This window comes from Flaviflexus salsibiostraticola (assembly GCF_003952265.1).
Classification (GTDB): domain Bacteria; phylum Actinomycetota; class Actinomycetes; order Actinomycetales; family Actinomycetaceae; genus Flaviflexus; species Flaviflexus salsibiostraticola.
Genome location: NZ_CP034438.1, coordinates 859,690 through 914,701 on the forward strand (window position 1 = coordinate 859,690; position 55,012 = coordinate 914,701).

Annotated in this window: 59 protein-coding genes and 4 tRNA genes (2 of these 63 running past the window's edge); 20 read left to right on the top strand and 43 right to left on the bottom strand. The window is 66.0% G+C overall.

From position 1 onward, the window contains the following. The 7 genes from mutM to EJO69_RS04110 form a co-directional block, all read right to left on the bottom strand. On the bottom strand, positions 1 to 374 hold the 5' portion of the coding sequence (gene mutM / locus EJO69_RS04080) for a bifunctional DNA-formamidopyrimidine glycosylase/DNA-(apurinic or apyrimidinic site) lyase (protein ID WP_126039548.1). 526 nt of this gene lie to the left of the window's left edge; the window shows 374 of its 900 coding nt (coding positions 1–374); the start codon lies at positions 372 to 374; its stop codon lies off the left edge, out of view. Further along, positions 367 to 1,098, bottom strand: a complete 732-nt coding sequence (gene rnc, locus EJO69_RS04085) for a ribonuclease III (protein WP_126039551.1) — start codon at positions 1,096 to 1,098, stop codon at positions 367 to 369. The genes mutM and rnc overlap by 8 nt, the downstream gene beginning before the upstream one ends. Further along, on the bottom strand, positions 1,095 to 1,652 hold the full coding sequence (locus EJO69_RS04090; protein WP_126039554.1) for a YceD family protein: 558 nt from the start codon (positions 1,650 to 1,652) through the stop codon (positions 1,095 to 1,097). The genes rnc and EJO69_RS04090 overlap by 4 nt, the downstream gene beginning before the upstream one ends. Before the next feature lie 98 nt (positions 1,653 to 1,750). After that, entirely contained in the window at positions 1,751 to 2,428 is a 678-nt protein-coding gene (locus tag EJO69_RS04095; RefSeq protein WP_126039557.1) for an ATP synthase subunit B family protein, read from the bottom strand. Next, a complete protein-coding gene (coaD, locus tag EJO69_RS04100; protein ID WP_126039560.1) occupies positions 2,421 to 2,900 on the bottom strand; it encodes a pantetheine-phosphate adenylyltransferase in 480 nt (159 codons plus the stop codon). The genes EJO69_RS04095 and coaD overlap by 8 nt, the downstream gene beginning before the upstream one ends. After that, positions 2,897 to 3,460 (bottom strand): RsmD family RNA methyltransferase, encoded by a 564-nt coding sequence (locus EJO69_RS04105; protein WP_126039563.1) that lies wholly within the window; start codon positions 3,458 to 3,460, stop codon positions 2,897 to 2,899. The genes coaD and EJO69_RS04105 overlap by 4 nt, the downstream gene beginning before the upstream one ends. Continuing rightward, the gene (locus EJO69_RS04110; RefSeq protein ID WP_126039565.1) at positions 3,460 to 5,658 is read right to left on the bottom strand and encodes an ATP-dependent DNA helicase RecG; all 2,199 of its coding nucleotides are present in this window, start codon (positions 5,656 to 5,658) and stop codon (positions 3,460 to 3,462) included. Before EJO69_RS04110 ends, EJO69_RS04105 begins: the two co-directional genes overlap by 1 nt. 222 nt (positions 5,659 to 5,880) lie before the next feature. On the opposite strand from EJO69_RS04110, the gene rpmB reads away from it, so the two are divergent. Next, complete coding sequence (gene rpmB / locus EJO69_RS04115) at positions 5,881 to 6,075, top strand: 50S ribosomal protein L28 (RefSeq protein WP_126039568.1); 195 nt, start codon at positions 5,881 to 5,883, stop codon at positions 6,073 to 6,075. 51 nt (positions 6,076 to 6,126) lie between these two features. On the opposite strand, the gene thiL is transcribed toward rpmB, so the two are convergent. Continuing rightward, complete coding sequence (thiL, locus tag EJO69_RS04120) at positions 6,127 to 7,020, bottom strand: thiamine-phosphate kinase (protein WP_245993763.1); 894 nt, start codon at positions 7,018 to 7,020, stop codon at positions 6,127 to 6,129. A gap of 55 nt (positions 7,021 to 7,075) precedes the next feature. On the opposite strand from thiL, the gene EJO69_RS04125 reads away from it, so the two are divergent. Next, positions 7,076 to 7,573, top strand: a complete 498-nt coding sequence (locus EJO69_RS04125; protein WP_126039573.1) for a DUF3515 family protein — start codon at positions 7,076 to 7,078, stop codon at positions 7,571 to 7,573. Between the two features lie 8 nt (positions 7,574 to 7,581). Here the strand turns inward: EJO69_RS04125 and EJO69_RS04130 are convergent, their stop codons facing one another. Then, a complete protein-coding gene (locus tag EJO69_RS04130) occupies positions 7,582 to 8,568 on the bottom strand; it encodes an IS481 family transposase (protein ID WP_126039576.1) in 987 nt (328 codons plus the stop codon). Between the two features lie 124 nt (positions 8,569 to 8,692). Beyond that, positions 8,693 to 9,772, bottom strand: coding sequence for a D-alanine--D-alanine ligase family protein (locus EJO69_RS04135; protein WP_126039579.1), 1,080 nt, complete (start codon positions 9,770 to 9,772; stop codon positions 8,693 to 8,695). Positions 9,773 to 9,803: 31 nt separating this feature from the next. Here EJO69_RS04135 and EJO69_RS04140 point away from each other — a divergent pair, with 31 nt between their 5' ends. Together EJO69_RS04140 and EJO69_RS04145 are read left to right on the top strand one after the other, a co-directional pair. Next, positions 9,804 to 10,910, top strand: coding sequence for a trans-sulfuration enzyme family protein (locus tag EJO69_RS04140; protein ID WP_126039581.1), 1,107 nt, complete (start codon positions 9,804 to 9,806; stop codon positions 10,908 to 10,910). A 73-nt stretch (positions 10,911 to 10,983) separates the two neighbouring features. Beyond that, on the top strand, positions 10,984 to 11,640 hold the full coding sequence (locus tag EJO69_RS04145; protein WP_126039584.1) for an AMIN-like domain-containing (lipo)protein: 657 nt from the start codon (positions 10,984 to 10,986) through the stop codon (positions 11,638 to 11,640). Between the two features lie 201 nt (positions 11,641 to 11,841). On the opposite strand, the gene EJO69_RS04150 is transcribed toward EJO69_RS04145, so the two are convergent. The 7 genes from EJO69_RS04150 to leuC form a co-directional block, all read right to left on the bottom strand. After that, positions 11,842 to 12,681, bottom strand: a complete 840-nt coding sequence (locus EJO69_RS04150) for a lysophospholipid acyltransferase family protein (protein ID WP_126039587.1) — start codon at positions 12,679 to 12,681, stop codon at positions 11,842 to 11,844. Then, the gene (murA, locus tag EJO69_RS04155; RefSeq protein WP_126039590.1) at positions 12,678 to 13,997 is read right to left on the bottom strand and encodes a UDP-N-acetylglucosamine 1-carboxyvinyltransferase; all 1,320 of its coding nucleotides are present in this window, start codon (positions 13,995 to 13,997) and stop codon (positions 12,678 to 12,680) included. The genes EJO69_RS04150 and murA overlap by 4 nt, the downstream gene beginning before the upstream one ends. Before the next feature lie 56 nt (positions 13,998 to 14,053). Next, entirely contained in the window at positions 14,054 to 14,581 is a 528-nt protein-coding gene (locus tag EJO69_RS04160; RefSeq protein WP_126039593.1) for an ArsR/SmtB family transcription factor, read from the bottom strand. Beyond that, positions 14,538 to 15,893 (bottom strand): MFS transporter, encoded by a 1,356-nt coding sequence (locus tag EJO69_RS04165; protein WP_126039596.1) that lies wholly within the window; start codon positions 15,891 to 15,893, stop codon positions 14,538 to 14,540. The genes EJO69_RS04160 and EJO69_RS04165 overlap by 44 nt, the downstream gene beginning before the upstream one ends. Positions 15,894 to 15,971: 78 nt before the next feature. Beyond that, positions 15,972 to 16,526, bottom strand: coding sequence for a GNAT family N-acetyltransferase (locus tag EJO69_RS04170; RefSeq protein WP_164519866.1), 555 nt, complete (start codon positions 16,524 to 16,526; stop codon positions 15,972 to 15,974). 10 nt (positions 16,527 to 16,536) lie between these two features. After that, entirely contained in the window at positions 16,537 to 17,193 is a 657-nt protein-coding gene (gene leuD / locus EJO69_RS04175; protein WP_126039603.1) for a 3-isopropylmalate dehydratase small subunit, read from the bottom strand. A gap of 9 nt (positions 17,194 to 17,202) precedes the next feature. Further along, the gene (gene leuC / locus EJO69_RS04180) at positions 17,203 to 18,603 is read right to left on the bottom strand and encodes a 3-isopropylmalate dehydratase large subunit (protein WP_126039606.1); all 1,401 of its coding nucleotides are present in this window, start codon (positions 18,601 to 18,603) and stop codon (positions 17,203 to 17,205) included. 94 nt (positions 18,604 to 18,697) lie between these two features. Here leuC and EJO69_RS04185 point away from each other — a divergent pair, with 94 nt between their 5' ends. The 3 genes from EJO69_RS04185 (at position 18,698) to EJO69_RS04195 (ending at position 21,460) form a co-directional block, all read left to right on the top strand. Beyond that, positions 18,698 to 19,429, top strand: coding sequence for an IclR family transcriptional regulator (locus EJO69_RS04185; protein WP_126039609.1), 732 nt, complete (start codon positions 18,698 to 18,700; stop codon positions 19,427 to 19,429). A gap of 101 nt (positions 19,430 to 19,530) precedes the next feature. Further along, a complete protein-coding gene (locus tag EJO69_RS04190) occupies positions 19,531 to 20,655 on the top strand; it encodes a glycosyltransferase family 4 protein (protein WP_126039611.1) in 1,125 nt (374 codons plus the stop codon). Positions 20,656 to 20,701: 46 nt separating this feature from the next. Continuing rightward, positions 20,702 to 21,460 carry a DUF364 domain-containing protein gene (locus tag EJO69_RS04195; protein ID WP_126039613.1) on the top strand — a complete coding sequence of 253 codons (759 nt, stop codon included), beginning with the start codon at positions 20,702 to 20,704 and terminating at the stop codon, positions 21,458 to 21,460. A gap of 22 nt (positions 21,461 to 21,482) precedes the next feature. On the opposite strand, the gene pdxH is transcribed toward EJO69_RS04195, so the two are convergent. Next, positions 21,483 to 22,139: a pyridoxamine 5'-phosphate oxidase gene (pdxH, locus tag EJO69_RS04200; RefSeq protein ID WP_126039615.1), complete on the bottom strand. Its 657-nt coding sequence runs from the start codon at positions 22,137 to 22,139 to the stop codon at positions 21,483 to 21,485. A gap of 179 nt (positions 22,140 to 22,318) precedes the next feature. On the opposite strand from pdxH, the gene EJO69_RS04205 reads away from it, so the two are divergent. Together EJO69_RS04205 and EJO69_RS04210 are read left to right on the top strand one after the other, a co-directional pair. Then, positions 22,319 to 22,894 carry a biotin transporter BioY gene (locus EJO69_RS04205; RefSeq protein ID WP_126039617.1) on the top strand — a complete coding sequence of 192 codons (576 nt, stop codon included), beginning with the start codon at positions 22,319 to 22,321 and terminating at the stop codon, positions 22,892 to 22,894. A gap of 212 nt (positions 22,895 to 23,106) precedes the next feature. Then, complete coding sequence (locus EJO69_RS04210; RefSeq protein WP_126039619.1) at positions 23,107 to 24,441, top strand: ATP-binding protein; 1,335 nt, start codon at positions 23,107 to 23,109, stop codon at positions 24,439 to 24,441. Here the strand turns inward: EJO69_RS04210 and EJO69_RS04215 are convergent. The 6 genes from EJO69_RS04215 to gltX form a co-directional block, all read right to left on the bottom strand. Further along, complete coding sequence (locus EJO69_RS04215; RefSeq protein WP_281272839.1) at positions 24,425 to 25,567, bottom strand: IS1249 family transposase; 1,143 nt, start codon at positions 25,565 to 25,567, stop codon at positions 24,425 to 24,427. The genes EJO69_RS04210 and EJO69_RS04215 overlap by 17 nt on opposite strands. 347 nt (positions 25,568 to 25,914) lie before the next feature. Next, positions 25,915 to 25,987 (bottom strand) — tRNA-Glu (locus EJO69_RS04220). 81 nt (positions 25,988 to 26,068) lie between these two features. Further along, positions 26,069 to 26,141 (bottom strand) — tRNA-Glu (locus EJO69_RS04225). A gap of 22 nt (positions 26,142 to 26,163) precedes the next feature. Beyond that, a tRNA-Gln gene (locus EJO69_RS04230) sits at positions 26,164 to 26,235 on the bottom strand. Positions 26,236 to 26,376: 141 nt separating this feature from the next. Then, positions 26,377 to 27,687, bottom strand: coding sequence for an ISL3 family transposase (locus EJO69_RS04235; protein WP_126037853.1), 1,311 nt, complete (start codon positions 27,685 to 27,687; stop codon positions 26,377 to 26,379). 194 nt (positions 27,688 to 27,881) lie between these two features. Further along, positions 27,882 to 29,384, bottom strand: a complete 1,503-nt coding sequence (gene gltX / locus EJO69_RS04240) for a glutamate--tRNA ligase (RefSeq protein WP_126039621.1) — start codon at positions 29,382 to 29,384, stop codon at positions 27,882 to 27,884. Positions 29,385 to 29,439: 55 nt separating this feature from the next. On the opposite strand from gltX, the gene EJO69_RS04245 reads away from it, so the two are divergent. Then, on the top strand, positions 29,440 to 30,579 hold the full coding sequence (locus EJO69_RS04245; RefSeq protein ID WP_126039623.1) for a MalY/PatB family protein: 1,140 nt from the start codon (positions 29,440 to 29,442) through the stop codon (positions 30,577 to 30,579). 39 nt (positions 30,580 to 30,618) lie between these two features. Here EJO69_RS04245 and EJO69_RS04250 read toward each other — a convergent pair whose 3' ends face one another. Further along, positions 30,619 to 31,743 (bottom strand): baeRF11 domain-containing protein, encoded by a 1,125-nt coding sequence (locus tag EJO69_RS04250; RefSeq protein WP_126039625.1) that lies wholly within the window; start codon positions 31,741 to 31,743, stop codon positions 30,619 to 30,621. Positions 31,744 to 31,867: 124 nt separating this feature from the next. Then, positions 31,868 to 32,638 (bottom strand): fumarylacetoacetate hydrolase family protein, encoded by a 771-nt coding sequence (locus EJO69_RS04255; protein ID WP_126039627.1) that lies wholly within the window; start codon positions 32,636 to 32,638, stop codon positions 31,868 to 31,870. 298 nt (positions 32,639 to 32,936) lie between these two features. Between EJO69_RS04255 and EJO69_RS12290 the strand changes: the two genes are divergently transcribed. Next, positions 32,937 to 33,083, top strand: a complete 147-nt coding sequence (locus tag EJO69_RS12290; protein ID WP_164519867.1) for a hypothetical protein — start codon at positions 32,937 to 32,939, stop codon at positions 33,081 to 33,083. Here EJO69_RS12290 and EJO69_RS04260 read toward each other — a convergent pair. The 3 genes from EJO69_RS04260 to EJO69_RS04270 all read right to left on the bottom strand — a co-directional run bounded on the left by EJO69_RS04260 (position 33,080) and on the right by EJO69_RS04270 (position 35,016). Continuing rightward, the gene (locus EJO69_RS04260) at positions 33,080 to 34,012 is read right to left on the bottom strand and encodes an Abi family protein (protein ID WP_126039629.1); all 933 of its coding nucleotides are present in this window, start codon (positions 34,010 to 34,012) and stop codon (positions 33,080 to 33,082) included. The two genes, EJO69_RS12290 and EJO69_RS04260, sit on opposite strands and share 4 nt — an antisense overlap. Positions 34,013 to 34,422: 410 nt before the next feature. Next, a tRNA-Leu gene (locus EJO69_RS04265) sits at positions 34,423 to 34,507 on the bottom strand. Positions 34,508 to 34,551: 44 nt separating this feature from the next. Continuing rightward, on the bottom strand, positions 34,552 to 35,016 hold the full coding sequence (locus EJO69_RS04270; protein ID WP_126039631.1) for a peroxiredoxin: 465 nt from the start codon (positions 35,014 to 35,016) through the stop codon (positions 34,552 to 34,554). Between the two features lie 68 nt (positions 35,017 to 35,084). Between EJO69_RS04270 and EJO69_RS04275 the strand changes: the two genes are divergently transcribed. From EJO69_RS04275 to pntB, 3 genes are all read left to right on the top strand, one after another. Then, the gene (locus EJO69_RS04275; RefSeq protein ID WP_126039633.1) at positions 35,085 to 36,203 is read left to right on the top strand and encodes a hypothetical protein; all 1,119 of its coding nucleotides are present in this window, start codon (positions 35,085 to 35,087) and stop codon (positions 36,201 to 36,203) included. A 75-nt stretch (positions 36,204 to 36,278) separates the two neighbouring features. Beyond that, entirely contained in the window at positions 36,279 to 37,799 is a 1,521-nt protein-coding gene (locus EJO69_RS04280) for a Re/Si-specific NAD(P)(+) transhydrogenase subunit alpha (protein WP_126039635.1), read from the top strand. 1 nt (position 37,800) lies between these two features. Continuing rightward, positions 37,801 to 39,228, top strand: coding sequence for a Re/Si-specific NAD(P)(+) transhydrogenase subunit beta (gene pntB / locus EJO69_RS04285; RefSeq protein WP_126039637.1), 1,428 nt, complete (start codon positions 37,801 to 37,803; stop codon positions 39,226 to 39,228). Between the two features lie 127 nt (positions 39,229 to 39,355). Here pntB and EJO69_RS04290 read toward each other — a convergent pair whose 3' ends face one another. Further along, positions 39,356 to 39,634: an acylphosphatase gene (locus EJO69_RS04290; RefSeq protein WP_126039639.1), complete on the bottom strand. Its 279-nt coding sequence runs from the start codon at positions 39,632 to 39,634 to the stop codon at positions 39,356 to 39,358. 181 nt (positions 39,635 to 39,815) lie between these two features. Between EJO69_RS04290 and EJO69_RS04295 the strand changes: the two genes are divergently transcribed. Beyond that, positions 39,816 to 40,388 carry a protein-L-isoaspartate O-methyltransferase family protein gene (locus EJO69_RS04295; RefSeq protein ID WP_126039641.1) on the top strand — a complete coding sequence of 191 codons (573 nt, stop codon included), beginning with the start codon at positions 39,816 to 39,818 and terminating at the stop codon, positions 40,386 to 40,388. On the opposite strand, the gene EJO69_RS04300 is transcribed toward EJO69_RS04295, so the two are convergent. Beyond that, the gene (locus tag EJO69_RS04300) at positions 40,358 to 40,693 is read right to left on the bottom strand and encodes a hypothetical protein (RefSeq protein WP_126039643.1); all 336 of its coding nucleotides are present in this window, start codon (positions 40,691 to 40,693) and stop codon (positions 40,358 to 40,360) included. The genes EJO69_RS04295 and EJO69_RS04300 overlap by 31 nt on opposite strands. 47 nt (positions 40,694 to 40,740) lie before the next feature. On the opposite strand from EJO69_RS04300, the gene EJO69_RS04305 reads away from it, so the two are divergent. From EJO69_RS04305 to EJO69_RS04315, 3 genes are all read left to right on the top strand, one after another. After that, on the top strand, positions 40,741 to 41,271 hold the full coding sequence (locus EJO69_RS04305; RefSeq protein ID WP_126039645.1) for a DUF4916 domain-containing protein: 531 nt from the start codon (positions 40,741 to 40,743) through the stop codon (positions 41,269 to 41,271). After that, the gene (locus tag EJO69_RS04310) at positions 41,272 to 41,637 is read left to right on the top strand and encodes a DUF3054 domain-containing protein (RefSeq protein WP_126039647.1); all 366 of its coding nucleotides are present in this window, start codon (positions 41,272 to 41,274) and stop codon (positions 41,635 to 41,637) included. A gap of 63 nt (positions 41,638 to 41,700) precedes the next feature. After that, a complete protein-coding gene (locus EJO69_RS04315) occupies positions 41,701 to 42,783 on the top strand; it encodes a PLP-dependent transferase (protein WP_126039648.1) in 1,083 nt (360 codons plus the stop codon). A gap of 47 nt (positions 42,784 to 42,830) precedes the next feature. Here the strand turns inward: EJO69_RS04315 and rdgB are convergent, their stop codons facing one another. Genes rdgB through clpS form a run of 6 tightly spaced genes read right to left on the bottom strand, consistent with a single transcriptional unit; the run spans position 42,831 to position 46,600 of the window. Then, a complete protein-coding gene (rdgB, locus tag EJO69_RS04320; RefSeq protein WP_126039650.1) occupies positions 42,831 to 43,409 on the bottom strand; it encodes an RdgB/HAM1 family non-canonical purine NTP pyrophosphatase in 579 nt (192 codons plus the stop codon). Beyond that, positions 43,406 to 44,125 carry a ribonuclease PH gene (gene rph, locus EJO69_RS04325; protein WP_126039651.1) on the bottom strand — a complete coding sequence of 240 codons (720 nt, stop codon included), beginning with the start codon at positions 44,123 to 44,125 and terminating at the stop codon, positions 43,406 to 43,408. The genes rdgB and rph overlap by 4 nt, the downstream gene beginning before the upstream one ends. After that, entirely contained in the window at positions 44,122 to 44,898 is a 777-nt protein-coding gene (locus EJO69_RS04330) for an MBL fold metallo-hydrolase (RefSeq protein WP_126039653.1), read from the bottom strand. The genes rph and EJO69_RS04330 overlap by 4 nt, the downstream gene beginning before the upstream one ends. After that, positions 44,895 to 45,704, bottom strand: coding sequence for a glutamate racemase (gene murI / locus EJO69_RS04335; RefSeq protein ID WP_126039654.1), 810 nt, complete (start codon positions 45,702 to 45,704; stop codon positions 44,895 to 44,897). The genes EJO69_RS04330 and murI overlap by 4 nt, the downstream gene beginning before the upstream one ends. Positions 45,705 to 45,713: 9 nt before the next feature. Further along, positions 45,714 to 46,319, bottom strand: coding sequence for a DUF2017 family protein (locus EJO69_RS04340; RefSeq protein ID WP_126039656.1), 606 nt, complete (start codon positions 46,317 to 46,319; stop codon positions 45,714 to 45,716). Further along, entirely contained in the window at positions 46,319 to 46,600 is a 282-nt protein-coding gene (gene clpS, locus EJO69_RS04345; RefSeq protein ID WP_126039658.1) for an ATP-dependent Clp protease adapter ClpS, read from the bottom strand. Before clpS ends, EJO69_RS04340 begins: the two co-directional genes overlap by 1 nt. A gap of 64 nt (positions 46,601 to 46,664) precedes the next feature. Here clpS and EJO69_RS04350 point away from each other — a divergent pair, with 64 nt between their 5' ends. Then, positions 46,665 to 48,026 (top strand): nicotinate phosphoribosyltransferase, encoded by a 1,362-nt coding sequence (locus EJO69_RS04350; protein WP_126042326.1) that lies wholly within the window; start codon positions 46,665 to 46,667, stop codon positions 48,024 to 48,026. 130 nt (positions 48,027 to 48,156) lie between these two features. Here EJO69_RS04350 and EJO69_RS04355 read toward each other — a convergent pair whose 3' ends face one another. The 4 genes from EJO69_RS04355 to EJO69_RS04370 all read right to left on the bottom strand — a co-directional run bounded on the left by EJO69_RS04355 (position 48,157) and on the right by EJO69_RS04370 (position 52,400). Beyond that, positions 48,157 to 48,408, bottom strand: a complete 252-nt coding sequence (locus EJO69_RS04355) for a DUF3039 domain-containing protein (protein WP_126039660.1) — start codon at positions 48,406 to 48,408, stop codon at positions 48,157 to 48,159. Between the two features lie 55 nt (positions 48,409 to 48,463). Then, complete coding sequence (locus tag EJO69_RS04360; RefSeq protein ID WP_126039662.1) at positions 48,464 to 48,745, bottom strand: HU family DNA-binding protein; 282 nt, start codon at positions 48,743 to 48,745, stop codon at positions 48,464 to 48,466. Between the two features lie 225 nt (positions 48,746 to 48,970). Beyond that, positions 48,971 to 50,539: an aspartate:alanine exchanger family transporter gene (locus EJO69_RS04365; RefSeq protein WP_126039664.1), complete on the bottom strand. Its 1,569-nt coding sequence runs from the start codon at positions 50,537 to 50,539 to the stop codon at positions 48,971 to 48,973. Positions 50,540 to 50,585: 46 nt separating this feature from the next. Continuing rightward, positions 50,586 to 52,400 carry an ABC transporter ATP-binding protein gene (locus tag EJO69_RS04370; protein ID WP_245993768.1) on the bottom strand — a complete coding sequence of 605 codons (1,815 nt, stop codon included), beginning with the start codon at positions 52,398 to 52,400 and terminating at the stop codon, positions 50,586 to 50,588. A 136-nt stretch (positions 52,401 to 52,536) separates the two neighbouring features. On the opposite strand from EJO69_RS04370, the gene EJO69_RS04375 reads away from it, so the two are divergent. Then, positions 52,537 to 52,947, top strand: coding sequence for a VOC family protein (locus EJO69_RS04375; protein WP_126039667.1), 411 nt, complete (start codon positions 52,537 to 52,539; stop codon positions 52,945 to 52,947). 78 nt (positions 52,948 to 53,025) lie between these two features. On the opposite strand, the gene EJO69_RS04380 is transcribed toward EJO69_RS04375, so the two are convergent. Further along, the gene (locus EJO69_RS04380) at positions 53,026 to 53,772 is read right to left on the bottom strand and encodes an SDR family NAD(P)-dependent oxidoreductase (protein ID WP_126039669.1); all 747 of its coding nucleotides are present in this window, start codon (positions 53,770 to 53,772) and stop codon (positions 53,026 to 53,028) included. A 127-nt stretch (positions 53,773 to 53,899) separates the two neighbouring features. Next, on the bottom strand, positions 53,900 to 55,012 hold the final stretch of the coding sequence (locus EJO69_RS04385) for an MMPL family transporter (protein WP_211331490.1). The gene runs 1,125 nt beyond the window's last position; only the last 1,113 of its 2,238 coding nucleotides appear in the window; its start codon lies off the right edge, out of view — the gene reads right to left on this strand; the stop codon is at positions 53,900 to 53,902.

Below are 55,012 nucleotides of genomic sequence, written 5' to 3' on the forward strand. Positions count from 1 at the left end.
GTGAGGGAGGAGCGCTGCAGGTAGCCGAAGGTGCGCTGGTCGAGGAAGCGCAGGACGCTGCCGTCCTTGAACATGATGCGGGCGCGCAGGTGCGGGTGGTCGGGGGCCGGGGCACCCGGCTCACTCACCAGAAGCTGTCCCGACATGCCGAGGTGAAAGTTGAGGGCGATCCCCTCCATCTCGAACCAGAGGAACTTTCCGCGGCGGACCACCGCCTCGACGGTGCGGCCGCCGAAGACGGCAAGTCCGGCGACGTCGCCTTCGGAGCGCTGGACGGCACGCGGGTGATAGACCGCGATGTCATCGATCCTCTCACCCTTCAGCAGCCTCTCGAGACCCTCGCGAACGGTCTCGACCTCGGGCAGTTCAGGCATCCACCGCTCTCTTCAGCTCCTCATAGGCGGCCTCCGCCGCCGCCATCTCAGCCTTCGCACGCGACGTTCCCCTGCCGCTGCCCCAGTCCCGGCCGTTGACGACCGCGGTCGCGACGAAACGCCGGGCATGATCCGGTCCGGACGCCTCAATCGTGTACGTGACATCACCGAGCCCTCCGGCGTTCGCCACCATCTGGATCGACGTCTTCCAGTCAAGCGCGGGTCCCGCCTTCGTCGCCTCGACGATGAAGGGAGTTGTCAGGCGCTCGACGACGCCGCGCGTCCTGTCGAGCCCGACCGTGAGGTAGGTGGCGCCGATGAGGGCTTCGAGGGCATCGGAGAGGATCGAGGACTTGTCCCGACCGCCGGTCACGAGCTCGCCGTTGCCGAGCAGAATGAACTCATCCAGCCCGATCTCCTTGGCGATGGCGGCGAGGGGCGCCTCCGACACGGCGGCGGCGCGAATGGGGACGAGGTCGGCCTCTGACTTGTCGGGATAGTCGTGGAAGATGCGATCGGTGACGATGATCGACAGGACGGCATCCCCCAGGAGTTCAAGACGCTCGTTCGTTGGGACTCCGCCGTTCTCGAACGCCCAGGACCGATGGGTGAGGGCGAGATCGAGCAGCTGCGGCTCGACCTCGACGCCCCACGCGGCGAGCAGGACCTCCCGGTCGGTCCTCGCCGGCGGGTTGACCTTGCGGCGTCCCTTGGACCGGCTCACTTCCCCTGCTCTTCGGCCGCCAGCTTCGCACGCAGCTCGTCGAGCGCCGTCATCTCACTCGGATCCTTCTCGTGCGCGTGGTCATCCGGCAGGTCGGCGAGCCGCTCGCCACACACGCTGCACAGCCCCGCACAATCCTCACTGCAGAGGGGAATGAATGACATCTGCCCGACGATGGCGTCCCGCAGGAGACCCTCGATGTCGATCGAATCGTTCTCGATGAGGGGGACCTCCTCCGCCTCCTCGTCGCCGGACTCCTGCAGCGCCTTGGCGCGGTCCTGATAGAAGTACAGCTCCGTCACATCGAGGTTCACGTCCTCCTCGACCTCGATGAGGCACCGCGCGCATTCTGCCACCGTCGTGCACTCGACGGTGCCGGTGATGAGGACTCCTTCGGAGACCGACTGCAGGGCGCCGTCGACGGTGATGTCGCCGATCGTGCGCACGAGGGCGGTCGCGAACGTGTCGGGCGCGGGAATCGAGCGGTGCAGCTCGAGCAGCGATCCCTCCTGACGGCGAAGGTCGGTGAGGGAGATGCGGAACGCATCAGACATTGATGTCTCCTGTGTGAGTCGGTGAGCCCGCCGAACGCGGAGCTCCTTCAAGTGTGGTCCAGTCGCGAGCCGCACTCAAGCGAGTCCGCTCACGCGCGTCAGGCGTTGCCGCGAGACGCCCCCTCGAACGGGAGCTCGAATTCCTCGTCACCGTGGTCCTCGAAGCGGACCTCGGTATACGCGGGCTCGGTCTCCTCGCGCTCCTCGTCGCGGCGGCGCTCCTCACGGTGCTCGTCAGCCTGCTCGGAGGCGACACGGGTCTCCTCCCTGCGGGAGAGCTCCTGGCGGCCGGCATGGACCTTCGCGAGCAGGGACTCGAGTTCACCCTGGAGGTGGGCGAGAGAGTCATCCGAGTAGCGGTCGGCGCCAGCGTTCATCCTGCTCGCCTGCAGGCGGGCCTCCTGCCTGATCCGGTCGGCGTTCTCCTCGGCTGCCCGGGTGAGGGCATGCTCGGAGACGAGCTCCGCCGCCCTCCGCCGCGCCTGTGCGATCGTCTCCTCGGCATCATCGTGCGCACGCTCGAGGATGGTCTTCGCACGCCGCTGTGCTTCGGCCTTGACCTCGGATGCCTCGGCGATGATCGTGTCCGCCGCCTCGATCTGGTCCGGAACGATGTCACGGGCGGTCTCGAGCAGGTCGAGAACCTCGGACCTGTTGATCATCGCTGAGGCCGACATGGGAACACCCCTGGCAGAGGCGACCACCTCGATGAGCTCGTCGAGGATGGCGATGAGGGAATCCCCCGCTTCGGCCCTGTCTGCGTCGTAGTCAGTCATTCCTATCCTTTCGGGTGAGCGCCTGCGCGACGGGCACGGGGACGAGGTCGTCGATCCGCCCACCGTGCGAGGCCACGTCCTTGACGAGAGATGAGGCGATGTGGCCGAGGCCCGAATCGCCCATGATGAAGATGGTCTCGACACCGCTCAGGTGCCGGTTGAGCAGCGCCATGGAATGCTCGTTGTCGTAGTCCGCGGATCCCCGCAGCCCCTTGACGATGGCTGAGGCACCGATCGATTTCACGTAGTCGGCGAGCAGGCCCGTGATCGGCTCCGCGCTCGCGCCCGGGAGGTCCGCGACGGACGCCCGCGCGAGAGCGAGACGCTCGGCCGGGCTGAAGAGGTACCTCTTGTCCGCGTTCTGTGCGACTCCGACGATGACCTGGTCGAACATGGTCAGCGCGCGACGGACCACATCGACGTGTCCAAGCGTGATGGGGTCGAACGATCCGGGGCAGACGGCGATGCTCATGCCCTTAGACTACGTCGATACTCGGCGTGAAGGGCTGTCCAGACGACGGTGTCGCCCCAGATCCTCCGGTCGTCGAGCGCGATTCCTGCCGGCCAGGGCGGCTCCCCCGCATGCTTGTCCCGCTCGACGAGGAGCACCCCGTCGTCGACGAGGTGCGGCACTGCAGCGGCGAGCACCGGAGTCAGCTCGTCGTTCGTCATCGCATAGGGAGGGTCGAGGAAGATGACGTCGTAGTCGGCCGCGCTCGACTCGAGGAAGGACGTCGCCTTCGACTGGACGATATGGAGATCGAGACCCGTCTTCTTCGCGTTCGAGGTCATGACGGACACGGCTTCGCGGCCGACATCGACGGCCGTCACCGAGCGGACGCCGCGCGAGGCCGCCTCGAGACCGAACGCGCCCGACCCGGCAAAGAGGTCGAGGACGTCGGTCTCGTCGAGGTAGCCGCGATGACCGAGGGTCGAGAAAAGGGCCTCTCGCACAAGATCAGGAGTCGGGCGAGCGGATTTGGGCACGCGGATGGTCATGCCTTTGGCGGTTCCAGCGACGATGCGGAGCATCAGCTTCTCCCCAGGTAGTCGGTCTCGGTCATCCTGCGCGCCTCATCGACGGCAGCTCTCAGCCCCGGCCACTCCTGCAGCGTGGGATCCTCGGCGATGTAGGCGGCCGCATTGTCTCTCACCATCTCGATGATCCGCACGTCCTTCCGAATCTCCAGGTGACGCAGGTGGGAGCGGACACCGGACTGGCTCGCACCGAGCACATCACCCTCCCGCCGCAGCTCAAGGTCCTTCTCCGCGAGCGCGAAGCCATCCCTCGTAGCCGCAAAGGCGGCCAGTCGCTCGTCGGCGACCGTGCCCTCGGGAGCCCACGACAGCGCGAGGCAGATGCCGGGGCGGGTGCCGCGGCCGATGCGGCCGCGGAGCTGATGAAGCTGGGAGAGGCCGAAACGATCCGCATCGAGGATGACCATGATGGTCGCGTCCGGCACGTCGACGCCGACTTCGATCACGGTGGTCGCCACGAGAACGGGAGTCTCACCCGACTGGAGGGCCGCCATGGCGCTGTTCTTCTCCTCGGCGCTCATCGGCCCCGTCAGGATGCCGACGTCGATGCCGGCGAGCGCAGGGTGGTCGCGCAGCATCTGTGCTGTCTCAACGACGGTCGACAGCGGCGGCCTGGCCTCCTCGTCGGAGGCCTCGAGGCCCGCGGCCTCATCATCGGGGTTGATGCGGGGGCAGACGATGAAGGCGCGGCCGCCATCGGCCACCTCTTCCGCCACACGCTCCCACACCCGATCCACCCAGGCCCGCCTTCCCGCGGGGACGATTGTCGTCGATACCTCCTGACGGCCGGCAGGAACTTCCGTGAGCTCGGAGACCTCAAGATCCCCGAATACGGTCATGGCGAGGGTGCGCGGGATCGGGGTGGCGGTCATGACGAGGAGATTGACCCCGGCATTGGCCCGCAGTGCGTCCCGCTGGTCGACGCCGAACCTGTGCTGCTCGTCGACAACCGCGAGGGATAGGTAGGGGATCTGGACGTGGTCGGAGATAAGGGCGTGGGTGCCGACGATGATTCCCGTCTCTCCGCCGGCGAGGCGGCCGAGGACGCTCCGCTTGGCCTTGGCGCCGAGCGAGCCGGTCAACAGGTCAACGCGGGTGCCGATGTCGGACCCCCCGAGCATCCCACCGGCCGCGAGATCGCCGAGCATGGCGAGAATCGAGCGGTGATGCTGTTCGGCAAGGACCTCTGTCGGGGCGAGGAGGGCGGCCTGGCCTCCGCTGTCGACGACCTGGAGCATCGCCCGCAGAGCAACGATCGTTTTGCCGGAGCCGACGTCGCCCTGGAGCAGCCTGTTCATCGGCCTCGTCGATGCCAGGTCCGCCGAGATCTGCTCCCCCACCGCCACCTGGCCCTCGGTCAGGTCGAAGGGCAGACGCCGGTCGAACTCGGCGGCGATCCCCGCGGAGCGTCGGGGGCGGGGCTCGGAGTCGACCGCCGTCGCCTCGTGGCCGCGCTGGGCGAGTACTGTCTGGAGGATGAGAGCCTCCTCGAACTTCATCCGCTCACGGCCCCGCTGCCAGTCGGCGTCGGTCTGCGGCCGATGGAGGGCGACGAGCGCCTCGAATGCGCCGAGCAGTCCGTGCTGCGTGCGGAACGGTTCCGGCAGGGGCTCGGGGATGTCGCCCGGCCCCACCTGGTCGAGGATGGAGCCGACCGCCTTCTCGATCGTCCAGGTGGGGACGTTGACGGCGGCAGGATAGAGGGGAAGCGGCCGGGCGATATCCTTCTCGTCGACCTCACCCTCATCCTCGAGGAGCTGGTACTCGGGGTGGGTGAGCTGCAGCTCGCCCCGATAGGAGGAGACGGTGCCCGAGAACGTCGCGAGAGTTCCCGGCTGGAGTTTCGACTCATGGAACGCGAGCGGCCTCGGCGATTTCGCGAAGAATGTGAGCGACATGTCGTGCCGCCCGTCCGAGATCGTCACCTTGAGGAGGAAACCGCGCCTCGCATTCATCGGCCTCATGCTCGTCCCGAGAACGTGGGCGACGACCGTGACGCTCTCGCCCTCGACGGCCCTCGAGAGCGGAACCAGCTCACCGCGATGGACGTAGCGCCGGGGCGCGTGGCGGAGCAGATCCCCGGCGGTGTGCAGGTCGAGCTTCTCCAGCGCCTTGGCGGTGCGCGCGCCGACGAGCCGATCGAGCGGGCGCTCGAGCAGGGTGCGCCCATCCGTTGCTACAGCTTTCATCATCCCTCCCCGGACCAGACTAGCGGCCGACTCTGCCGATCTCCTCCACCCTGCATGTGTCCCGGGGACACGCACGGAGCGAAGAGTGTGGGATCCCACGTTTACCGCAGTGCCAGTATCTTGGCGCTTCGACCCGGGCTCGGTTAATATGAACAGGTTGCACCCCCGTGTGCATGTCAGGAGACGCCGCTGGCGTCTTGTCAGCGAGAAGATCAGGAGAGAACCGTGGCCTCAGTATGTGACGTCTGCGGCAAGGGCCCGGGCTTCGGCAAGAGCGTCTCGCACTCCCACGTGCGGACCAACCGCCGGTGGAACCCGAACATTCAGCGCGTCCGCGCGCTCGTCGAGGGTACCCCCAAGCGACTCAACGTCTGCACGAACTGCATCAAGTCGGAGCGGATCGTTCGCAACACGAAGTAGCCTTTGAACAGCCCTGAGCCCCCACCACGGTGGGGGCTCAGTCGTTGTCGGTCATGCGGTGAAGTGATCCCAGCCGCCGAGTTCACCCAGATCGGCTCCATCCACCGTCACACCGGCGCCGGCGTGAATGGAGCCGACGATGCTCCAACCCTCCGGAACATCCCCCGGCGGCAGGGCCGCCAAGAAGCCGTGGTCCTCTCCCCCGGTGAGGGCCTCATGCAGGCTGGCCCCCGGGCTTGCCGCGGCCGCCACCCGATCCGAGTCGAGCGCGATTGAGACTCCAGATGCCGCGGCCATGCGCCTCGCATCGCGCACGAGACCGTCCGACACGTCCATCATCGCCCGTGCGGGGACGGACAGCGCCAGGGCGACGGGCGGCACCGGCCGCCGGAAGAGGTCGGCCTCAGAACCGGTCTCGCCGGCCTCGAGAAGAGCGAGTCCATGGGCTGAGGCTCCGAGGTTACCGGTGTGGATGAGGAGGTCGCCCGGCCGGGCACCGGACCGGAGGACAGGCTCCCGTCCTTCCATGTCCCCCACGACGGTCCCCGCGGCCATGATGGCTGGGCCCCTCGACATGTCGCCGCCATCGATGGCGATGGGACCGGTCTGGTCGGCGATATGGTCGCAGGCCTGGCGCAGCCCCTTCGAGAAGCCTTCGACCCACTCGGTGGCGAGCCCCTCGGGGATGACCATGGCGACGACGAGCGACATGGGGCGGGCCCGCATCGCCGCCGCGTCCGCCACGTTGTGCATGACGCACCGCCAACCGACATCCTCGGCGCTCGACCAGTCCGTACGGAAGTGGACGCCTTCGACGAGGATGTCGGTCGAGATCGCCACATCCCCCGCGGGCGAGAGGACGGCGCAGTCGTCGCCTGTCGGGACGGTCGCCGTCGAGGCGGGCAGATGCCGGCTGATCACTGTGAGAAGGTCGTCTTCGCTCATAGATGCCATTCTCTCACCGGGCTGCGACTCCATCGACCCCGGCTACAGTAGGGGTGTGAAGCGTCTCAGCATCCTTACACTCCTCGGCCTTGCGGCCTGCACGCCGACCATCGGCCTTGATTCCACCCCCCATGCCTCCGACCCCGTGTGCGCCCAGATGCTCATGGCAACCCCCGGTGAGATCGGCGGCTATGAACGTGCGAAAACGACCGCGCAGTCGACGACAGCGTGGCAGGATGGATCGTCCTTCCGGTGCGGCCTCGACCAGCCCGGCCCGTCGACCGACCGCTGCATCACCGTCGGCGGCATCGATTGGCTCAGCCTGGACGCGGGCGACGAGAGGGTGCCGGCGAACAGTGGGGACGGCACGTGGACGTTCCTGTCCTACGGGCGCACGCCCACCGTCGAGATCGTCCTCACGACGGAGGCCGTGGGCGCCGGTACCGTCACCGATGTCCTCGCCCAGTTCTCCTCGGCGCTCGCACTCGTCGAGGCCGACCGCGAATGCCTCGCACTCGTCGACGCGCCGCTGGCGCTCGACGACCAGGGCTAGCTGTACAGCTAGCTGTACTGTCCGGGGAGGTTGGTTAAGCGGGTGATTGGGGCGAGCCTGTCGCAGGCTGTGTGGGGTCGGTGATGATTATAGTGATGCAGCCATCCTGGTAGGGCGTCGCGTCGCTCGGTTTCTGAGGTGTAGCAGCGGGCGTAGCCCCACCCGTCTGCCAGGGTACGGTGGAAGCGCTCGATCTTCCCGTTGGTCTGGGGTCGGTACGGGCGGGTCCGTTTTGCTGTGATCTTCAGCCTGGCGCAGGTTTCGCGCCATAATATCGAGCGGTAGGCCGGACCGTTGTCGGAGAGCACTCTTTCGACGGTGACGCCTCGGGTGTTGAACCAGGCTGTGGCCCGCTCCAACACCCCGACGGCAGTGAGAGCGGTTTCATCATTGTGGACTTCGGCGTAGGCGACGCGAGAGTAGTCATCGATGACGGTGTGGACGAAGGCGTAGCCCATCTTCGGGTTGTGGTGGTGGTTGCGGGCCTTGTCCGGCGTTGCTATGCGGTTGCGGCCTCCCTGTTGGCGACCGACGAAGCGCCAGCCGCCGCCGTCGGGGATGTTGCCGAGCTTTTTCACATCGACGTGAATCATCGAGCCGGGGTGGGGGTGTTCATAGCGGCGCACCGGCTCCCCGGTGGCGCGGTCTACGTGAGCGAGTCTGTTCAGTCGGCAGTGGCGCAGGATCTGATGAACGGTCGAGGGTGCCAGCCCGACCCGGACGGCCAGCTGGACCGGTCCTTCCCGTAGCCGCAGCCGCAGGCTCACGATTCGTCTTCTGATCTTCAACGGGGTCTGGTGGGGCGAGGTCTTCGGGCGAGAGGAACGGTCCTGCATGGACTCACCAGACCTGTAGCGGTCGGCCCAGCGTTTGACCGTCGGCCAGGAGCATTGGAACCGAGCCGCGACCTCGGCAATCGGCACCTGCTGGTCGACGACGAGCCGGGCGACGGTCAAACGGGCGCGAGGGGTCAGGGCTGCATTAGCGTGGGACATAAGGAGGGCCTTCCTCGGAGTGCTGGTTTCGCAACTCCCACTCAATCGCGGAAGGCCCTCTCTTCACGTCACAAGTCAGCGCGTGTCATCGCACTGCCTCAACCAACCTGTCCGGTCAGTACAGCTAGCGCAGGCCGGTCTGACGCTCGAGCGCGAGCGTCAGCAGTTCGTCGATGAGCTCCGCATAGGTCATGCCGGACTTCTGCCACAGCAGCGGGTACATCGAGTACGGGGTGAAGCCGGGGATCGTGTTGATCTCGTTGATCGTGATGTCACCGCCGTCGAAGAAGAAATCGACGCGTGCCATCCCCTCGCAGTCCACGGCCTCAAATGCCTCGACAGCCATGGTGCGCAGCCGCTCCATGTCGTCCTCGGGGATCTCCGCCGGGATCTGAAGGACGAGACCGTCGGTCTCGACGTACTTCGACTCGAAATCGTAGAAGCCTGAGGTCGGGTTGTTGAGGATGATCTCGCCGACGGTCGAGGCTCGTGCACGCTCGGTGCCGCGGCCGCCCAGGACCGCGCATTCAACCTCACGACCCGCCAGGCCCTGCTCGACGATGACCTTCGGGTCGTGCTTCTGGGCCTCCCGGATCGCCTCGTCGAGCTGGTCGAGGGACTCGATGCGGGAGATGCCGAGCGAGGATCCGGCACGAGTGGGCTTGACGAAGAGCGGCATCCGCAGCTGCGCGATCTGGTCGGTGAGCTCCTCGCGGCTGTTCTCCCACCCGCTTCTCGTCACGAGCACCCATGGACCGACGGGCAGGCCCGCGGCCTGAAGGATGATCTTCGTGAAATGCTTGTCCATGACCGCGGCTGACGAGAAGACGCCCGATCCGACGTACTTCACCCCCGCCATCTCAAACAGGCCTTGGATCGTGCCGTCCTCGCCGAACGGCCCGTGAAGGAGCGGGAATGCGACATCGATCTCGAGGCTCTTCCCACCCTCGTAGAATTCTCCGGTTCCGTACGAGACGGTGATGGGCTCGCCCGGACCGACCTCGGCCGTGCCGGTGCCGAGCAGCTCCGAGTCGGTCGTGCCGCTCACCCACGTGCCGTCCCGGCGGATGCCGATGGGCACGATCTCGTACCGATCGCGATCGATCGAGGCCATGACCGAACCGGCCGTCATGCAGGACACCGGATGCTCGCCGGAGCGGCCTCCGTAGATGAGGGCAACGCGAGTTGTGGAACCGTTCTTCACCGCTCGAGCCTATCAAGATAGTGTCGGAATCATGACGAAGCCAGCTACGATTCTCGCCCAGTCCGGCCGTCCCGACAGAGTTCAGGGCAGCCCGGTCAATCCCCCCATCGTTCTCTCCTCGACGTACCGCAACTCGGGGACGGAGCCGGGGAACATCTATGCGAGATGGGACACGGAGACGTGGAATCCCTTCGAGCAGACCCTCGCCGCCCTTGAAGGCGCCGACTTCCCCGCCCTCGTCCACTCCTCCGGCATGGCAGCCATCACCACAGCGCTCCACGCGGCGCGCCCCGGCCGGATCGTCGCCCCGCGTCACTCGTACCATGCCTCTCTCGTCGTCGCGCGGGAGATGGCCGAGCGGGAGGGCGGCGAGGTTGTCACGGTCGACATCGCCAATACTGACGAGGTCGTCTCCGCCCTGCCGGGAGCCAGCGCCGTCCTTCTGGAGTCGCCGACGAACCCGATGCTCGAGCTCGCCGACATCCCGACCATCGCCGACGCGGCGCACGAGGCTGGCACCCTCGTCATCGTCGACAACACGTTCGCCACCCCGCTCGGCCAGCAGCCCCTCAGCATGGGGGCCGACATCGTCGTCCATTCGGCCACGAAGTATCTCGCGGGCCACTCCGACGTCATCCTCGGCGCGGCCCTCGCCGCCACGGAGGAGCTCCACCAGACGATGTGGGACTACCGCACCCACACCGGCTCCGTCGCCGGGCCCTTCGAAACGTGGCTGGCGCTGCGCGGCATGAGGACCCTCTCCCTCCGCTTCGAGAGGATCACCGCGAACGCAGCCGAGCTCGCGCGGCGCCTGGCGGACCACCCGCTCGTCGAGGCCGTCGCCCATCCCTCTCTCCCCGACCATCCCAACCATGAGCGCGCCCCGAGGGGCTGTGGCGTGCTGACGCTGCGCCCGAAGGGCGGCCGCGAGGCGGCCGATCGTCTCGTCGAGGCGACGAGTCTCTGGCTGCCGGCCACATCGCTCGGCGGTGTCGAGTCGAGCCTTGAGCGGCGCCGCCGGTTCGCGGACGAGGCGGAGACGGTCCCGGAGGATCTTCTGCGCCTCTCCTGCGGAATCGAGGACATTGAGGACCTCTGGGAGGATCTCGACCGGGCTCTGGGCGTCGCGGTTCGGTGATCGCGCGTTGCAGTCGAGTAACGAGGGCCCGACGGTCCTCCCCGCACCGACCGACAGGCGGTAGATTGGCGTCATGAAACGTGTACTTGCCGCCGCAATGATGGTGAGCCTCGTCGCCGCCTGCACGTCGACGACGGACGAGACTCCAACGTCCACCGAACCGACGGACACCGCCACGACGTCTGAGACGACGACTCCGGCCGCTCCGACGACCCCGGAGGAGACAGAGGACGAGACCACGGCCCCGACCGACGATGAATCCGCACCCGCGGACACCATCGATGGATCGGGACTGACGACGGACCCGACTCAGTCCGACAGCTTCCCCGACCTTCTCGGCCAATTCCTCCCGATTGAGGCACGAGTGGGCGGGCATGGCAACTATGACCGCGTCGTCGTCGAGTACGACGAGGACGAGGGTGAGCTGAGCTGGTCCGCCTCCTATGAGGACGAGCCGATCCAGGACGGCTCTGGCCTGCCGGTCGATATGGCCGGACAGAAGTTCCTCACCGTCGTAGTCTCGGGTGTCCGCTATCCCGACGAGGGCGAGGCCACCGAGGGGATCAACGTCACTGGGCTCAACCAGGCGACTGTCGTCGAGGACGTTCACGTCGACTATCCCTTCGAGGGCATGCACATGATCTTCGTCGGCGTCGATGAGGAGCACCCCTACCGCGTCCAGGTCTTCAACGATCCGGAGCGGATCGTCATCGACATCCTCCACGACTAGACGTGATGTCCACGTTGTGAACGCTCAAGTTGGATGAAGACCTCCGGCGGGATGTGGTTTACCGCACTCGCATCCTGCCGGAGGTCTTCATGTCCCACGCTAACGCACCTCTCGCACTCCGAAGAAGACAACGCCTCGCTGCGCTGATCGTCGAGTAGGGATGGTCAGACGCGCAGCACAGCGGTTGCTGGGCGCGCCTGATCAGGGCCTGCCGAAAAGGCGCCTCACGCGGGCGCGGAGTTTCGCGCGGCGAACCTTTTTCATCGCAAGCCTCAGGGCTTTGGCATCCTGCCTGGCCTGGCGCCGGAGACGATGGTTGAGGGCCTCGGGCTCGAATCGCTCCGATGGAGGGGTGCCCATGGGCCTGCCGAGCTCGGCGCGCAGCCGTGCCACCTCGTGGGCGATGGTCGTCATCGCGGAGTCGGCCTGCTCGCGATAGGTCGCGCCGGTGAGCTCAATCGGTGATCCGAAATGGAGAAGAACCCGCTCGGTCCGGTGGAGGATGCGGGGCCAGCGGATCCGACCGGTCCACTGGTGGATGATCCGCTCGTTGCCCCAGTGGGAGACGGGGATGATGGGGACATTGGGCCGGGCCTCGTGAAGCCGGGCGAGTCCCGTCTTCGCCCGCATCGGCCACCCCGCCGGGTCGTGGGTGAAGGTGCCCTCGGGGAAGATGATGAGCGACCAATCCTCGTCGAGGATCTCCGCCATCTGCTCGATCGCACCGCCGGGCGCGTCCCGGTCGATCTCGACCTGGCCGAGGGCCCGCAGTGCCGTTCCGAGTGGCTCCGCGAACAGCTCCTTCTTCGCCATGAAGCGGGGCGGGATGCCCGCCTGGTAGAGCGCGACGGCGACGACGAACCCATCAAGGTGGCTCGTGTGGTTAGAGATGAAGATCGCCGGACCGGACGCGGGGAGATTCTCGGTTCCCGTGACCGTCAGATCCTGGATGAGACGCATGGCGGCGATGACGGGACCGGAGAGCAGTCTCATCGCCAGGGGGATCTCACGACCCCTCTCGGGTCGCCGCCAGAGCCTCATGGCTGCATGGTGACGTCCGCGCCGAGCTTGGACAGCTTCTGCATGAAGTGCTCGTAGCCGCGGTTGATGATGTCGATGCCTGCAACGTGGCTCGTGCCCTCGGCGGCGAGCGCCGCGATGAGGTGGGAGAAGCCGCCGCGCAGATCGGGGACAACGATGTCGGCCGCCTTGAGCTTGGTCGGACCCTGAATGATGGCCGAGTGGTAGAAGTTCTGCCTGCCGAAGCGGCAGCGCAGCCCGCCCAGGCATTCGCGGTATACCTGAATGTTCGCGCCCATGCCGCGCAGGGCGTCGGTGAACCCGAAGCGGTTCTCGTAGACGGTCTCGTGGACGATGGAGAGGCCGCTGGCCTGGGTGAGCGCCACGACGAGTGGCTGCTGCCAGTCGGTCATGAGGCCCGGGTGGACGTCCGTCTCGAGTACGGCTGCCTGCAGCTCGCCACCGGGGTGCCAGAAACGGATGCCGTTGTCCTGGACGTCGAAGGCGCCGCCGATCTTGCGGAAGTAGTTGAGGAAGGTCGTCATGTCCTTCTGGGCGGCGCCGCGGATGAAGATGTCGCCATGGGTGGCGAGGGCGGCGGATGCCCAGGAACCGGCTTCGATCCGGTCGGGCAGGGCCGTGTGCCGGTAGGCGTGGAGCTCGTCGACGCCCTCGATGCGGATGGTGCGGTCCATGTCGACCGAGATGATCGCGCCCATCTTCTGCAGGACGGCGATGAGGTCCATGATCTCCGGCTCCATGGCCGCATTCGACAGCTCCGTGAAGCCCTTCGCCATGACGGCCGTGAGCAGCGTCTGCTCGGTGGCGCCGACCGACGGGAACGGGAGACGAACCGGCTTGCCCTTGAGGCCCTTGGGAGCCGTCAGGTGCATGCCGTACGGGGTTGAGTTGCGCACAGCACCGAAGTCCTCGAGGACCTTGAGGTGGAAATCGACCGGACGGTCGCCGATGTGGCAGCCGCCCAGGTCCGGCACGAACGCCTCGCCGAGGCGGTGGAGCAGTGGGCCGCAGAAGAGGATGGGGATGCGGGAGGAACCGGCGAGGGCATCGACCTGGATCGGGTCCGGCAGCGTGAGCGAGCCGGGCGTGATCGTGAGCTCGCCCTCCTCCTGCTGGTAGTCAACCTCGACGCCGTGCATCTGCAGCAGCTCGGATACGACCTCAACGTCGCGGATCTGTGGGACTCCGCGCAGGGTCGACGTCTCCTGCGACAGAAGGGCCGCGACCATCGCCTTCGGAACGAGGTTCTTCGCCCCACGGACAAAGATCTCTCCGGTCAACGGTTTTCCGCCGCGCACTTCAAGCACTGACGCCATGGTCTCCTCCTCCAGCAGCTCCTCCAAGGATACCGGGCGGAGGGCGCCAGATGAGCTTACCGCTGGTCGGGGCGCGCCGGTAGGAGCTGTGCGCCAAGCGCGTAAAGGGTGCCCTCGCCCGACTCGTGGTTCTTCGTCGACAGCTCTCGAATGCGGCCATACATCTCAGACATCTGGCTCGCCACCTCTTTGCGCTGGTCAGGGGTGAGAAAGACGACACCGAGCATGACGACCTGGTGCTTGTCCTCGTCGGTGACGTCCGGAACCAGGCTCCGGAGGTACTCGAGGATGGCGAGGGACGCGGCGCGACTGTCCTCGGACTCTCGTTCGGCAGGGTCGGGCTGAGGCGGGTTGATCTTGTCCTCGTTGACCGACCACCAGGTCTCCCTCGCATCGTCGCCCACCCGCTTGCCGATGAAGCCGCCCGCTTCGAGGATCGACAGATGGTAGGAGACCTTGTTGGCCGCTGCCCCCAATTGGGAGGCGAGATCCGAGGTCCTCGCCTCCGACAGGGCATCGAGAAGGACGAGGATCTGCAGCCTAAGCGGATGCGACAGTGCCTTGAGACGACTCATCTCGGTCATAGCTCTCCCATTCTGACGGCCGGGGAATGCGGCGCACTCGTGGCGATAGTATCGCGATGACGGCGCTCACCGCTGAGATCGCGACGAAGATGACCGCGGCGAGGTGATAGCTGTGGGCCTCGAGCGTGATGCCCGCGATCAGCGGCGCGAACGCCGATAGAGCCTGGGCGACGACGCCGAGGAGGCTGCTGACCCGGCCCTGAAAGGACTGGGGCGTGCGGCCGAGAACGTATCCGAGAAGGGCGGCGTTGGTGATCGGCACGCACAGCCCGATCGCGAACGAGACACCCATCATCACCCAGTACCCATCGGAGAGGAGAAGCGGGGCCGTGCTCAGGGTGAACCAGGCGAGGGAGCCGACCGTGATGAGACCGGTGGGGTGCTCGCCGGCGATGCGGCCCGCCACCGTCGAGGAGAGGATGACACCGAGGCCGATCGCCATGCCGAGGTATCCGACCTCGACCGCCGGGTAACCCTGGACGATGAGGGAGAGCATCATGAGCGACTGGACGCCCGCCATGCCGAGATTGACAAGCGTGATGATGACGCCGAGCACGAGGAGTGTCCGCCTGCTCGAGAGGTAGCGAAGGCCCTCGACGAAGTCCTCGCGCATGGTCGACCGCGGCGGCTGGGCCTCGACGGGCAGGTCCTCGACAAGAACCTGTGCCGCTCCGCCTGCCGCAGCTGCCGCAGCCGGGACCGGCTGCATCTCGTCGGCGGGGACGAGAGACGTCTTCACACGCGTGAAGACGAGGCCCTGGGCGGCGGAGAAGACTGTGGAGATGAAGAAGGGCAGCCAGGCGAACAGCCCGTAGAAGAAGCCCGAGAGTGGCCGCGCGATGAGCTGGACGGCCGCATCCCTCCCCTGGTTCGCGGCCTGCGCCTTGACGAAATCCCCGCCCGACATGATCGATCGAAGAGCGGCGTTCGTCGCCTCACCGAAGAAGCCGTGGACGAGCGCAAGAACGCTCATGAGGATGGTGAATGCCAGGTAGGTGAGATTTCCCGAGTACACGTAGAAGAAGATCCCGCCGCTGACGAGCGACCCAAGGATGGCATAGAGGTAGATGAGACGCCGGCGGTCCATCCGGTCGACGACGACGCCGCCCGGGATCGACGCCACGAGCATGAGGACAAGGATGATGGTCTGGAGAGTGCCCGCGGATGCCTCGGAGGCCGTGAGGTCGAAGACGACGAAGCTGACGATGAGAAGCGAGAAGACCCGGCCGATCATTCCGGTCGTATCCCCCGCCAGCCACCACACGTAATCACGGTTCGACCAGATCGAAGCGGAGCCATGTTTCGTATCCATGGCACGACGGTAGACGCTCTCTCGCAATAGTTCAATACTTTTGCGCAAATTGCTTTGCGCAATTTATTCGGTGCAGTTCTATCGGAGGATGTCGGGCTCTCCGTCCCTTCCTGTGACCGCCTCTGCGAGGATGCGCTCGAACATGAGGTGGTCGCGCCTCTCCCCCGCAATCTCCATGTAGCTGCGGGCACGGCCGAACTCGACGAAGCCGCTCCTGCGCAGAACCTTCATCGAGGGCTCGTTGTCCGGCAGCGTCGCCGCCACGATCCTGCTGAGGCCGAGTTCGCTCTCCGCGACATCCAGAGCCTCGGCGACTGAGTTCGTCGCGAGACCTCTCCCGGTGGCGTGTTCAGCGACCCAGTAGCCGATCTCCGCCGAGCGGTAGGGACCGAACTCGATCCGATCGAGCGAGAGCTGTCCGACGATCGTTCCACCCTCGACAATGACGAAGGGGACACCGGAGCCCGACTCATAGGCGGCGAGCTTCGCGGTGATGACCTGGCGCTGAAACTCCAGCTCAAAATGAGAATCCTCGCGCCGCGGTTCAAACGGCGCGAGGAATTCTCGCGATGTCACGAGCAGTCTCGTGAGCTCTTCGGCGTCAGCGTCTGTGACGAGCCTGAGGTGTGTCATGCGCCTCAGATTAGGCGAGCGGAGCCTCTCCATCGACCGGACGGGCCGAGACGACCTCGACGGCCGGCAGGGTCTTGACCGGCAGAGTGGCCGGCTTGTAGGCCGGGCGGGACTTCTCGAACTCCGTGATGGCATCCTCCTGGCGCAGGGTGAGCCCGATGTCATCGAGCCCCTCCATGAGCCGCCAGCGGGTGTAATCGTCGATCTCGAAGGTCGTCGAGAAACCGCCGGCGGTGACGGTGCGCTCGACGAGATCGACGGTCACCTCGGTGCCGGGCTCGGTCTCGAGGATCTTCCAGAGCTGCTCGGCGTCATCCTGCGTGATGATGCCGGCAACGAGACCCTGCTTGGCGGAGTTGCCGCGGAAGATGTCGGCGAAACGGGGTGCGAGCACCGCGCGAAAGCCGTAATCCTTGAGCGCCCAGACCGCGTGCTCGCGGGAGGAGCCGGTGCCGAAGTCCTCACCGGCGATGAGGACGGAGCCGGACCTGTACTCATCCTGGTTGAGGACGAAGTCGGGGTCGTTGCGCCATGCGGCGAAGAGTGCATCCTCAAAGCCGGTGCGGGTGACGCGCTTGAGGTAGACCGCGGGGATGATCTGGTCGGTGTCGACATTCGAACGGCGAAGAGGGACGCCGATGCCGGTGTGGGTGCTGAACTTCTCCATGATCAATCCTTAGAGGTCCGAAGGGGTCGAGATGGTGCCGCGGATCGCGGTCGCGGCGGCGACGAGCGGCGAGACGAGGTGCGTGCGCCCGCCCTTACCCTGCCTGCCCTCGAAGTTGCGGTTCGAGGTGGAGGCGGCGCGCTCACCGGGCTGGAGCTGGTCGGGGTTCATGCCGAGGCACATCGAGCAGCCGGCGTTGCGCCACTCCGCACCGAAATCCTTGAAGATCTGGTCAAGACCCTCGGCCTCTGCCTGAAGGCGGACACGGGCAGAGCCGGGCACGACCATGACGCGGACGTCCGGGTCCTTCTTCTTGCCCTTGATGATCGCCGCAATGTTGCGCAGGTCCTCGATGCGGCCGTTCGTGCATGAGCCCATGAAGACGGTGTCGACGCGGATGTCCTTGATCTTCGTCCCCGGCGTCAGACCCATGTACTCGAGGGCGCGCTCGGCTGCGTGGCGCTGGCTCTCGTCGGCGAAGTCCTCCGGATCCGGGACCTCAGCCGAGATCGGCAGGCCCTGGCCCGGGTTGGTGCCCCACGTGACGAACGGTTCAAGATCGGCCGCGTCGAGATCGACCTCGGCATCGAACACGGCATCGTCATCCGTGCGCAGGGACTTCCAGTACTCGACGGCGCGATCCCAGTCCTCACCCTCGGGCGCGTGCGGGCGGCCCTTGAGGTACTCGAACGTCGTCTCGTCGGGGGCGATCATGCCGGCGCGGGCGCCGGCCTCGATCGACATGTTGCAGATCGTCATGCGGGCCTCCATCGAGAGAGCCTCGATGGCCTCGCCGCGGTACTCGAGCACGTAGCCGGCGCCGCCGCCGGTGCCGATCTTCGCGATGATCGCAAGAATGATGTCCTTCGCGGTGGTGCCGGGGCGCAGGGTGCCGTTGACGTTGATCGCCATCGTCTTGAACGGCTGGAGCGGCAACGTCTGCGTGGCGAGGACGTGCTCGACCTCAGAGGTGCCGATGCCCATGGCGAGAGCGCCGAAGGCGCCGTGCGTTGAGGTGTGGGAATCGCCGCAGACGACCGTGAGGCCCGGCTGGGTGAGCCCGAGCTGGGGGCCCACAACGTGGACGATGCCCTGCTCGGAGTCGCCGAGCGAATGGAGCCGGATACCGAACTCGTCCGCGTTCCTGCGCAGAGTATCGATCTGCTTGGCAGAGATCTTGTCCGCAATGGGAAGGTCGATGTTGAGGGTCGGGACGTTGTGGTCCTCCGTCGCGATCGTCAGATCGGGGCGGCGGACCGGCCGGCCCGCCAGCCGCAGTCCCTCGAAGGCCTGGGGGCTCGTCACTTCGTGCACGAGGTGAAGATCGATATAAAGGAGGTCAGGAGCCCCGTCTTCGCCGTGCGCAACGATGTGCGACTTCCAAACCTTCTCGGCCAGGGTCGTCCCCATGACTCTCTCCTTTGTTCCGTCGGTGTGATCAGGATCTGCCTTCGCGAAGTCTAGCGCACTTGCGTATCAAAGGGCGAGATGACAGTATCACTACATGGACAACTCTCAGGGATCCGGAGTCGGCGTTCTCGACAAGGCCGCTGCCGTTCTTGGGGCTCTCGAATCGGGGCCCCACACCCTTGCCCAGCTCGTCTCGGCAACGCATCTCGCCCGACCGACTGCGCACCGTTTGGCGGTGGCACTCGAATACCACCGCTTCGTCACGCGGGATATGCAGGGGCGCTTCATCCTCGGCCCACGCATGGAGGAGCTCGCCTCCGCAGCGGGCGGAGACCCACTCCTCGCCGCGGCCAAGCCGGTCCTCATCGCCCTGCGCGACCACACCGGCGAATCCGCTCAACTCTTCCGCCGCCAGGGCGATGTCCGCATCTGTGTGGCAGCCGCCGAGCGCAACCTCGGCGGGCTCCGGGACACGATCCCAGTCGGCGCCGCCCTGTCCATGCTCGCAGGCTCCGCCGCCCAGGTCCTCCTCGCGTGGGAGGAGCCGGACCGGCTGCACCGCGGCCTGCACGGGGCGAACTTCACAGCCACCACCCTGTCCGCGGTCCGCCGCCGGCGATGGGCCCAGTCGGTGGCCGAGCGCGAGCCCGGCGTTGCCTCCATCTCCGCCCCCGTGTGGGGCCCGAGCGGTCGCGTCGTCGCCGCCGTCTCGATCTCCGGCCCGATCGAACGAATGGGCCGCCAGCCCGGCCGTCAGCACTCCGTTGCGGTCGTCGCCGCCGCCAACAGGCTCACCGAGGTCCTCAAGAGGTCAGAGGATTACTGACCGCCGCCTCGACAGCATCTCTTCCCTCTCGTGCGCCCCGGAATACTCCGGGGCGCACGAGCGTCTGCAACGACCGCGTGGGAATCTGGGAGGATGGAGTCATGCAGCGCACTCTCCTCGTCACGAACGACTTCCCGCCGAGAACAGGCGGGATTCAGACCTACCTGGAAGGGTTCGTGGGCCAGCTCGATCCGCGACAGCTCATCGTCTATGCGTCGTCGCCGCCCGACGGCGGTGCGCAGGAGTACGACGCCTCTGTCCCCTACGAGGTCATCCGCTACCCCGGAACGATGATGCTCCCCACCCCAACCGTGCGGAGGACGATGCAGGGGATCATCCGCGACAGGCACATCGAGAATGTCTGGTTCGGTGCCTCGACCCCGCTGGGGATCATGGCCGGCGCGGCGAGGGCCGCCGGGGCCTCACAGACGATCGCCACGACCCACGGCCACGAGATCGGCTGGTCAATGATCCCGGGAGCCCGCCAGCTGCTCGGCAGGATCTTCCGTGAGAACGACGTCGTCACCTACCTGACGAAGGCGACGCTCGAGCGGCTGGAGCCGCTGCTCGGCGAGACGACGAGGGTGCGGATGCCCGGCGGGATCAACCCCGAGGCCTTCGCATTCAATGCCGACTTCCGGCGTGAGCTGCGCGAGCGCTACGAAATCGCGCAGGACGCCCCCGTCGTCATCTGCATCTCGCGCCTCGTTGAACGCAAGGGTCAGGACCTCCTCATCTCCACCTGGCACCGAATCGCGGAACGGTTCCCCGAGGCTCGCCTCGTCATCGTCGGCAAGGGCCCGTACCGGGAGAAGTTGGATGCGATGCATGCAGCATCCCCCGCCAGGGATTCGATCATCTTCACGGGCGAGGTGCCGTACTCCGAGCTGGCCGGCCACTACTCACTCGGCGACATCTATGCCATGCCGTGCCGCACCCGTGGGGGCGGGCTCGACATCGAAGGCCTCGGCATCGTCTACCTCGAGGCCTATGCCGCGGGACTTCCCGTTGTCGCGGGCGACTCGGGTGGGGCGCCCGAGGCGGTTCTCTCCAGAGAAACGGGACTTGTCGTCAACGGCCGATCGGGCAACTCCCTCGTCGCGGCCCTCACCTACCTCCTGGAGGATCCCGAACGGGCCGCGGCCATGGGTGCGCGTGGTCGGCGCTGGGTCGACGAGTCCTGGCGCTGGGAGCATCTTATTCGCCCGCTCACGGAGATCCTCTGACCTGCGCGGTGACCAGCAAGAGGAGGTGCTCGACTAGGATCGAGCCATGAATGCCTGGGCGCTGTATGACGATCTCATCGACGGAATCTCCCCCTCCGCGACGGTCCGGGACTACCAGTCGAATCCGATATGGACGTGGGTTGAGGCGAGCGACGCCACCGTCGGAGTCGCGATGACGATCAACGTCCGCAGCCGCGCAGGAATTCGGGAGGCCTCCCTCATCGGGCGCCCGCTTCGGGAGGCTGCGATGCTCATCCGATCATGGAACCTCGTCGAGTCCAGCATCGGGGTCGCCGCGATCAATGCCTGGTACAACGTGCCATCGCGGGCGGATGCCTGCGGGGAGCGCGTGCCGGCGAGTGGAGCGTTCGACATCTACGCCGACATGATTGAGGGGAAGAGGGTGGCGACGATCGGCCACTTCCCATTCATTGAGAAGAGGCTGGAGACCGCCGGCGAGCTGACGATCATCGAGCGGAACCCGCGCAGAGGCGACTATATCGACAGCGCCGCAGAGTACCTGCTGCCTGAGCAGGACATCGTGTTCATCACCGGCTCGACGATGGTCAACAAGACGCTGCCGCGGCTCCTCGAACTCGCCCGCGGCGCCTACGTCGTCCTGACCGGGCCCAGCACGCCACTCTCTCCCGTGCTGTATGACTACGGGGTCGACGGCCTGTCGGGGATGATCATCTCCGACCCGACGGCCCTGAAGGATGCCCTGCGCGGGGCGGGCAACGGCGCCCCGAAGGATGCGGGGACGATGGTCGACTATGTCCGGACCGTGATGCCCTCAGGCAGCTGACAGCCCTGCGACACCGATCGCGCTACGGTGCGAGGCGATCGATCGTCCATCTGTCGTGGTCCCGGCGATACCGGATCCTGTCGTGGAGCCTGTCGGCGCGTCCCTGCCAGAACTCGACGGTCGAGGGGATGACGACGTAACCGCCCCAGTGGTCGGGGCGGACCACGGTCTCCTCACCCGCCTCGATCCGCGCGGTCAGGTCGTGGACACGCGACAGCAGCTCCTCGCGGCTCGCGATGACCTCGGACTGGGGCGAGACCATGGCGCCAATGCTCGAGGCGATGGGGCGCGAGTAGAAGTAGGCATCGGACTCGTCGGGATCCACACGCGTGGCGAGACCCTCAATGCGGACGACTCGGTCGAGCTCTCGCCAGTGGAAAAGAAGTGCGACGTGGTGATTGCGCTCGATCTCGCTGCCCTTGCGGGAGTCATAGTTTGTGTAGAAGACAATGCCGCGATCGTCGACGGCCTTGGCGAGGACCACCCTGTTCGAGGGCACTCCCCTGCCATCGACGGTCGACAGGACCATGGCGTTCGCGTCCCGCAACCCCTCCTCGAAGGCCTGTGCCAGCCACTCCTCGAAGAGATCCTTGGGCGCGGCCGGGAGTCGGTTCACATCCAGCGCCCCGCCGTCGTAGTGCCGTCGATCCCCGTTGATCTGTCCCTGCTCGAGTCCCATGGCCCCATTATCCGTCAGAATCGACGCCGCGGGTAGGCACCGGGAGCTGGGTTCAGGCCGACACCGGCCATGTGATCTTGACGACGAAGTGCGGCCCACTCGCCGGACAGCATGGATCGGCGAGCCTCTTCGACTTACTATCGAGTAACTTACTGTTTCGTAACTATGGAAGGCGGCCTGTGTCCACTCCCGCTCTCGCCACCGCCGGCGTCCTCACTGACCGGCTCCCGGTCTCCCGACTCCGCGATGTCGCGCTCGTCCTCGGCGGCACTGCCTTTGTCGCCCTGGCCGCACAGCTCGTCATCCCGCTCTGGTTCACACCGGTTCCGCTCTCGCTCGCCACCTTTGCCGTCATCCTCACCGGCGCGGCGCTCGGCCCCGCCAAGGGCGCCCTCTCGCTCGGCCTCTATATGGCGATCGGACTGGCTGGCGTGCCCGTCTTCGCCGAGGGCAGCTCGGGGTGGGCGGCCGCATCGTTCGGCTACATCGTCGGCTACATCCTCGCCGCGACCGCTGCGGGTGCGCTGGCCGACCGGGGCTTCGACCGCACCTTCGGACGGACCGCGCTGCTCGTCCTGGCCTGCTCCGCCCTCGTCTACAGCGTCGGCGTGCCGTGGCTCATGGTCGCCACCGGGGCTGATCTTGCGGCCGGCCTGCAGATGGGCGTGATCCCCTTCCTCATCGGTGACGCGATCAAGGGTCTCGCCGCCATGGCGCTCCTGCCCACCGCGTGGCGCCTCGTCGGCAGGCGCTGACAGCAGACCTCTCAAGAGGGGCAGTCCCAGCCGTTCGGTTGGGACTGCCCCTCTCTCTTGCCCGGCACTCACCCCCACGCGGCACATGGCCGCTCTGGGCTGCCTGAGCGTCGTGATCACACGCCTCGCCTTCCGACCAACGAGACGCGCGACACATTCCGCCGGCCCATTCGGTACCGTGTCCTCCACCACCGAGTGAAAGCAGGCCTCCCGTGACTACCTGGCGCATCCGCGATTTCCAGCCGAACGACCTCGACGGCTTCCTCCGACTCTGGGAACAGTACGTCGCACAGGTCGATGTGCCTGTCTATGCGCTGAATGAGGTCATCGCCTCCACCCGCGCAGACACCGCCGTCGTCGCCGTCATCGGCGATGAGATCGCGGGAGTCACGGTGGCTCGGGCGGCGCACGACCAGGCATGGATCGTGTTCTTCGCGGTCCATGAGAAGTGGCGCCGTCGCGGCATCTCTCGGGCGATGCTGGGCGCGATCGAGCAGCGCCTCGCATCCCACGGAATCAGCCGGGTGGCGATCCTCGTCCCCGACGGGATCGAGCACGTCGCCTCGCTCACACGCGCCGGCTTCGCCGACCAGCGCCACCTGCGCTACTTCGAGCGGACCATCCCCATCCGCCAGGAGGAGATCCTCCTGCTCAAGGAGCTCGGCGGCCGCATGCTCGGCAGGGACAGGTGGGACGCGATCGGAGGGATGACGACGGAGAAGGCGCTGCTCGAGCGGCGGCTCGTCCTGCCGCTCGGCGACCCCACAACAGCTGAACAGTTCGGTGTCGTGCCTCCTCGTGCGATCGTCCTGTTCGGGCCTCCGGGAACCGGCAAGACCACCTTCGCGAAGGCAGTCGCCTCGCGGCTGGAATGGCCGTTCATCGAGGTTTTCCCGTCACGGCTCGCGGCCTCGCCGCGAGGGTTGGCGGGCGAGCTGCGCGAGGCCTTCGAGAAGATCGATGGCCTCGACCACGCGGTCGTCTTCATCGACGAGGTGGAGGAGATCGCGTCCCGGCGCGGTGGCGAGCCGCCCTCCCCCACCCAGGCTGTAACGAACGAGCTTCTCAAGGTCATCCCGGACTTCCGGGAGAAGCCGGGGCGTCTTCTCATCTGCGCGACCAACTTCATCCGCGCCCTCGATCCGGCCTTCCTGCGGCACGGTCGGTTCGACTACGTCATTCCGATCGGACTTCCCGACAGCGAGGCGCGGCGCGCCATCTGGCTCACCTTCATCCCCGAGGCCGCTCAGGATCATCTCGACCTCGACGTGCTCGTGCGCGCCACCGAGGGCTTCTCACCGGCCGATATCGAGTACGCGGCCCGCAGCGCATCCCAGGCGGCGTTCGAGCGGGCTGTGGCGAACGGTCATGAGAACCACACCGGTGCTGTTGGACCCGAGCTCGAGGACTACCTGACCGCGGCCTCTCAGACCCGGGCGACTGTCTCGCCCGATGTGGCGAGGGAGTTCGAGGACGACATCACGAGGCTTATAGGACAAAATGTGTTGGTTTTGTTTGATCGGAGGGGTGTCAGTCCCAGGTTGTGATGTAGCTGGTCGAGTGGTGCAGCTCGTTCCAGACGGCTGCGGTGCCGATGCCCGGCAGGCCGATGTCCCGGGCGTGTTCGCCGCGGCTGGCCGCAGCTCGGTAGTAGGCCTGGATCTGGGTGTCGGTGGGCATGGTCCTGAGGATGCGTGCGGGACTGGCAGGGTATTCAGTGTGCATGTAGCACCACCACATGATCGCTTTGATCCGCCTGTCCAGGCTCATCCCGCGGTGATCGCGTAGCAGGGCCCGCAGTTGAGTGTTGATCCCACCCTCGATCCGGTTATTCGTCGCTGGCAGTGGCATGTGCAGGTAGGCGTCGACCGGGAAGTTGGCGGGATCGACGTAGGTGAACAAGGTCTTGGTCCGGATCAGCGTATCGAGGGCTGAGCGGGCCGTGACCAGACGCTGGTGAGTGAGTACGACCTGCCCCGTGGCGAGTCGAGTGCGCTCAGCCAGGAAGGCCTCCCATGTGGCGCGCCATTGGGTGTAAGCGGCCAGCCATGCCGCGGCCCCGGTGTTATCGCGGACGTGGAGCAGCGCTCTAGCCAGGCCGTAGAGTTCCACTCCGGCCTGAGTGCGGGGCCGGGTCGTGGTCTGGCGACGCACCTGGCTGAAAGCATGGAACGTACAGCGCTGGACCTTCGTGGTGGGCCAGTGCGCCCGGCGGGCTTTGGCAAAGCCTGATCCACCATCGGTGACCACTACCTGTGGCGGTGCGATCCGGGCCAGCAGCGCACCCCAGGCCTGGCTGTGTTCACTGCGTGCGAGGTACCAGCCCACGACATGGGTGTCGGTGGAGGCGATCAGGATCACGGCGCTGCGTCCGAGGTGGATCCCATCGACGTAGATCACCCGGTGGACCTCGTCGACCACCTCGGGGGTGGGCCACAGCTGCCAGAACCGTGCGGTGCGCCGACGGAAGGTCCGTCCCGCCCCGGGCAGGTCTCGCTGGCGCTGGCGGGAAAACAGAAAGGACAAGAACAGGGCGAAGTCTTTCGCGGAGGTGTCGATCGCCGCTACGCGACTCGTCCTGCACCCGGCACAGCGGTAGCGCTGACGTCCCGTACTGGTCTTTCCATAGCGTGTCATCGCCTGCTCGCACGGGCGGCAATAAGGAGTGTTCACCCTCCCTATCAGGCAACTTGGACCCGGCCTTTTCGGTGAGAACGCGCCGAAAAGTCGGGATCAAACCAACACGAAATGTCCTATAAGCCGGCCCCGTGAAACCAACTTCAACCCCCACTTTTCCGCGTCAAAGCAACCAAAGGTCGGGGTCAAGCCAACACGAAATGTCCACCCATCAAGTTCAGCCGCACGAACTTCAACACCGGCCTAATGGCGGCACAGCAACAAAAGATCAGGGTCAAACCAACACGAAATGTCCTATAAGCCCATCACGACGCTCGCCCGCGTGTGAGCGCAGCTCGCAGAATAGGAGAAAGGCCTGAGCAGATGCTCAGGCCTTCACCTTGTACCCCGTACCGGATTTGAACCGGTGTTACCGCCGTGAGAGGGCGACGTCCTGGGCCGCTAGACGAACGGGGCCCGTTGACAGCTTTCGCTGCCAGGTGGCAGCTCGCACTGCCGAGTGACAGCTTACACTGTCGCGATAGCTTGCACTATCTGTACCCCGTACCGGATTTGAACCGGTGTTACCGCCGTGAGAGGGCGACGTCCTGGGCCGCTAGACGAACGGGGCCTCGATCTCCGAGGAGATCTTGCTGGGGTACTAGGACTCGAACCTAGACTAAATGAACCAGAATCACTCGTGCTGCCGATTACACCATACCCCAAGGTATCTGCTCGCAACCGGGGCTGCGCGCAAGATAAGACTCTACCGGCTCCAGAATTTCTTGGCAAAAAACAGGAGGGTGAAGGGCATCACTGCCGTGGTTTTTCGTCGATCCATAGCCGTTTCAAGCAGTTTCTGGGGCTCATCCGATTTCAGGGTGTAGTTGGGGTCTGAATCCGCCTGCTTCCAGCAGGCTGCGGGCGACGTAGTTGGCGAGGTTGCGGAATCCGAGGGCGGAACCGCGGAGGTGCTCGAGCCTGCCGTTGATGGCCTCGGTCGGACCGTTCGACGTTCCCGGGTGGTCGAAGTACGCCAGGATGTCGCCGGCACGGCGTTTGAGCGTGCGTCCGAGCGTGATGACCTCACGGAGTGCCTTCGGCACCCCTTTGCTGATGTTGGCGATGAGCCTTGTCATGATGCGTTTGCCCTCGGCCGGGTCGGGATGCCGGTAGGCTGCTATGACCTCTTGGTAGACGCACCAGGTCGCTTCGACTTCGGCGTGGCGCTCATCGGTGAAGGCGACCATGAGCCTGGTCCGCTGTTTGTCCGTGAGCAGGTTGTCTCCGGTGTGCAGGGTTCGGCGGATGCCGTAGAGCGGGTCACCGGAACGGCCGCGGTGCCCGGTAGTCTCCTGCTGGATGCGCTGGCGGGTCCGGTCCAGGGCGTCCCCGGAGAGCTGGGTGACGTGGAAGGGATCCATGACCTCGATCGCGTCGGGCAGTTCGGTCTCTGCTGCGGTCTTGAATCCGGTGAATCCGTCCATCGCCACGACTTCCACGTTGTCCCGCCAGGCTTGGGGCCTGGCCTGAAGCCAGGCCGTGAACACGGCTTTGGAGCGGCCTTCGACCATGTCGAGCAGTCGGGCCGTCCCGGTCTTGTCCCGGGCTGGGGTGAGGTCGATGATGACGGTGACGTACTTGTCGCCCTTACGTGTGTGCCGCCACACGTGCTCGTCAACACCGATGACCTGAACCCCGTCGAACCGGTCAGGCTTGGCGATGAGCACACGCCGTCCCTCGGCGATCACTGCTGTGTTCGCGGTATCCCAGGACACGGCGAGACTCTCAGCGACACGAGCCACGGTCAGGTGCTGGCACACGATTCCTTCGAGTGCCCAGCGCAGTCCTGTGCGGGAGAGTTTCGCGCGGGGTTCGGCTGCAGTGCTCATATCCTGTCGCCACACGTGACCGCATTCTGTGCACCTGTAGCGGCGCACGCGCACGTGCAGAGTGGTCGGCCGCCAGCCCAACGGCTGGTGGGCAAGTCGGCGCACGAGGGTGTCGCGGGGAATCCCTGGGCATCCGCAGCGGTGGCACCAGTCATCCGGCTCGGTCACGGTGCAGGAGATGATCGCGCGATCCGGTGTCAGCGACTGGCCAACAGCACGTAGGCCAAGTCCGTCGAGTCCGGTGAAAGTCGTGAGGTCAGGGGCAGTGAAGGTAGGCTTGAGCATCGAAGGCCTTGTGGTGAGGAATCGGTTTCTAGACAATTCCCATTCTCACCACGAGGCCTTCTTCAAACCCTTACGACACACCTACCCCTGTCGGATACTTCACTACACCCTCAATCCGGAAGAGCCGTTTCTGGGCCCGGAGCGGTCGGGACTCTGTAGGGGTGTCCAGTCATCGCCCGGACACCCCCACAGACTCAGGATTCGGTCGCCACCGACTCACTGGCGAGGTACTCAGACAGCCTCGTCAGGTGGGCGATCGTCCGCTCGCGGCCAAGCAGCTCCATGGAGTCGAACACCGGCAGCGACACGTTCGATCCGCTCACCGCGACGAAGAGCGGGGCGAAGGCGATGCGGGGCTTGAGGCCGAGGTTGTCGATGACGACGGTCGACATGGTCTCCTTGATCGACTCCGCAGTGAAGTCCTCCAGCTCGGACAGATGCGTGATCGCCATGGCCAGCACCTCCGGGGCGGATTCGCGAAGCTTGCCGAGCGCCTTCGGGTCGTACTCGATCTCGTGGACCTCCTTGAAGAGGAACTGGATGAGCGGGCCCGCGTCCGAGAGCGTGTGGACGCGCGTCTGGGCGAGCGGTGCGGCAGCCTTGACGACCATCTGCTCATCGGCGGTGAGCTCGTCGAATGACGAGGCGGAGACGACATCGCCGAGGAAGGGGACGATCCGGCGCGCGAAGTCATCCGGGTCGAGGCGCCTGATGTGCTCGGCGTTGATCGCGATGGCCTTCTTCTCATCGAAGCGGGCCGGGTTCGGGTTGACGTCGGCGATGTCGAACGCCTCGACCATCTCCTCGACCGTGAAGATGTCATTGTCGGGGGCGATCGACCAGCCAAGCAGTGCCAGGTAATTGACGAGCCCCTCGGGGATCATCCCCCTGTCGCGGTGGAGGAACAGGTTCGACTGCGGGTCGCGCTTCGACAGCTTCTTATTGCCCTCCCCCATGACGTACGGCAGGTGGCCGAAGGTCGGGACCTCCCGGGCGATACCGAGCTCGACGAGAGCCCTGTAGAGGACGACCTGGCGCGGAGTGGACGACAGCAGGTCCTCCCCTCGGAGCACGTGGGTGATCTCCATGAGGGCATCATCGACCGGGTTCGTCAGCGTGTAGAGCGGCTGGCCGTTGCCGCGGACGATGACGAAGTCGGGAATCGAGCCGGGCGAGAAGGTGATCTCCCCGCGGACCGCATCAACGAATGTCACGTCCTCGTCGGGCATGCGGATCCGCAGAACAGGCTGCCTGCCCTCGGCGCGAAACTCCGCCTTCTGCTGCTCGGTCAGGTCACGATCGTGGCCGTCGTAGCCGAGCTTCGGGTCGCGTCCTGCGGCACGGTGACGCTCCTCGACCTCCTCGGGGGTGGAGAAGGATTCATACGCGTAGCCCCCGTCGAGGAGCCTCTGCGCGACGTCGGCGTAGATGTCGAGCCTCTCCGACTGGCGGTACGGCCCGTGCGGGCCCCCCACCTCCACACCCTCATCCCAGTCGAGACCGAGCCACCTCATCGCCTCGAGCAGCTGCTGGTAGGACTCTTCGGAGTCGCGCAGAGCGTCGGTGTCCTCGATGCGGAAGACGAAGGTGCCGCCCGTGTGACGGGCATAGGCCCAGTTGAAAAGGGCGGTGCGGATGAGGCCGACATGGGGCGTGCCCGTCGGAGAGGGGCAGAAACGAACGCGAACATCTGTCATGGGACAAGCCTACAGCGGCTGTCCCGGTTTGCTCGGCGCCGCTTAGGGTGGAGACATGTTCGACAGCATCACACCCGAGACCCTCCGAGCCGCAGGCTCGGTCAAGTGGACAGCGTTCCCCGACACAATCGGCATGTTCGTGGCCGAGATGGACTTCGGGGTTCCGCCCGTCGTCTCGGAGTGCCTGCGGGCCCGCGCCGACAGCGGGGCCATGGGCTACCTTCCGACTCACGTGGCCGAGGACCTGAGGGAGGCGACGGCGGAGTACATGGCGAGCAGCTTCGGATGGGCGGTCGAGCCATCCTCCGTCTACCTGTTCCCCGACGTGCTCGCAGTCCTCCGCGAGACGCTCCGGCGCCTGGTTCCAGAGGGTCCGATCGTCGTTCCGACCCCGGCCTACATGCCGTTCCTCACGCTCCCCGCCGAGGAGGGCCGCGACCTCATCGAGGTGCCGAGCCGCGTCGAGGGAGGCCGCTGGGTGCTCGATTATGACGGGATCGATCGAGCGCTGTCGGGCGGCGGTCTCTTCGTTCTGTGCAACCCCTGGAACCCGGTCGGCAGGGTGCTCGAACGGGATGAGCTCACCGCCATCGAGGAGATCGTCGCGAGGAATGGGGCGACCGTCTTCTCCGATGAGATCCACGCCCCCCACGTCTTCGACGGGACCCACATCCCCTACGCCAGCCTCTCCGACCGGGCTGCCCGGCACACCATCACGGCGACATCGACGTCGAAGGGCTGGAACACACCCGGGCTCAAGTGCGCCCAGATGATCGTCGAGGGGCCTTTCCGGGAGGCGATCGCCGCGCCCGCGGGCCTCGTCGAGAGGCAGATCAACACGATCGGCGTCGAAGCCGCGACGGCCGTCTACCGGGACTCGGGCGACTGGCTCCAAGCCGTCAAGGCGGAGCTCGACCAGCGGCGGAGGAGAGTCACCGACGTCATCAATACCATTCCGGGACTGTCGACCGTCACCCCCGAGGGCACCTACATCGCCTGGATCGACGCATCGGACCTGGCTGACCGCGTCGAATCTCCGGTCCGGCTCTTCCGCGACCACGGAGTCTCCCTCACCGATGGCGCACAGTGCGGTGAGGGCTACGAGAACCACCTCCGGCTCATCTTCGGCACCACCGGTCCGATCCTCGAGGAGGCCCTCGCACGGATGGCGGCTGCGGTCGCCGGGCTGGACTGATCTGGAGGCTGTTCGCTCAGCCTGCAGATCAGCCGACAGTCACAGGGGGTGGCGCAGCAGAGCCGCGACGAGGCCGCCGCCCGGGATGTCGTCGGCCCGCACGGCAAGGACTCGAGCTCCGGTGCGGAGGGCCCGCCGTGCGATCTCATCGCCGATGCCGTAGTCGTGAGCATCAGCGGTCTCGGCGAAGGTCAGCCCGCCATCGGCCTCGTCGAGGAGGCCCGCCTCCTGATTGTCGATGTCGACAAGGAGAGTCTCGACGGCACCGTAGGTGACCGCCCTGGCGATCTCGGCCGTATCGTAGGCAACGCGGTCGCGCGGATAATTCTCGCTCAGATTCTCGCGGACCTGGGCGATCTCGTCGGCGTAGATCCCGTCGAGCACGAGGCGCGCCGCGCTGGCCAGCTCGGTGACCTCGACGTCGTCAGGATTGCCGTCGAGACCCTGACTCGCCAGGCTCGTCGTCGACGAGACCGAGCGGTAGATGCTCGCCAGCGGCTCTGCGGCGGCGAGGATGAGCGGCCGCTCTCCCCCGCCGAGGAGCGGCCGCACCGCCTGATCAACGATCCGTGCGTAGTGCGTGAGCCGCACCCGCTTGGCGTCACCTGACGACGGGCGATCGAACGAGCTTCGATGGGGGTCATCGAGGCTGCCGACGGCATCCTCGAGGCTCGCCGGCATATCGGGCACCTCGACGACGACTGGCGGCGAGTCGGCGGTGATCTCGATGAGCCGCGCGGCCTTCTGGGACAGTGCCAGGACGAGGGCCGTGTGCGGGAAGGTGACGGCTCGCAACAGCGGCTTGATGTGGAACCGATCGGAGACCTGCACGGTGGCGGTCAGCTCATTCGGGAGGCGGAAGGTCACGACATCCTCTCGGGTGAGGAACACCGCCAAGGAGTGGGACAGGTAGGTCCAGAACCTCGCATCAGAGGTCAGGGCCTCAACGTGCCCGACGATGGCCTCGATGTCCGGGCGGGACAGACCCGCCTTTGACAGCTGGCCGGCCGCCGCATCCGCGGCGTTGCGCAGCTCGAGACGGGCGACCTCGTTCTCCTGCGAGACAGGGGAGGTCGGCACATAGATGGAGACGCAATACTCTTCTCGCGCAGCGGCGAGGCGCTCGATGTCAGCCGCCGTGGGGATGTCGGTATGCAGAGCCATGGTGGGGCCTCCTTCAAGGAGGGTCAGGGTGGCTCGCGCCACCGGTGGACAGCCGCTCCTGACCCACACATTACGCGCAACGCCTGACCCCGACCAGCGTTTCGGGTCGCCGGATCCTGGACCCTCAGCCTTCGCGCAGTTGATTGCTGAGCGTGCCGAGCCCGTCGATCTCGATGTCGACCGTGTCGCCCGGGCGGATCGTGCCCACGCCTGCGGGCGTGCCGGTGAGGATGACATCACCCGGGAGCAGCGAGAACGCATGGGAGATGTAGGAGACGAGCTCCGGCACGGGCCTGATCATCTGTGAGGTTCGGCCGTCCTGCTTGAGCTCGCCGTTGACGCGGGTCCGAATGCCGACGTCGGTCGGGTCGAAGTCAAGGTCGATGACAGGGCCGAGTGGGCACGACGTGTCGAAGCCCTTCGCTCTCGACCACTGCTCCTCCTCGCGCTGGATATCGCGGGCGGTCACGTCATTGGCGATCGTGTATCCATAGATCACGTCATCGACCCGCTCGATCGGCACGTCCTTGCAGGGTTTGCCGATGACGACAGCGAGCTCTGCCTCGTAGGAGATCTCGCTGGACCATGACGGCTTGACGATGAAGTCATCGGGTCCGATCACGGATGTGTTCGGCTTGAAGAAGAGGAGGGGGTTCTCAGGCGCGGTCGATCCCATCTCCTCGATATGGGCGGCATAGTTCCTGCCAACGGCGACGACCTTGGAGCGAGGGATCACCGGGGAGAGAACTCGAGTCCCCGCCATGGGCACGCGCTGGCCCGTCGTGTCGAGACCTTGGAAGATCGGATCGCCGGCGAGGATGACGTATTCGTCCGTATCGCGGTCGACGATCGCGTAGCGGGGGCCTGCCTGGAGTGAGATACGAGCAATCTGCATGGCCTCAGCCTAGCCCGGGCGAATGCCATCGACCGACTGATCCGCCCTCAGCGGCAGGCGCAGATCCGTTTCCCGAGCAGCCGTTCGGTTTCGTCGCCGGACGCTGGGTCCCATTTCGCCATAAACAATCACCTCTTCACATCAAGAGCAGGCTATCGCGAAGAAATACAGTCTTGTATTCAACTGCGAGTTAATATCACTTGTCCACTTCCCTTTCTGCGGTGACGTTCGGAGGCATGGACAGACATACAATGCTCAACTACTGGGCACTGATGGGAATCCACTAGACGAGGACCACATGACGCTCCAAGCCATGCGCCAGTCGCCCAAGGTGGCGTGGCTGTGCGACGTCGCCGAGGAGGCCAAGGGCCGCTTCCATGCCTGGGAAGCAGAACACCACCCCGACGCCGTGGCTGCGCTTGATCTGGTGCCGTTAAGAGACTAGATAAGTAGGTCGCGGGCGAATTGCCCATACTTCGCGGGGCTCGCGATTCCTTGAGCTAGCAGACGATTCTCTTGCAGGATTGGCTCGACCTTATGCGCGAGCCACGAATCTGCTATGCCAGTCTTGGTAGCGACGTCATCAAGGGCAACGAAGATCTTGTAAATCGAGTGATCCGTGAAGGGGCGATAGTTCTTCTTCGCACGAGTCGCAATGTTGGGGAGCAAGCCAGGAACATCGAGCACTGAATGATTCCACAGCTTTGCGCAATGGGCGATTCTGTTTCGAAGGTACACAAACGATCGGACCTGGCTGGGCAGAGTCTTCCTTGAAACGCTCATCGAGCCTGCGAGTGAATCCAAGACGCCTGACTCGGCGGATGCTTCGATAAGTCGAGATAGGCTTCCGAAGGAGAACGCTTCCACTGCGACCCAAATAGGCATGCGAGCGTAGGCGTCGGGCGAGTAGTGATTGCCAACCTTGATCTCATCACGATAGTGGGCGACGAACGTCTCTTTGCTCCTATCGAGGTTACGCAATACGTATTCCTGCACGAGCTCATCGTCAGGGTCACGAGGTTGGGTGAATCCTTCTCCGTGGGCGAATGCGCCTATTGCTGATACGTGCTCAGCGTAGTGATGGGCGAAGCGAGTTCGGAGCAATACTTCTATTGGATGCAATACTTCATCGCACACCAGGACAAGAGCTTGCTCAGCCTCATAGAGCTGTCGCACCTTTTCGAAGTTCGCTCCTTCGATAAAGCGGTTGTCGCCGGCTCCGGGCTGTCTCTGCCAGTAGCGGAAGTATCCAGATGCCCGGTAGTAGTTGACGCGGGACAAGAACTCAACGGCAGAATCAGGATCACGAACTTCTAATCCACGCTTCTTGAGCAAGTCAACCTGCTGCTCGTAGCTCAGCCAGCTCTTGCCCATTCGCTCTCCTGGAAATGAAAGGCCCCGGTCATTTATGCGTCACCCTATGAAACATAGGGGAGTGGCCTGACCGGGGATCTATCACAATCAATGTAAGCGAAGAATCGTGGCGGGTCAATCCAATGTCCACTGGTTGACCAATGTCCCGCGCGAGTAGGCCGGCCATGGCTGCCATACCCGCCCGCAAAGCAACTCCCTATTGGCGTAAGCCTTTGGCTCTCTGCGTCTCGCGCCGGGCAGTTTCTTGGATGCGGCGTCCATCATCTCGGCGGCGCCTGAGACTCGCGCTGCGTCGTCGTGTGTGTAGTACGGCCCGGCGGGGGCGGGGGAGCAATGGGGGGGAGTAGGCGCGATTCGCGTCCTTGAAAAAGTGTTCCCCGGCCCTCACTTCGCGTTGAGCTACCGGGGAATGGTGCGCGAGGCGGGACTTGAACCCGCACGTCCGAGGACACTGGAACCTAAATCCAGCGCGTCTGCCAATTCCGCCACTCGCGCGCGAACATTCAGGATAGTCCACGACGCAGTGCCCGGCCGAACTGCTATCCGAGGATGTTCTTCGCCACCCGCGCGACGTGGCCAGTCGCCTTGACGTTGTACATGGCCTCGGTGATTGTCCCATCCGGGGCGATGACGAACGTCGAGCGGATGACGCCGACGACCGTGCGGCCATAGTTCTTCTTCTCACCCCAGGCGCCGTAGGCCTCGAGGACCTCGTGCTCAGGATCGGAGCCGAGCGGGAAGTCGAGCAGCTCGGCATCTGCGAACGCCTGGAGCTTATCGATCGGGTCGGGAGAGATCCCGATGACGCGGTAGCCGGAGTCGGCGAGCCTCGCGTCCCGGAAGTCGCAGGCCTCCGTCGTGCATCCCGGCGTCATCGCCTTCGGATAGAAGTAGACGATGACGCCCTTGTCTGCGTCTGTGAGGAGGTCCGCGAGCGCAACCGTCCCGGTCGGTGTGTCGATGGAGAAGTTCGGTGCCTGATCGCCCGGCTGAAGTCGTGTCATTGCTCGATTCTATCCGCGCCCGGCCGCGGGTCAGCAGAATCCGCCGGAAGCTGATTAGGATGCGGGTGATGACAGCACGACACCTGCCGGAGGATGAGCCGTTCTTCGCTCAATGGAAGCAGCGGGGCGCCAGGCCGCGGACCCTCACCTCATCAATCGCGCTTGCCGAGCTCCTCTCGATCACCCCACCGCCCTCGCTGGCGGTCGTCGGCTCGAAGGGGAAGGGCACCGCCGCCGCGGCGGCATCGATGGCCCTCACCGGTGTCGGGCTGACGACCGTCACCATCACCTCGCCGGCCTTCCGCTCAAACCGCGAGCGGATCAGGGTCGATGGGGCCGAGCTGTCTCACGACGAATTTCTGAGACTTTCGGCACATCTATCACGTCTTCTGCCATCCCTGCCAGCGGAGCATTACCTCTCTCCCTCGGGAGCGTTCACGATGATGGGGGCGTGGTGGGCCGGCGAGGTCGGCGCGGACGTCCTCATCGTCGAGGAGGGCATGGGTGGGGCGACCGATGAGGTGTCCCTGTTCGACCACACCGCCCTCGTCGTCACCCCGATCTTCATCGAGCATGCGGGGATCATCGGCGATGACCTGGCCGCAATCGCCGAGAACCTCGTCGGAGCCGGCTCGGACAGCGTCCGGATCCTCGGCTCGGCACAGCAGGATGCTCTCGTGGATCGCCTCGTCCGGAGCGCCGCAGAGTCCTGGGGAGCCGGCATCGTCGACGCGGTTCCTCTGCCGCACCGGAACCCTCTTATCGGCGAGAACATGGGCGTGGGGGCGGCTGTGGGCGCGGCTCTGGCCGAGCATCTCGGTCACACACCGACAGCCTTTCGGATGCCGACGCTGCCCGGCCGATCCTCGCTCCACGAAGGATCCTCGGGCCGGTGGTTCGTCGACGCGGCGATCTCGCCCGCCGGCGTCGCGGCCGCACTCGACGCCTCACCGCTGCACGAGCCGACCATCATCGCCTCGTGGCCGGAGTCGAAGGACCGTGCCGGTTGCAGCGCTCTCGTGCCGAATGCGATCCATGTGCGCGTGCCCGGGCTGCCCTATCCCGATGGCCTTCCGCTCCTTGCGGACGTGGCGGGAGAGCTCGACGGCGACGTCGTGGCGCTGGGAACGATCTCCTTCATCGCCGAAGTCCTCGATCACCTGAAAGTCCCGACCGGCTTGTGGTAGGACACAATCCCCATGCGTGCCCCATATGACCGGATATTCTTGAACTCGTCAGTGTCTTTATTGAAGGGATTTACTGTGCGAATTGGCGTACCGGCCGAACAGGGCCAAACCCTGGTCGCGGCCACTCCCGACACCGTCGCCCAACTGATCAAGCTCGGCTACGACGTTGCAGTCGAAACCGGGGCCGGAGCTGAGGCGCAGTTCCCGGACGAGCAGTACATCAGTGCGGGTGCCCGGATTGTCGAAGCCGAGGAGGCCTGGTCCTCCGACATCGTGACCAGCATCAGGCCGCCGGCCGAGCTGGAGCGGATCCGCCGCGGCGGCATTCTCATCTCGAAGCTCTCCCCGGGCGCGAATCCCGCGCTCGTCGAGGCGCTTGCCGAGCAGGGTGTGACGGCGATGGCGATGGACGCCATTCCCCGCATCTCCCGCGCCCAGTCGATGGACGTGCTCTCCAGCCAGGCGAACGTCGCCGGCTATCGTGCCGTGGTCGAGGCCGCGCACGCCTTCGGACGGCTCTTCACCGGCCAGGTCACGGCCGCCGGCAAGGTCCCGCCCGCCAACATCTACGTCATCGGTGCCGGCGTCGCCGGCCTCGCCGCGATCGGCACGGCGGGCTCGATGGGCGCGGTCGTCCGCGCGACGGACATCCGCTCCGAGGTAGGCGAGCAGGTCGAGTCGATGGGCGCCGAGTTCGTCGCCATCCCCGCCCCTGCCCAGGAATCCTCCGACGGCTACGCGAAGGAGATGACCGACGCTCAGGCGGAGGCCGCCGCCACGCTCTACGCGGAGCAGACCGCGCGCGCCGACATTGTCATCTCGACCGCGTCGATCCCGGGCCGCCGCTCCCCCATCCTCATCACAGCCGACATGGTTGACGCGATGAAGCCCGGCTCCGTCATCGTCGATATGGCCGCCGCCGGCGGCGGCAACTGCGAGCTGACCGAGCCCGGCCGGACGATCGTGACCGAGAACGGCGTGACGATCATCGGCATCGAGGATCTCGCGGCCCGCCTGCCCGCCCAGTCCTCTCAGCTGTACGCGCAGAACATCGTCAACTACCTCAAGCTGCTCACCCCAGAGAAGGACGGCCGGGCCGCGATCAACTTCGATGACGTCATCATCCGCACCGTGACGGTGGCCGATGCGGGGCAGGTCATGTGGCCCCCGCCCCCGATCCAGGTCTCTGCCGCCCCCGCACCGAAGGTCGTCGACCCGGCCCCGGTGGCCGAGGAGGCACCCGCAGCGGGCGGTCTCAAGAAGTCGACGATCTGGCTGGCGCTCGCCGCCGTGCTCGGCGCAGCCCTCGTGCTCGTGAGCCCGGTCGGGATGACGGGGCACTACATCGTTCTCGCGCTCGCGGTCATCGTCGGTTTCTACGTCATCACGAACGTCACCCACGCCCTCCACACGCCCCTTATGAGCGTGACGAACGCGATCTCCGGCATCATCATCGTCGGCGCGATCATCCTCATCGGCTCAGGCAGCTGGGTCGTGACGATCTTCAGCTTCATCGCGATCGTCATCTCGTCCATCAACATCTTCGGCGGTTTCGCCGTCACTCACCGCATGCTCGGCATGTTCAGGAGGGCATGACATGGATGCTCAGAATTTCGTTGTACTCGCCTATCTGGTCGCCGCGCTCTTCTTCATCAACGCGCTGCGCGGGCTGTCCAAGTACGAGACCGCCCAGTCGGGCAATACGTCGGGTGCGATCGGCATGGGCATCGCCCTCGTCGCGACCATCTGGCTCGCCCTCGACTCCGATCCGGCGCGCGGCGTCGCCATCACCCTTATCCTCATCCTCGCGGCGCTCGCGATCGGGGCCGTCGTCGGCCTGCGCGTGGCGAAGAAGGTCGAGATGACGGAGATGCCGCAGCTCATCGCGCTGCTGCACTCGTTCGTCGGTCTCGCCGCCGTCCTCGTCGGCTTCAACACGTTCATCACCTCTGCGGGCGAGAGCGGCCCGGGCCACGCCTTCCACATGGGCGAGATCTTCCTCGGCATCTTCATCGGCGCCGTCACCTTCACCGGCTCGATCATCGCCTACCTCAAGCTGTCGGCGAAGATGAAGTCGTCCGCCCTCACCCTGCCGGGACGCAACCTGCTCAACCTTGCAGCCGTCCTCGTCTCGGTCGGCCTCATGGTGTGGTTCATGAACACCGCGACCCTCGGCGAGGGCCTTGTGCCCCTCATCATCATGACGGTCATCGCCCTCGGCCTCGGCCTGCACCTCGTCGCAGCCATCGGCGGCGGCGACATGCCGGTCGTTGTCTCCATGCTCAACTCCTACTCGGGTTGGGCCGCGGCCGCCGCCGGCTTCATGCTGTCGAATGACCTCCTCATCATCACCGGCGCCCTCGTCGGCTCCTCCGGTGCGTTCCTGTCCTACATCATGTGTAAGGCGATGAACCGCTCCTTCATCTCCGTCATCCTCGGCGGATTCGGCCAGCCCACCGCGGCGGCCGCGGAGCGGGACTACGGCACCCACACGGAGACCACGGCGGATGAGGTCGCGTCGATGCTGGCGAACGCCAAGAAGGTCGTCATCACCCCCGGCTACGGCATGGCAGTCGCCCAGGCCCAGTACCCGGTCGCGGACATGACGAAGCGACTGCGCGAGTCCGGCGTCGATGTCACCTTCGGCATCCACCCCGTCGCCGGCCGCCTTCCGGGCCACATGAACGTCCTCCTCGCCGAGGCGAAGGTCCCCTACGACGTCGTCTACGAGCTCGACGAGATCAACGAGGAGTTCTCCGATGTCGACGTCGTCCTCGTCATCGGCGCCAACGACACGGTCAACCCCGCCGCTGAGGAGCCCGGCTCGCCCATCGAGGGCATGCCCGTCCTCAAGGTGTGGGAGGCGAAGAACGTCATCGTGTTCAAGCGATCCATGGGCAACGCCGGCTATGCCGGTGTCGAGAACCCGCTCTTCTTCGCCGAGAACACCCAGATGCTGCTCGGCGATGCGAAGGCATCGGTCGACTCGATCAACGCAGAGCTGACCGTCTCAGCGACCAGCTGACTGTCGGCACTCGACGACGACACGTGGGGCGCCTCGAACGAGGCGCCCCATTGCTGTCGGTATCCGAGTTCCTCTTCCACCCAGCGGGCGCGCACTGACCGGGGCAGGAGATCGCGCATGGATCCCGTCAGGGCAGGAGATCGAAGTCCGTGACGTCCGCATAATCGCTTGGATGGCGCTCCACGGCGTGGACGTTCGCCACGAGAGCCGCAGGCGGACCCGAGGAGCACCAATCGAGCATCTGGGCGACGGCCGAATCGTCGCCGATGATGAGCGCACGCACGGTTCCATCGCGGGCGTTGCGCACCCATCCGCGAAGCCCGAGCTCTCGCGCTCGCCTGACCGCAGCGAATCTGTACCCGACCCCCTGGACGCGTCCGGTGATGGTGGCCTCTGCCGCTCTCATGCGCCCCACCTCCCTCCCGCTCGACACAGACACTATCGCGCCGCCGACGCGTCCGCATTGATCCCTCCGAGATCATCCACGGCGGGAGGTCTGCCTGCGAGCCCTCTCGCGGCAGGTCACCTCCACTCTCGACAGCGGCCGGGACGGGCGATAGATTCCGAAGAGAGGTCGAGGAGGGGCGATGAGCGAGCGGCACCGCGTGATCGAGGCGATGACAAGGCGTGATCGGACGCGCTTCCTACCCGAGCATGCCAGACGGTCTGCAGGGCTCGATTACCCGATCAGCATCGGCCATGGCCAGACGAATTCCCAGCCCTCGACCGTCGCGGACATGATGGTGCTCCTCGACGTGAGGCCGGGCCACCACGTGCTCGACGTGGGGTCGGGGTCGGGATGGTCGACGGCCATCCTCGGTGACCTCGTCGGCCCCACGGGCACGGTGACGGGGACAGAGATCGTCCCCCAGCTCGTGGAACGCGCCCGGAGCGTACTCGCCGAGGAGAGCATGCCGTGGGTGACGATCCACGATGCCGACCCGGAGGGTCTGGGATGGCCGGAGCTCGCCCCCTACGATCGGATCCTCGTCTCAGCCGAGGCGGCACGCCTTCCGATGGCGCTCGTCGATCAGCTCGCCGTCGGCGGCATCATGGTCATTCCCGTCGCCGGGACGATGCTGCGGATCGTCAGGCGGACGGACGGCCCACAGGTGACAGAGCACGGGCTCTACCGCTTCGTGCCCCTCATTGGATCCTGACGCCTGCGGACCTCTCGCCAGAGCAGGATCGAGACGACGAGGACAAGGGTGATGGCGATGATCATGGGCGCGATTCCCCACGTCGTGGGGGTGATGAAGCCGGTGAGGAGGACTCCCCCGGCCCACCACGCCAGATCTGCCCGCGACGCACCTCTGGAGGCGGCAGCTGCTCCTGCGAGCGAGAAGAGGACGGCGATGAAGAGCACGGGCGGAAAACCCGCCTGGATCGCCACAATGATTCCCACGATCGAATACCCGACCGCCGTGATCGCACCGGCCCAGTAGAGGCGACGAATGTTCTCCATGCGCTGACAATCTCATAGTTTCCTGGAAGTGCTGGCACAATCGAGGCGTGAGCGATATTGCATCTGGAGATATGGGGCCCTGGCTGTCGCCTGAGGAGCTCGAGTTCGTGCGGCGTCGCGTGCCGTTGGTCTACGTCGACATCGTCCCGATCCGCACGGACGAGGTCGGCAGGCTCGAGTCGATCGGGCTTCTTCTCGAAGCCCAGAACGATGGCATCTCGCGCGCACTCGTCTCGGGTCGAGTGCTCTACCACGAGTCGATCCGCGAGGCGATCGCCCGGCACCTGGAGAAGGATCTCGGGCCGATGTCGCTGCCGCAGCTGCCCTCGACGATCACACCCTTCACGGTGGCGGAGTACTTCCCCACCCCGGGCTCCGACAAGTTCGATGAGCGCCACCATGCCGTCTCCATGTGCTACATCGTGCCGGTCATGGGCGAATGCGATCCCGCGGCGGACACCCTCGACGTCACGTGGTTCTCGCCGGGTGATGTCCGCACCCCTGAGCTGCAGGCGGAGATGAATGAGTCTCATGCCCAGATCCTCCGGCAGGCCCTCGCGCACATGAGCGCGCTCTGAATGAGAGCCTTTCTCGCCGATCTCGCCCTGACGGCAGCCTTCGTCGCTGTCGGCCTCGCCTCGCACGACGGCGCGTTGGCCGACTACCCGCTCACGGCCCTGCCCTTCATCATCGCCCTCGTCGCGGCGTGGGCGATTCCCCGTGTGTGGCGGGAGCCCGCCTCGCTGGCCTCGGGGGCGATCGTCTGGTCGGTGACAACGGCCGGCGGGCTCGGCCTGCGTGCGCTCATGGGTGACGGACTCTCCGGAGCGTTCCCGATCGTCACAGCGCTTGTTCTCGCAACCCTGCTCCTCGGCTGGCGGATCGCCGCGCGTGTGGTCGAACGGCACTCCACGGGTGACCCGCATTCTCACCAGGGAAGATAACTCGGACAAATCAGGCTCCTCCTCCCCCGGAGTCGCTACGGTGTCCGAGAAGGAGGAGCCCCTATGACTCTCACGACCTATCTCGCTCAGCTCGGCAATCGCCGCGATCCCCGCACCGGTGCGATCAGCATGCCGATCCACATGTCGACGACGTTCGAGCATCCGGAGCTGGGCCGATCAACGGGCTTCGATTACACGAGGACGAACAATCCGACCAGGCAGGTCCTCGAGGAGGGCCTCGCCGTTCTCGAGGGCGGCACCCACGCGGTCGCCACGAGCTCGGGCATGGCCGCCATCCAGCTCGTCTTCGGCCTCTACCCCGCGGGATCGCGGTTCCTCGTCACACGGGACGTATACGGCGGCTCCTACCGGTACTTCCGCCACCTCGAAGACTCGGGGCAGGCGACATTCGGCTTCTTCGACACGTGCGAGGAGCTGGAGTCCGTTCTCACCGACGAGGTGACGGCGGTCTTCATCGAGACACCGACGAACCCGCTCATGAAGGAGATCAGCATCAGGCGTGTCGCTGAGCTCGCCTCGCGGGTCGGTGCGCACACGATCGTCGACAACACATTCTTCACGCCGCTGCGCCAGAAGCCGCTCGACGAGGGTGCCACCATCTCACTCCATTCGGCGACCAAGTACCTGACCGGCCACAACGACCTGCTCGCCGGAGCCGTCATCACGGGCGATGAAGAGCTGGGCGAAAGACTTCGCTGGTTGGCGAACACGACCGGGCCGACGCTGTCGGCCTTCGACTCCTGGCTGTTCGTGCGCTCGCTCAAGACTCTCGCGGTCCGTCTCGACCGTCAGGAGGCGACGGCCCGCGAGGTCGCCGCCGCCCTCGCCGAGCATCCTGGCGTGAGTGAGATCTTCTACCCCGGCCGCGGCGCCATGATCTCGTTCACCGTGCAGGATCGTAGCCGGATCGGCGCGATCCTCACGGGGCTGACCGTCTTCACCTACGCCGAGAGCCTCGGCGGGGTCGAGAGCCTCATCACCCATCCCGTCACCCAGACGCACGCGGACATCCCGGTTGAGATCAGGGAGGCCTACGGTCTGAGCGACGACCTGCTGCGTCTGTCGATCGGGCTTGAGGATCCTCGATGTCTCATCGAGGATCTCGACCGCGCACTATCGCTGTAGAGGGCTCGTTCCCGCCACTGTCGCTGCAGCGGGAACATGCCCGCCGGTCAGCCGAGCCCGAGCCTGTCGAGCTCGGCCCGCAGTGCCCTGAAGGCGTGGCCGCGGTGGGAGATGGCATTCTTCTGCTCCGCGGACAGTTCGGCGGCGCTGAGCTCATGGCCGTCGGGCAGGAAGATCGGGTCGTACCCGAACCCGCCCTCGCCGCGCGGCTCGCGCAGGAGCTGTCCCCTCATCGTGCCGGTCGCGATAACCTCACGCCCCCCGGGCTCGACGTAGACGGCGGCGCAGACGAACTTCGCGGCGCGGTGCTCGTCGCGCACATCGGCGAGCTGGTTGAGGAGAAGCTCGAGGTTCTCCACGTCCGCTCCGTGGCGGCCCGCCCATCGTGCCGAGAAGACCCCCGGCGCCCCGCCGAGCACATCGACGCACAGACCCGAGTCATCGGCGATGACAGCGGAGCCTGTCCGCTCCGCGACAAAGCGGGCCTTGATGAGGGCGTTGCCGGCGAAGGTGACATCATCCTCGACCGGATCGCCCACGCCATCGGGCGACAGCTCAAGGTCGTCGCGGCCGAGGATCTGACGGACCTCGCCGAGCTTGTGTGCGTTGCGGGAGGCGAGGATCACGCGAGCGCCTCCCTCTGCCGCTCGGTGAGCTCGGCGGTGCCGGCGAGCGCGAGATCGAGCATCGCATTCAGCTCGTCACGGTTGAAGGTGCCGTCCTCCGCGGTCCCCTGGATCTCGACGAAGGAGCCGGAGCCGGTGATGACAACGTTCATGTCCGTCTCCGCGCGCACGTCCTCCTCGTAGGGGAGATCGAGCATGGGGACGCCATCGACGATCCCGACAGAGACGGCGGCAACAGAATCCGTCAGTGGGGACGTCGTGAGGATCCCGTTCGTCAGCGCCCACTCGACAGCGAGTGCGAGGGCGACGTAGGCGCCGGTGATCGAGGCGGTGCGGGTGCCGCCGTCGGCCTGGAGCACATCGCAGTCGAGCACGATCGAGTTCTCGCCGAGCAGGCTCAGATCAACCACGGCGCGCAGCGAGCGGCCGATGAGGCGGGAAATCTCATGGGTGCGGCCGCCGATCTTGCCCTTGACGGATTCGCGCGGGCTGCGGGAGTCGGTGGCGCGCGGCAGCATCGCATACTCCGCCGTCACCCAGCCGGTGCCCGATCCCATCTTCCAGCGCGGCACGCCCTCGGTGAAGGAGGCGGTGCACAGCACCCGTGTTCTGCCGAACTCGACGAGGCAGCTGCCTTCGCCGGCCTCCTGCCAGTTCGGGGTGATCGTGATTGTGCGGAGCTCGTCGAGCCCGCGGGAGTCCTTACGTGTCGTCATGACTCCATAGTAGAGGGATGCGTGACGTGGAACGTCCCACCGGGGATGGCGACGGCGATCGGCCCGGCATACTCCTCGCGGGCCTCCGCACACACCGTGTCCGGATCGGTCCACGGCTGGAGGTGGGTGAGGACGAGATTGTGGGCGCCGGCCTCGGCGGCGATCCTGCCCGCACGACCGCCGGTCAGGTGGATGTCGCGCACCGTGTCCCGCGTTGCCTCGAAGGCCGCCTCGCACAGGTACAGGTCGGCATTCCTCGCGGCAGCGACCTGGCCCTCGCAGTAGTCGGTATCACCCGAGTACGCGAGTACCCCGCCCTCGGGACCGGTGATCCGTGTGGCCACCGCCGGCACGGGGTGGACCGCGTCGAAGAACTCGATCGACATGTCCCCAACCCTGATCGTGTCACCGGCGGCCACGGTGTGGAAGTCGAACTCTCCCGCATAAGTCTCGTCCGCCCCATCTCCGCCGATCTGTCTCGTGCGATGCAGTCCGTCGCCCGGACTGTAGACGTCGACAGTGCCGAGCGGTCCGCTCGGCAGCCACCGGCGATACACCTGCATGCCGATGATGTCGGCGCAGTGATCGGTGTGCAGGTGGGAGAGGATGATCGCGTCGATCTTGGCCGGGTCGATGTGGTTCATGAGCTGACCCATGCTTCCCGGACCGAGGTCGAGGAGGATCGTTGTTGTCGCCGTCTGGACGATGTAGCACGAGGCTGCGCCCTTTGGGCCGGACATCGAGCCGGTGCATCCGACTACTGTGAGTTTCACGGGACCTCCACGCGGTCGACGGAGCCCACCTCGGGCCCCAGGAAGCGACGTGCGAGAACCTGGAAGGACTCGGCGTCACCTGTTGACAGGAATCGGTGCTGCGGCGGGGATTGATCCACCCTCTCAAGGCCGGTGGCCACGAGAGCGCGGTAGGTGTCCTTCGCCGTCTCCTCCGCCGACGAGACGAGCGTGACGGCGTCCCCCATGACGTAGGAGATGACGCCGGTGAGGAGCGGGTAGTGGGTGCACCCGAGGACCAGGGTATCGACGCCCGCCCGCCTGATCGGATCAAGATACTCGTGGGCGACCTCTATGAGGTCCGCACCGGTCGTCTGCCCGGCCTCGACGAATTCGACGAATCGCGGCGCCGCCGCCATCGTCAGCTCGATCGATGGGGCCGCCGCGAAGGCGTCTGCGTATGCTCCGGAGTTGATGGTCGCCTCGGTGCCGATGACACCGACCCTCCCCGAGTGCGTCGACGTCGCGGCACGCCGGACGGCGGGGCGGATGACCTCGATGACGGGGATGCCCATGCCGGCCTCATATCGCTCACGGGCGTCGTGCAGCGCGGCGGCAGAGGCGGAGTTGCAGGCGATGACGATCATCTTGACCCCGGACTCGACAAGAGTGTCAAGGACGTCGAGGGTGAGTTCACGGACCTCCGCGATCGGCCGTGGGCCGTAGGGCGTGTTGGCGGTGTCGCCGATATAGGTGATCGCCTCGCCCGGGAGCTGGTCGATGATCGCGCGGGCGACCGTCAATCCACCGACACCTGAGTCGAGGATTCCGATCGGCGCATCTCTCATGAACCGACCTTATCCGCGTGGGCGGCGGAGCCGCACCGCGTCGATGAGTGAATCCTGCCACCAGGAGATCATGGCGTAGACGAGCATGAGCTGGTTCTCCACCTCGTCCTCCTCGCTCAGCGGGTGGGCATGCTGGCCATCGGCGATCTCGCCCGCACGTGCGGCGACCTCTTCGGCTCGCGCCGTGTCGTCGATGTCGAGCCGCGTGCCGAGTACGAGCCGGAGGTCGTTGAGGGCCGACATCCACATCGGGATCTCGTCCTCCGGCACGAACACGCGGCCAGTCGACGACGAGAGCGCCCGGTAGACGGCGGTGAGGTTCGAGACCTTCGTCGAGCGGACGCCGGATTCGCTGAGCTCACGCAGTTCGCGGGCCTCATCGGGATCCTCGCTCATGTCGGGCAGCAGCCGATCGACAACGGGATCGAATGACGGCTCGGCGATCGGCGCGAGTTCCTTCTCAAGCGTCGCGAGAGGATCGTCGGTGACGTCGACGACAGCGACGTCCTCACCGAGGATGGCGACGACGTCGCGCATGAGAGAGGCGACGAGCTCGAGCTCGAAGATGTCGCCCCCGGAGCTCACACCGCCGCGGACGCGCTTGAAGCCGAACATCAGGAATCACCCTCGATCGTGGCCAGCAGGCCGTACGTGTGCATGGCCTGGACATCGGTCTCCATCGCCTCGCGCGAGCCCGAGGAGACGACGGCGCGGCCGCGGGTGTGGACCTCCATCATGAGCCTGTTCGCCGTCATGGCATCGAACCCGAAGTACGACTCGAACACCCAGGCCACATAGCTCATGAGGTTGATCGGATCATCGTGCACAACGGTGCGCCACGAAGGAGCGGAAGTCTGCTCTTCGGAGGGTGCGGGGGAAGAAGTCGGCTGTGTCATTACCTGCCATTCTACGCAGAACGCGGGATTTTCACGTGTGAGGTTGGCCGTGGCCGATAGGCTGATGACCATGCATCAGTCCACCGCATTGCTCACCGACATGTATGAGCTCACCATGGTCGAATCCACTCTCCAGTCCGGCGCCGCCGACCGGGAGTCCGTCTTCGAGGTCTTCTCGCGCCGCCTGCCGGCCGGACGCCGCTACGGCGTCGTCGCGGGCACGGGCCGGATCCTCGAGCAGCTCGCCGACTTCCGCTTCTCGGACGCGGAGCTGTCCTACCTCCGGGAGCATCGGATCGTCTCCGAGTCGACGATCGACTGGCTGGCCGACTACCGGTTCACCGGTGACATCTACGGATACCGGGAGGGCGAATGCTTCTTCCCCGGTTCCCCCATCCTCACCGTGACGGGCACATTCGCCGAGGCCGTCCTGCTCGAGACCCTCATCCTGTCGATCCTCAACCATGACGCGGCCGTCGCCGCGGCGGCCTCGCGCATGACGATCGCCGCGCACGGCCGACCCTGCCTGGAGATGGGGGCGCGACGCACCCACGAGCAGGCCGCCGTCGCCGCGGCCCGCGCCGCCGTCGTCGGCGGTTTCGCGGGCACCTCGGTCCTCGAGGCGGGACGCATGTATGGCATCCGCGCCATCGGCACCGCCGCCCACTCCTTCACGCTCGTCCACGACACCGAGGAGGACGCCTTCGCCGCACAGATCGCCACGATGGGGACGGACACGACGCTTCTCGTCGACACGTTCGACGTGCGGCGCGGGGTCGAGCGTGCCGTCCGCGCCGCGCGCGATGCCGGAGGGGAGCTCGGCGCGATCCGCCTCGACTCGGGCGACCTCGTCGCCCAGGCCATCACCGTGCGCAGGCAGCTCGACGAGCTGGGCGCGACCGGCACGAAGATCACGGTCACCTCCGACCTCGACGAGTACGCGATCGCGGCCCTCGGCGCTGCCCCCGTCGACTCCTACGGCGTGGGGACAAAGCTGGTGACCGGGTCCGGGTTCCCGACTGCGGAGCTCGTCTATAAGCTCGTCGCCCGCGAGGACTCGCGCGGCCACATTCGCGAAGTCGCCAAGAAGTCCGCGTCGAAGGGCTCGGTCGGCGGGCTCAAGGTCGCGGGCCGCCTGCGGGACGAGGATGGCGTCGCCCGCGAGGAGCTCATCATCTCCTGCGCCTCGTGGGAGCAGGGTTTCGAGAAGCTGGACGAGATGGGGGCGCGCCCCCTCCAGGTGCCCCTCGTCCTCGCCGGTGAGGTCCAGTCGCATGTGACGGCCCAGGAGGCTGCGGCGCACCACGTGCAGTCCCGCAACGAACTTCCCTATCAGGCCTGGCGCCTGTCGGAGGGCGAGGCCGCCATCCCGTCGACGATGATCGACATCTTCCCGGGCGATCAGAACCCGTACGACGGGACCTGATCACGCCGTCACGCGAGTCGGTCCGGCCGCCCGCACACGGGACAACGGCAGCCACTCGGAGAAGAGGGCCGGTCGAGAAGAGGAGTGAGGGAGCGCGAATGCGCTCCCTCACGTCATATTCTCACGTCGGTCAGCTCTGGTCCCCGCCGCCCTTCATCTGCGCGTAGATCTCCTTGCAGACGGGGCACACCGGAAATGCCTCCGGGTTGCGCACGGGAATCCAGACCTTGCCGCACAGGGCGATGACCGCTTTACCGGTCACGTTCGATTCGGTCAGCTTGTTCTTGCGCACGTAGTGCGCGAACCGCTCCGCGTCGCCCGGCTTGAGCTTCTGCTCGTTGCGGGTCTCGGTCGATGTGCTGCCGGATGTCTCTTGACTCATGGTGAAAACTATAGTGCTGGCCCCGGTATCGGGGCCAGCACGACGAATGGACACTCTACTTGGCGACGGCCTTCTTGAGGGCCGAACCGGCCGAGAGCTTGACGCCGTGGCCCGCGGGGATCTCGATCTCTTCACCGGTGCGGGGGTTGCGGCCCTTGCGGGCGGCGCGCTCGGTGCGCTCGATCGACATGAGACCCGTGATCTTGACGGCCTCACCGGCAGACAGGGACTCGACGAGAACCTCCTGCAGGGCGTTGATCGCGGCATCGGCATCGGTCTTGGTCAGGTTGGCGCGCTCGGCGATCTTGGCAATGAGCTCGGTACGGTTCAGGGACATAGTGCCCACCTCTCCTCAGTTGTTCTTGCGGACCCTGGTTGGATCACTAGGTCGAATGTAGCGGAAACTCACCGCAAACGCGCGGAACAGCAGGCGATTCCATCGAATTCTCAGGTTGCTCACACAATGTTCCAGCCGAACTCAAAGCGACCTGGGTACCATTCGGTATCATTTGGCGCAAAACGTGCACAATGGGCACGTCAGGGAGCGATCGCTCGGTCCGCCTCAGAACGCGAGAATGGCGTTGACCAAGAGGATCTTCACAATGATGCTGAGGGCGAACAGCGCCGCATATCCCGACTCGATCCGCTCATCATCGCGCCGGCCCGTCGCGTAGGAGAGGATAGCGGGCTGGCCGATCATTCCCGCGATCGCCCCTGCGGTCCTCGGCGCCGACAGACCCGACAGTCGGCCCGCGGCTGCCATGCCCACCGCGGCGATGAGGACGACGGCGGCGGCGATGATGACGGACAGGGCGCCCTGGCCGGTGAACGCGGTCTCCATAAAGGCCGGCCCAGCGGTGATGCCGACGGCCGCGAGGAAGATGAGGAGGCCGAGCTGGCGGATCGTCAAGTTGGCCGCCTGAGGGACCTGCCAGACGAGGGGGCCGGTGCGATGGAGCGCCCCGAGAACCATGCCGACGACCAGGGGGCCGGCCGCAGCGCCGAGGGAGAATCGAGCGTCGCCCGGCAGGGCGATCTCAACCATGCCGACGAGCAGACCGAGGGCCATGCCCACGCCGACCGACAGCGCCGAGAAGCTCGACACACCCTTGACGGAGTCTCCGAAGAAGGCCGCGACCTCATCGAAGGACTCCCGCGGTACGACGGCGAGCGCCCTGTCCCCCAGCTCGAGGGTGAGATCGTCGCGGGCCAACATCTCGAGATCACCGCGGCTGACGCGGGTGACGACGCCGCCGAAGCGCGCCGCGAGGTTGAGCTCGGCGACGGTCCGGCCCGCCAGAACGTCGTTCGAGACGACGAAGTGACGGAAGTCGACCTGGCCGCGATCATGGGCAAGGTGCTCGGGGATCCGCTCCCCCACCTGGTCGACGGCCGCCGCGACGACCGGGGCGGTGCCGACGAAGAGGACCTCGTCGCCCGCGACGAGCTCCTCGCCGGGCGAGATGACGCGCGTGCGTCCCTCCCTGCGCAGGTAGCTCATGCGCAGCTCCTGCTCCGCGAACCCCTTGACCGCCCGGACGGGCATGGGGTTCTTGATCGCGACGGAGACGGCCTCGATGTCCTGCCCGGCGAGGGAGCCGGTGTCATTGCGGCTCGGCCAGTCCTTCCCGACGGTCCAGGCGACGACGAGGATGGCGAGGATGACGCCGACGGGATATCCGATCGCATAGCCCACCGATGGGAGGCCCGACGAGGTTACGTCGTTGGCTGCCGCGAGCGCCGGCGTCGAGGTGAGTGAACCGGCGAAGATGCCGGTGACCATGTCGGCGTCGAGGTTGAGGACGCGGCCGAGCACGATGGCGCCCGCGGCCGAGAGGAGGAGGATGATGGCGGCCCAGGCCATGATCGGGGCCTGCCGCCGCAGGTCTGAGAAGAACGTCTGCCCCGCCGAGAGCCCCACCATGTAGACGAACAGGGCGAGTCCCAGGGACTGAAGGAGGCCGAGGGCTGCGCCGATGTCGGGGACGAGGGCGCCGATGAAGAGGCCGACGAAGAGGGCGCCTGCGGCGCCCAGGCGAAGGGGGCCGAAGGGAACGGCTCCGAGCGCGGCGCCGAGGGCGACGACGATGAAGATGGTGAGCAGCGGTGATGCCGAGAGCAGGTCAACCACGGGATGCCTCCTTGAGCGTTCTCTTGTCCACGTTATCCCTTCGGAACTAGCGTTCGATCCCGTATCCGCGCAGCTTCTTCTTCGCGGCGTGGGTCCCCTCGTCCTGGAGTGCGAGCAGCTGGGCGTAGATGCCGCCGCTCTGTGCGAGCTCGGCCGGCGGGCCGATCTCGTCGACCCGGCCGTCCCTCAGGGTGATGATGCGGTCGACCGTCGAGATGGTCGACAGCCTGTGGGCGATGATGAGGGAGGTCCGGTCAGCCATGAGCGACTCAAGGCCCGCCTGGACGAGACGCTCGGAGCGGGTGTCGAGCGCGGAGGTGGCCTCGTCGAGGACAAGGACGGCCGGGTCCTTGAGGATGGCGCGGGCAACGGAGATGCGCTGCTTCTGCCCACCGGACAGCTTGAGCCCGCGCTCGCCGATGACGGCATCGAGACCACCGTTGAAGCGGGCGATGAATTCCCACGCGTTCGCCTTCTTCGCGGCCGCGACGATCTCGTCCTCGCCGGCGGCCTCGTCCGCGTAGCCGATGTTCTCGCGGATGGTCCCCGAGAACAGGCTCGAGTCTTGGAAGACGACGCCGATGCGGGAGCGGAGCTGGTGCAGCGACATGGCGGCAACGTCGGCTCCGGCAACGGCGATGCGTCCCTCGCGCAGCGGATAGAGGCCGAGAAGAAGATTGATGAGGGTGGTCTTGCCTCCGCCTGATTCCCCGACGAGGGCGACCCGCTCCCCCTTGGCGACGGAGAAGCTCACACCGTCGAGGACATTCCCATCGTCCTCGTACCCGAAGGTCACGTTCTCGAAGACGAGGGCAGGGCCCTCGTAGAGATCGAGCGCCCGGGCGTGCCCGGTCCCCGGTTCTCTGCGCGCCTGTTCGATGATCGGCGTCTCCTCGCCGGTCTCGATCTCCATGACCTCGAAGTAGTCGCGGGAGCCGGCGATGGCGCGCTGGGCAGAATCGACGATGTAGGACATCATCGTGACCGGCTGGCGGGCCATCGAGACGAGCTGGACGAGCAGGACCATGTCTCCGACGGAGAACAGGCCCCGGACGGTGTAGGTGAAGATGATGGCGTAGACGCCGAAGAAGATGACAGCCATGACCCCGCGCCTCAGCGCATCCATCCCATGCCAGTGGGTCGACTGCTTCCGGGTGGTGGCGACGGTGCGCTCGTAGCGCTTCGAGAAGTACCGGTATTCCCGCAGTTCGGAGACGAACGACTTGACAACCTTGATCTGGCCGACCACCTCGTTGAAGCGGCCTCCGGCGATGTCGATATCCTCGTTCTTCACCGCCTCGTGCGTCTGCCACCGCTTCGAGGTGATGGCCGTCAGCCACATGTAGACCGGGAAGACGATGAGGAGGAGAAGCGCGAGCGGCCACGCGTACCAGGCGGAGATGACGAGAACGGCGACGGTCGTGATGAGCATGGTGAAGAAGCTGTTGGCGAACGACTTCGCGAAGTTCGTGACCTCGGTGATCGACCTGTTGAGACGAGAGACGATCCGGCCCGTCAACTCATTATCGAAGTAGCGCTGGGGCAGCGAGAGGAGCTTCTCGTAGTAGCGGGTCGAGAGGATCTCCCTCATCCGCGCGCTCATGACATCACCGACATAACCGCCGACCGACGACACCGCAGTGGAGAACAGCTCGATCGCGAGGAACGCGCCCGCGAGGACCAGGACGGCCCGAATCGCGTCGGACTGTGTGCGGTCGCCCGCGAGTGCCTCGACGACGACATCGGTTGCCGAACCAATGATGAAGGGGACGGTCAGCGCCGCCACCGCTGTCAGCGTCGAGGCGGCGATGATGGCGATGTAGTGCCCTCGCAGCTCCTTCGTGAACCTGAGAATTCTCAACAGCGACTGCACGTGACCTCCAATGGTGTTGACACTGTGTGAACGGGTGGCGCGCTCGGCTTAGTCCGAGAGTTCTCTCACCGGTTGCGGGGGCGGCGGTCCTGAGTAGCGTTGTCCGCAATCGAGAGGAGCCATCATGACCCTACGCCACAGCCTGTACCTCACCTTCCCCGGCAACGCTGCCGAGGTGCTCACCTACTATCGATCCGTGTTCGGCGGCGAGCTCACCATGATGACCTATGGGGAGATGGGGAATCTGGACGAGTATCCGTTCGCACCCGATCCCGACTGGGTCGCCCACGGCGAGCTGCGGGGCACAGTCAACGTCTCCGGCGGCGACGGCGGCGATCATCCACTCGGATCTCCGGTCTATTCGATGGTCATCTACGGAGACGATGTCGAGGAGGGCCGTGCCCTGCTCGACCGACTGGCCGAGGATGGCGGGGAGGCGATCATGCCCTATGAGCAGGCCCCCTGGGGCGACTATTACGGCCAGGTGCGCGACCGATTCGGCGTCATCTGGGCTGTGGCCGCCTCCGTGCGGTAGAGGGGGAAGCGGAACAGGGGCGCCGAATCGGCGCCCCTGTTCTGTGGCGCCACCGTCGAGCGCGCGCCGTTCTCGCGGTCAGGACATGGTCCAGCCATCGTCGACCGGCAGGGCGTGGCCCGAGATGTAGCCGGACAGGTCGGAGGCGAGGAAGAGCGCCGCCTTCGCCACATCCTCGGGCTGGCCGAGGCGGTGGAGCGGGATCGGTGCGAGGAAGGCATCCTTGATCGTCGGATCCTCGAGCAGGCCGCGGGTCATGCCGGTCTCGCCGGTTCCGGGGCAGATGCAGTTGACCCGGATGTCGTGCTGGGCATAGTCGACCGCCGCCGCGCGGGTGAGCGAGACGACTCCACCCTTCGTGGCGCCGTAGGAGACGGCGTCGGGGAAGCCGATGATGCCGCCGGCTGAGGCGGTGGAGATGACATTGCCCTTCGTCTTCTTCAGGTGCGGCATCGCATACTTCATGCCGAGGAAGACGCTCTTGAGGTTGACGTCGGTCGACCGGTCCCAGTCCTCGATGGAGGTCTCCTCGACGTTGCCGGGTCGGTAGATGCCCGCGTTGTTGAAGAGGATGTCGAGCTGACCGAATTCCTCGACGGCGCGATCGATGAAGCCCTTGACCGACTCCGGGTCGGCCACGTCGGCGGCGACGGCGATGGCGGTGCCCCCGTCGGCCGCGATGGCGTCGGCGACAGCAGTGGCGGCTGCCCCGTCGATGTCGACGACGACCACCGACGCCCCCTCCTTCGCGAAGAGAACGGCGGTGGCCTCGCCGAAACCTGAACCGGCTCCTGTGACGACGGCAACTTTATCTGCGAGCAGCATGGCAACTCCTTTTAGAACGTCATGAACAGAACAAGGTTAGGTCAAGAGGCCGGGTCAGAGCGGAGTGTGGCCGCCACATGGACTGGATGAAGCGTACTCACCCACGACCGCTGAGTACATCCGTCCATCACATCGAGGCACCCACCGGCTCCTCCGACCTGGCCTCCGCCTCGACCTCGCCGGGCGCCTCTGTCGAGGCGAGCCTCGAGGGCCACCAGATCCTCCTGCCGATGTCGAGGCTGAGGGCCGGGACGAGCAGGGTCCGGACGATGAAGGTGTCGAGAAGGACGCCGAAGGCCACGATGAAGGCGAGCTGGAAGAGGAAGAGGATGGGGATGACCGCGAGCGCGGCGAAGGTCGAGGCGAGCACGATGCCCGCGGAGGTGATGACCGTGCCGGTGACGGCAAGGCCGCGGACGATGCCGCGGTGGGTTCCGTGCTTGACGGTCTCCTCCCGCACACGCGTCATGAGGAAGATCGTGTAGTCGATCGACAGGGCCACGAGGAAGACGAACGCGTAGAGCGGCACCGCCGGGTCCGCGCCGGGGAAGTCGAGGATCTCGTTGAACACGATGGCAGACACTCCCATCGCCGTCCCGAAGGACAGGATCGTCGTGAGGACGAGGATGATGGGCGCGACGATGGCGCGCAGGAGTGCCATGAGGATGACGAGGATGACGATGAGAACAATCGGGATGATCGTCTGCCGATCCTCGATCGAAGTGGTGATCGTGTCGAGATTGGTCGCCGACGGTCCGCCGATGAGCGTGCTGGGGGCGGATTCCGCCATCGCCGCCCGCAGCTCATCGATCGTCTGCAGCGCAGCGCCGTCGTCCGCCGGGTCGCTCAGTGTTGCCTGGAGCAGGACGCGCCCGTCGACGACCGTGGGTTCAGGGGTCGGCGTTCCGGGCGGTCCGACCGGCGCAATGCCATCGGGCGTGATGGGGGCCTGACCGCTCGGGGAATCCGCGGCGGTGATGGTGACCGAATCGACCCCGTCACTTGCAGCGAGAACGGCGACGGCCGCACTCACCTCACCCTCGTCGACGAGGACCGTCGCCGGACTGCCGGATCCCGCCGCGAACCTCTCAGAGAGGACCTCCTGCCCATCTCGGGCCTCCGAGGCGGTGAGCACCAGCTCGGTCTCAGCGACTCCGTCCGCACGGAGCTGGGTGACGCCGAGTGCGCCAATGGCGAGGGCGATCGCTGTGACGATCCAGATGGGGCGCGGGCTCCGCTC

Coding starts and splice junctions, on each gene's coding strand:
- EJO69_RS04090 (WP_126039554.1), bottom strand. CDS start 1,652: ATGTCTGATGCGTTCCGCATCTCCCTCACCGACCTTCGCCGTCAGGAG.
- EJO69_RS04095 (WP_126039557.1), bottom strand. CDS start 2,428: ATGACTGACTACGACGCAGACAGGGCCGAAGCGGGGGATTCCCTCATC.
- coaD (WP_126039560.1), bottom strand. CDS start 2,900: ATGAGCATCGCCGTCTGCCCCGGATCGTTCGACCCCATCACGCTTGGA.
- EJO69_RS04105 (WP_126039563.1), bottom strand. CDS start 3,460: ATGCTCCGCATCGTCGCTGGAACCGCCAAAGGCATGACCATCCGCGTG.
- EJO69_RS04110 (WP_126039565.1), bottom strand. CDS start 5,658: ATGATGAAAGCTGTAGCAACGGATGGGCGCACCCTGCTCGAGCGCCCG.
- thiL (WP_245993763.1), bottom strand. CDS start 7,020: ATGAGCGAAGACGACCTTCTCACAGTGATCAGCCGGCATCTGCCCGCC.
- EJO69_RS04130 (WP_126039576.1), bottom strand. CDS start 8,568: ATGTCCCACGCTAATGCAGCCCTGACCCCTCGCGCCCGTTTGACCGTC.
- EJO69_RS04140 (WP_126039581.1), top strand. CDS start 9,804: ATGACGAAGCCAGCTACGATTCTCGCCCAGTCCGGCCGTCCCGACAGA.
- EJO69_RS04145 (WP_126039584.1), top strand. CDS start 10,984: ATGAAACGTGTACTTGCCGCCGCAATGATGGTGAGCCTCGTCGCCGCC.
- EJO69_RS04150 (WP_126039587.1), bottom strand. CDS start 12,681: ATGAGGCTCTGGCGGCGACCCGAGAGGGGTCGTGAGATCCCCCTGGCG.
- murA (WP_126039590.1), bottom strand. CDS start 13,997: ATGGCGTCAGTGCTTGAAGTGCGCGGCGGAAAACCGTTGACCGGAGAG.
- EJO69_RS04160 (WP_126039593.1), bottom strand. CDS start 14,581: ATGACCGAGATGAGTCGTCTCAAGGCACTGTCGCATCCGCTTAGGCTG.
- EJO69_RS04165 (WP_126039596.1), bottom strand. CDS start 15,893: ATGGATACGAAACATGGCTCCGCTTCGATCTGGTCGAACCGTGATTAC.
- EJO69_RS04170 (WP_164519866.1), bottom strand. CDS start 16,526: ATGACACACCTCAGGCTCGTCACAGACGCTGACGCCGAAGAGCTCACG.
- leuD (WP_126039603.1), bottom strand. CDS start 17,193: ATGGAGAAGTTCAGCACCCACACCGGCATCGGCGTCCCTCTTCGCCGT.
- leuC (WP_126039606.1), bottom strand. CDS start 18,603: ATGGGGACGACCCTGGCCGAGAAGGTTTGGAAGTCGCACATCGTTGCG.
- EJO69_RS04185 (WP_126039609.1), top strand. CDS start 18,698: ATGGACAACTCTCAGGGATCCGGAGTCGGCGTTCTCGACAAGGCCGCT.
- EJO69_RS04190 (WP_126039611.1), top strand. CDS start 19,531: ATGCAGCGCACTCTCCTCGTCACGAACGACTTCCCGCCGAGAACAGGC.
- EJO69_RS04195 (WP_126039613.1), top strand. CDS start 20,702: ATGAATGCCTGGGCGCTGTATGACGATCTCATCGACGGAATCTCCCCC.
- pdxH (WP_126039615.1), bottom strand. CDS start 22,139: ATGGGACTCGAGCAGGGACAGATCAACGGGGATCGACGGCACTACGAC.
- EJO69_RS04235 (WP_126037853.1), bottom strand. CDS start 27,687: ATGCTCAAGCCTACCTTCACTGCCCCTGACCTCACGACTTTCACCGGA.
- gltX (WP_126039621.1), bottom strand. CDS start 29,384: ATGACAGATGTTCGCGTTCGTTTCTGCCCCTCTCCGACGGGCACGCCC.
- EJO69_RS04245 (WP_126039623.1), top strand. CDS start 29,440: ATGTTCGACAGCATCACACCCGAGACCCTCCGAGCCGCAGGCTCGGTC.
- EJO69_RS04250 (WP_126039625.1), bottom strand. CDS start 31,743: ATGGCTCTGCATACCGACATCCCCACGGCGGCTGACATCGAGCGCCTC.
- EJO69_RS04255 (WP_126039627.1), bottom strand. CDS start 32,638: ATGCAGATTGCTCGTATCTCACTCCAGGCAGGCCCCCGCTACGCGATC.
- EJO69_RS12290 (WP_164519867.1), top strand. CDS start 32,937: ATGACGCTCCAAGCCATGCGCCAGTCGCCCAAGGTGGCGTGGCTGTGC.
- EJO69_RS04260 (WP_126039629.1), bottom strand. CDS start 34,012: ATGGGCAAGAGCTGGCTGAGCTACGAGCAGCAGGTTGACTTGCTCAAG.
- EJO69_RS04270 (WP_126039631.1), bottom strand. CDS start 35,016: ATGACACGACTTCAGCCGGGCGATCAGGCACCGAACTTCTCCATCGAC.
- EJO69_RS04275 (WP_126039633.1), top strand. CDS start 35,085: ATGACAGCACGACACCTGCCGGAGGATGAGCCGTTCTTCGCTCAATGG.
- pntB (WP_126039637.1), top strand. CDS start 37,801: ATGGATGCTCAGAATTTCGTTGTACTCGCCTATCTGGTCGCCGCGCTC.
- EJO69_RS04290 (WP_126039639.1), bottom strand. CDS start 39,634: ATGAGAGCGGCAGAGGCCACCATCACCGGACGCGTCCAGGGGGTCGGG.
- EJO69_RS04295 (WP_126039641.1), top strand. CDS start 39,816: ATGAGCGAGCGGCACCGCGTGATCGAGGCGATGACAAGGCGTGATCGG.
- EJO69_RS04300 (WP_126039643.1), bottom strand. CDS start 40,693: ATGGAGAACATTCGTCGCCTCTACTGGGCCGGTGCGATCACGGCGGTC.
- EJO69_RS04310 (WP_126039647.1), top strand. CDS start 41,272: ATGAGAGCCTTTCTCGCCGATCTCGCCCTGACGGCAGCCTTCGTCGCT.
- EJO69_RS04315 (WP_126039648.1), top strand. CDS start 41,701: ATGACTCTCACGACCTATCTCGCTCAGCTCGGCAATCGCCGCGATCCC.
- rph (WP_126039651.1), bottom strand. CDS start 44,125: ATGACGACACGTAAGGACTCCCGCGGGCTCGACGAGCTCCGCACAATC.
- murI (WP_126039654.1), bottom strand. CDS start 45,704: ATGAGAGATGCGCCGATCGGAATCCTCGACTCAGGTGTCGGTGGATTG.
- EJO69_RS04340 (WP_126039656.1), bottom strand. CDS start 46,319: ATGTTCGGCTTCAAGCGCGTCCGCGGCGGTGTGAGCTCCGGGGGCGAC.
- clpS (WP_126039658.1), bottom strand. CDS start 46,600: ATGACACAGCCGACTTCTTCCCCCGCACCCTCCGAAGAGCAGACTTCC.
- EJO69_RS04350 (WP_126042326.1), top strand. CDS start 46,665: ATGACCATGCATCAGTCCACCGCATTGCTCACCGACATGTATGAGCTC.
- EJO69_RS04355 (WP_126039660.1), bottom strand. CDS start 48,408: ATGAGTCAAGAGACATCCGGCAGCACATCGACCGAGACCCGCAACGAG.
- EJO69_RS04360 (WP_126039662.1), bottom strand. CDS start 48,745: ATGTCCCTGAACCGTACCGAGCTCATTGCCAAGATCGCCGAGCGCGCC.
- EJO69_RS04375 (WP_126039667.1), top strand. CDS start 52,537: ATGACCCTACGCCACAGCCTGTACCTCACCTTCCCCGGCAACGCTGCC.
- EJO69_RS04380 (WP_126039669.1), bottom strand. CDS start 53,772: ATGCTGCTCGCAGATAAAGTTGCCGTCGTCACAGGAGCCGGTTCAGGT.